Source organism: Azospirillum brasilense (assembly GCF_007827815.1).
In the GTDB taxonomy this organism is placed as follows: Bacteria; Pseudomonadota; Alphaproteobacteria; order Azospirillales; family Azospirillaceae; genus Azospirillum; species Azospirillum brasilense_C.
Genome location: NZ_VITH01000011.1, coordinates 108288 through 165958, shown reverse-complemented (window position 1 = coordinate 165958; position 57671 = coordinate 108288). Strand labels below are relative to the sequence as shown.

Sequence of the window (57671 nt, the reverse complement as noted above, 5' to 3'; positions counted from 1 at the left end):
ACCAGACGCGGCTGGTCATCCTGGATCTGGTGCGCCGCCAGTTGAAGGGCACGCAGCCGCTCTACCGCTCCGACCCGTCGCTGGAGATGGAGGCCTTCCAGGAGATCCTCAAGCGCACGCTCGGCCCCGACGGACCGGCCGGGGGCGGGCCGATGGCCGAGGCGCTGGTCCTGCGCTACCTGCGCTTCCTGGAGGGCGGCGGGGCGCCGGGACGCAAGCAGGCCATCGCGGAGGTGGCCGGCCGCATCCCCGACGCGCGGGACCGCGTGCGCTTCCTTCTGGCGCTGGCCGACTCCGACCTCGGCCATGGGCACGCCGGGGACATCGCCCGGCTGCTGCACGCGCTGACCGGCAACGCAGCAGGCTATGGCCGCTTCATCCACCCCCGCCTGCCGCCGCGCGACAATCTGGAAGCCCTGACCCTGCTCTATTGCGAGGCCGCCGAGTCGGCGCTGCCGGAGGAGCCGCGGACCCGCCTGACCGGCGACCTCGACGCGCTTCTGGTGGCCTACATCACCGAAGAGCGCGTGGTGGAGCGGCTGGACGATCCCGCTGATTCCCTGCGGCTGCGGGCGAATCGCCTTCTCCAGGTCTGCGCGCCGGGAATCCTACGCAGCCGGCGGGCCCTGGAGATGGTCCGGCGCCGCGTCGTCGAGCATCTCCGCCAGCCGCAGTTCGACCGGAAGTACGTGGAGGACCTGCCCGACGCGGCGGCGCAGCAGCGCGCCCTGCGGGAGTTCTACCGGATGTTGGGAGAAGCCGGCTTCGTCTGACCCTCGAACGGGACACAACCCGATGCGGATGGACAGCACCGGGCCCTTTGGATAATCAGCGCATCACATCGGGAAAGACGGGGCGCCGCCATCGGCCTCCGCGGCGACGAAGGGCACAGCCTTGGGCAATGGCGTCGGCAATGGAATTGCGCTGGGACCGGTCTTCCACATCATCGGCATCCTTCTGACCATCCTGGGGCTCGGCATGCTGGTGCCGGCCCTGGCCGACGCCGCGGCGGGCAACCGCGACTGGACGGCCTTCGCCGGTTCCAGCGCAGCGACCCTGGCGGTCAGCGGCGGCATGGTCCTGGCGACGTCGAGCAAGGAGCACGCGCGCTTCACGGTGAAGCAGCATTTCCTGCTGACCACGCTGTCCTGGTGCGTCCTGGCGGCCTTCGGCGCCCTGCCCTTCATGATCTCCGCCGCCCGCCTGTCCTTCACCGACGCCTATTACGAGGCGATGTCGGGTCTCTCCACCACCGGTGGCACGGTCATCGTCGGGCTGGACGACGCCCCGCCGGGGGTCCTGCTGTGGCGGTCGCTGCTGAACTGGTTCGGCGGCGTCGGCATCATCGTTATGGCCATCGCCGTGCTGCCCATCCTGCGGGTCGGCGGCATGCAGCTCTTCCGCACCGAGTCCTCCGACAAGGGCGACAAGCCCTTCGCCACGGTGCAGGACACAGCGGGGGCCATCGCCATGATCTATCTGGCGCTGACCATCCTGTCGGCGGCGGCCTACCATCTGGCCGGCATGACGTGGTTCGACGCGATCAACCACGCCATGGCCTCCATCGCCACCGGCGGCTTCTCGACGAAGGACGCCTCGCTCGGCTGGTTCGATTCCCACGCGGTGCTGTGGGTGGCGACCGTTTCGATGATCTCCGGGGCCTTGCCCCTGACCTGGTACATCCGCCTGCTGCGCGGCCAGCGCAACGCGCCGCTCTCCGGCGACAGCCAAGTGAACGCGCTGCTGGCGATCCTGCTGGTGGCTGGGGTCGCCATGACGGTGTGGGCCTTCACCGTCGTCGGCCTGCCCTTCTGGGACGCGTTGAGCCATTCGGCGGTGAACGTCACCTCGATCATCACCGGGACCGGCTTCGTCTCCACCGACTATTCGACCTGGGGCAGCTTCGCCGTCGTCGCCTTTTTCTTCTTCTACTTCATCGGCGGCTGCACCGGATCGACGGCGGGGTCGATCAAAGTCTTCCGCTGGCAGGTGCTGGCGCTGTCGATGCTGAACCAGATGCAGCGGATGCTGAAGCCGAACCGCGTGCTGGTCCCGCTCTATCAGGGCAAGGTGCTGGACGAGGATGTGGTCGGCTCGGTCATCAACCTCGCCTTCGCCTTTATGGCGGCCTTCGGCATCCTGTCGCTGCTGGTCGCCGCGATGGGCGTGGACTACCTGAGCGCGGCCAGCGCCGTCGCTTCCGCGCTCGCCAATGCCGGGCCGGGGCTGGGGCCGGTGGTCGGCCCGTCGGGCACCATGGCCCCCCTGCCCGACGCCGCAAAATGGGTGCTGAGCTTCGCCATGCTGCTGGGCCGGCTGGAGGTCTTCACCGTGCTGGTGCTGATCCTGCCGAGCTTCTGGCGGGACTGAGCGGGCCATGAAAAAGGCCGCGCCGGAGTGGCTCAGCCGCGCAGCCTGTCCAGAATCTGGTGGCTGTGATTCACCCCACCGAAGAAGACGGCGAGAATCCGGACCTCAACCAGCCCTTCATCGACTTCGAAATAGAAGATGAAATTCCGACTGGTCACGGTGCGGATGCCTGATCGGATTTCCGGATGCTCCGTGCCACGATGCGGATGGTCCTCGAACGTCCGCATGTAGGAAAGAGCGTCGTCGATCCGCCCGGCGGCCCGTTCCATCGCGCGCTCCCCATCGTCACCCAGGTCTCGATAAGCCTGAACGAGATGATCCTCGATCAGGTCGAGGTCTCGGGTAACGGAGGCCGCACGGCGGACCTTATAGAGCCGCACGCGCACGCCGCTTGCGCTCCAGCATTGCCTGGGTTTCAGATTCACCGTCATCAAGATCGACGAATGCACCGGCGCGGCGCTGGTCGATCAGGATCCGCAGCGCTTCGATCTCGGCGTTGCTTTTCTCGGTGTCGCGCCGAAGCATGTCGAGACCGCGCTGGAGCACCGCGCTGAGGCTTGGATACTGCCCGGTCTCGACAAGGCTGCGTGCGAAGGCTTCCTGTTCGTCGGTCAGCGAGATCGAGGTCTTCACGGTCATGCGTTGCCCTCCCTCACCAACCAAGTACTACCCAGTAGTACCGACGTCAAGGTTCAGCGCCCGAAGGTCTCCGCCTTGACCGTGGCGAAGGCCCAGTCGAGCCAGGGCAGGACCGCCTCCATGTCCTCGTTCTCCACCGTGGCGCCGCCCCACAGACGCAGGCCCGGAGGGGCGTCGCGGTAGGAGCCGGCGTCGAAGGCGGCCTCCTCCTTCTCCAGAAGCGCGGCGAGCTTCTTGGCGAAGTCTGCCTGGGCCTCCGGCGTCAGGGCGGTCACCTCGGGGTCGGTGAAGCGCAGGCAGATCGACGTGCAGGAGCGCGTCGCCGGATCGTCCCCCAGGAAGCCGGCCCAGGTCGAGGCCGCTACCCACTCCGAGACGATGCGGAGGTTCTGCTCCGACCGGCGGATGAGCTGGGTCAGGCCGCCGACCGACAGCGACCAGCGCAGCCCGTCGATGGCGTCCTCGACGCAGAGCATGGACGGCGTGTTGATGGTGTCGCCGACGAAGATGCCTTCGATCAGCTTGCCGCCACTGGTCAGGCGGAAAATCTTGGGCAGCGGACGGTCGGGCTGGAAGCCCTCCAGCCGCGCCACGGCGCGCGGGCTGAGCACCAGCATGCCGTGCGCGGCCTCGCCGCCCAGCACCTTCTGCCAGGACCAGGTGGCGACGTCGATCTTGCTCCAGGGAATGTCCATGGCGAAGGCGGCGGAGGTCGCGTCGCAGATCGACAGCCCCTCGCGGTCCGCCGGGATCCAGTCGCCGTCCGGCACGCGCACGCCCGACGTCGTGCCGTTCCAGGTGAAGACCACGTCGCGGCGGAAATCGGCCTGCGACAGGTCCGGCAATTCGCCGTAGGGAGCCTGGATGGTCCGCACGTCGGACAAGCGGAGCTGCTTGGTGACGTCGGTCACCCACTCCTTGCCGAAGCTCTCCCAGGCCATCATGTCGACGCCGCGCGGCCCCAGCAGGTTCCACAGCGCCATCTCCACCGCGCCGGTGTCGGAGGCCGGGACGATGCCGATGCGGTAGTCGCCGGGGATCGCCAGCACGGCGCGGGTGAGGTCGATGACCTCCTTCAGCTTCGCCTTGCCCGGCTTCGAGCGGTGGGAGCGGCCGAGCAGCGCGCCGTCCAGGGCGTCCAGCGACCAGCCGGGCCGCTTGGCGCAGGGGCCGGAGGAAAACAGCGGGTTCGACGGCCGGCGGGCGGGCTTCATGGACACTCTACTCCCCGGAACATGGGATTGCGGTATGGCCGGGGACGATAGGAGGTGCGCGGAGGCCCGTCAATCAGCCGCTCACGCGCAGCAGCGTCGCCTGGATGTGCCGCGTGCCCGCCGCGTCGCAGATGTAGTAGCAGACCGCCACCCGCCCGTCCGCCAGCACGGTCGCCCAGGGATAGCCGACGTCGGGCGACGGGGCGTCGGCGCGGATGACGATCTCCGGCGCGCTTTCCAGCGTCTCCCGTCGGCAGTCCCAGACCCGGGCGCGCACCCCGTAGGGCTGGTGGCGGTAGCCGTAGACGACGAGCAGCCGCCCGTCGGGCAGCGGGCAGGCGTCGTAGGGATGCCCGATGATCGCGCTCTCGATCCACGGTGCCCAGCTCTCCCCGAGATCGTGGGAGACCGAGGTGGCGAGGTGGTCGCCCAGCCCTGTGGTGCGGTGGAAGGCGACGAGTTGCCCGTCCGCGGTCAGGTGGAGCGCGGTCTCGCAGAAACCGGCCCGACCCGACGGGTCGCGGGCGATGGTGCTGCGCAGCGCCCAGCTTTCCCCCCGGTCGCGGGAGGCGAACAGGTAGCTGGTGTAGGGGCCGCCCGTGTAGGTCGCCATCAGCAGCGTGCCGTCCGGCGCCTCCACCGCCCGGCCACGCACCGCACCGCCCAGCATCGGGCGCAGACCAGGCAGGATCGGCCCCTGGTCAGGCAGTTCCGGCAGGTAGCGGTGGGCCGACCAGTGCCGCCCCCCGTCGTCGCTGAACCGGGTGCTGCCGCCCCAGAACAGGAAGAAGGTGCCCGACGTTTCGGCGTTGCCCAGCAGATGGACGCCCTTCTCGCGCAGGCGCAGCCCGTGGCGCGCCGACATCGGGTACCAGCCGAAGCTGCCCAGGACGATCCGCCCGGAGCGCAGGACCAGCAGGCTGGGGTCCTGGTCGCCCGCCTCCGGGTCGGCGGGCAGCGGCTGCGGCGCGCCCTCCGGCTCGAAATCCGGGGTGAAGCGTTGGATCACGAGGTGGGAGCGCGAGTCCACATGGTCGACGCTGGTGAAGTCGCCGCCGCCCTCCGCCGGCTCCCCGTGAAGCCAGCGGTGGTCGCGGGCACGCCGGAAGGCCACCAGCACCCGCCCGTCGTCCAGAGTCGCCGCGGAGGGAAAGGACGCGTAGAAGCGGCGGTCGCTGTAGACGATGCGATGGGAAAGACTGTCGAGCATGCCCCTGGAATCCACCTTGTGCCCGCGGCATTGGGGGCGCCGGGCCACTGTCCGGTCGCCGGAATGAAGGATTCCTTTACGGTGCGCGTGATCCCTTGCTAGTCACACACTTTCCGCAGCCCTGCCCGGCGAAGGTCATGACCGAAGTGAGCACCGAAACGGCCGCCCCCGCGAACATTCCCTACGGCCGTCACCGCGACCGCAACGACCTGTCGCGGGTGCTGCCGCTGACCACGCCCTTCTCGCTGCTGATCGACCCGTCGAACGGCTGCAACTTCCGCTGCGTCTTCTGCGCCACCGGGAACCCGGAGCTGCTGAAGGAGGTCGGCCGGCCGCGCGGCGCCATGAAGTTCGACCTGTTCAGCAAGATTGCCGACGACATCGCCGAATTCGACGCGCCGATCAAATCCGTCCACCTCTACAAGGACGGCGAGCCGCTGGTGAACACGCGGATCGAACACATGGTCCATCTTCTGAAATCGCGCGGCCTGGCCCGCCATGTCGAGATGACCAGCAACGGCTCCCTGCTGACGCCGGAGCGGGCGGACGCCCTGCTGGCCGCCGGGCTGGACGCCATGCGCGTCTCCGTCTACGGCGCCAGCGACGCCATGTACAAGCGCATCACCCAGCGCTTCGACCGCTTCCAGACCATCGTGGACAATGTGGCCCACCTTTACCGCCGCAAGACGGAGCTGGGCCGCGACTTCCATCTGCACTGCAAGATCATCAACGTGGAGCTGACCGAGGAGGAACGGCAGAGCTTCATCGACACCTTCACGCCAATTGCCGACAGCCTGTTCGTCCATCCCCTGCACGGCGAGGCGCTGGCCGAGGAGAGCGCCTTCGCCGCCGCCCCGGACACCGCCCGCAAGGTCTGCTCGGAACCCTTCCTCAAGCTGGCCATCAACTTCAACGGCGAGGTGTCGGTCTGCTGCGCCGACTGGAGCATGGGGACCATCGTCGGCAACGTCGCCAAGGAGTCGCTGCGCGACATCTGGAACGGCGAGAGGCTGCGCGACTTCCGGCTGAAGCATCTGGAGGGACGGCGCGACGAGATCGACGCCTGCCGCGGCTGCTCCTACGTCCAGACCCTGCCCGCCGACAACAACCTGGACGGCGTCGCCGCCGACCTCATCGGAAAGTACCGGGCGTAGCGGGCCTCAATAGCCCGCGCTCAGGGCCAGCGCTTGGCGCGCAGCGGCACCGCGCCGGAGCCCTCCCCCGTGGTCGGTCCGGTGTCCTGCGACTCCGGCTCCCGCGGCCCCGTTTCGACCGGTTCCGCCTCCGGCAGCCGGTCGGACAGCAGCTCCTTGATCGGGACTCCGAGGATCGCCTCCTGGTCCCGCTCAGCCTGCTCCAGCAGGTGGGCCGTGCGGTCCTGCCAGGGCAGTTCCAGCCCTCCCAGCCCGCGGACGGAGCCGCGCAGGCCGATGCCCAGCGCCTTCATCAGGTCGAACAGCGTGGCCTCGCTGAGGTCGCGGGTGACGACCCAGGCGTTGTGCGTGGTGTGGGCCACCCAATGGGCGTCGCGAAGCTGCTCCAGGATGCCGTCGATCAGCACCGTGCCCACCGGCACGCGCCCGACCAGCGTCCGCCGCCGCAGGCCGACGCCCAGCCGCGTGCCCTCCAGCAGCTCGTGCAAAACGGCCAGCGCCAGCCCCAGCCGCTGCGCGGGCAGCAGCCCTTCCGGCCCGCCGCGGGTGATCTTGCCGGCCCGCCATTCGGGCAGCGAGGCGGTGATGACCGCGCCGAACAGCACCGTGGACCAGGCGATGTAGAGCCAGAACAGGAAGATCGGCACGGTCGCCAGCGCGCCGTAGATGGTCTGGTAGGCGGGGAACTCCTTCATGTACATGGCGAAGCCCGCCTTGGACGTCTCCAGCAGCAGCGAGGCGACCGCCCCGCCGCAGGCGGCGTCCATCCAGCCGACGTCCCGGTTCGGGATGATGACGTAGAGCAGCGTGCAGCCGACGAGCTGCAGCATGAAGGGCAGGATCGCCCCGATCCCCACCAGCGGGTCGGCGAAGCCCTCCAGATGGGCGAACTGCAGCACCGCCCACAGGGTGCTGGACAGCGACAGGCTGGCGCCGGCGAACAGCGGGCTCAGCGACACCACCGCCCAGAAGGACAGGATGCGGGTGACGTAGGAGCGCGGCTCCCGCACCCGCCAGACGGTGGCGAAGGAGCCTTCAATGGTCCAGATCAGCAGAACGGCGGACATCGCCAGCCCGACGATGCCGAACACCGGCATCTGCCCGGCGTTCGCCATGAAGGCCGCCAGATATTGCAGGATGGCGTCGCTGTTCTCCGGCACGAGGTTCTTGAACAGCAATGTCTGGATGCGCGACTGCAGCGCGTTAAAGGCGGGAAAGGCCGAAAAGATCGCGAAGCCGATGGTCATCAGCGGCACCAGCGCCAGCAGCGAGGTGTAGGTCAGCGAGGCCGCGGTCTGAAAGCAGTTGTCGTTGTAGAAGCGCAGGGAGGAATAGGCGATAAAGCCGCCGATTTCCCGAACGCGCACAAAGGGGTTCCACGCCCCTTTCGAAGTGCCTTCGGTTTCAGCCACAGGACGCCTCCCGCCTTGGTTTGACCGGGCCGGTCTTTCGTGTAGGATGCGGCCCACTTTTCAAAGCATACTCTGGATGCACGAGGTACGGATGTCCAACCCGAAGCCGCTCATGGACGGCAAGCGCGGCCTGATCATGGGCGTGGCGAACGATCGGTCGATCGCCTGGGGAATTGCCTCCACGCTGGCGCAGCACGGCGCCGAGCTGGCCTTCACCTATCAGGGTGACGCGCTGCTGAAGCGCGTGAAGCCGCTGGCCGAGCAGGTCAACGCCCCGCTGCTGCTGCCCTGCGACGTCACCGACGAGGCCAGCGTCGACGCGACCTTCGCCGCCATCGAGAAGGAATGGGGCAAGCTGGACTTCCTGGTTCATGCGATCGCTTTTTCCGACAAGAACGAGCTGGACGGCCTCTATCTCGACACGACGCGGGCCAACTTCCTGCGCACGATGGACATCTCCTGCTACTCCTTCACCGCGGTGGCGCAGCGCGCCGTCCCGCTGATGAAGGACGGCGGCAGCCTGCTCACCCTCTCCTACTACGGCGCCGAGCGCGTGATGCCCCACTACAACGTGATGGGTGTCGCCAAGGCCGCGCTGGAGGCGAGCGTGCGTTACCTGGCGGTCGATTTGGGCGGTCGGGACATCCGCGTCAATGCCATCTCCGCCGGCCCGATCAAGACGCTGGCCGCCAGCGGCATCGGTGACTTCCGCTATATCCTGAAGTGGAACGAGCTGAACGCCCCGCTGAAGCGCAACGTCACCATCGGCGAGGTCGGCGGCGCCGGCCTGTTCCTGCTGAGCGATCTTGGCACCGGCGTGACCGGCGAGGTCATGCACGTCGACTCCGGCTACCACACCGTCGGCATGGTCGCGGTGGACGCGGCGGCCGAGGTGTCGCAGCTTCTGGGGTCGCTGGGCGGCGCGGGCAAGCCCGCCTGATCCCAAGGCCCACGGCGACGGCGGGCGCGTCCGGTTCGTTCCGGAACGCCCGCCGGAAACGCCCTTACCCCATTTGAGACATTTTTTACCGAACGTCGTATTACTTACTTTTGCGCGCCGCAGCATACCGCTATTCTTCACACATACGGAAGGTTGCGGAAGGTGACGGTCGGATGCGTGCACGGCGTCAATCGGATTCGGTGTCCCCGATTCTGGAGCAGATTCTCTACGGCGGCTCCAGCGTCTCGATGAATTTGATCACCATCACCCGCGACATTCCCGAAGAAAACCGCCTGTTCCGCGCCCGCGGGTTGAACAAGGCCATTCTCTTCAAGTATCCGAATTTCGACGAGGACGCCGACGATTACGCCAACCCCATCGCCGACGAGGATGAGGACGGCGACGCCGCATCGCGCCCGGTCGAAACCGGCATCTACATTCCGCACAGCGTCGAACACACCGAAGCGGGCGGCCTCGCCATCTATCTGCGCGCCCGCAACAGCAACCTCCTGCTGGCCGAACAGTTCGGCATCGGCGAGGCCAACAGCGAAGCCGCGGCCGCCGACCTGCGCACCCTCACTCTGATCGACAGCGTGCCGTCGCTGGACGCCTTCCTGCTGAAAGCGTGCTTCGAAGGCGAGAAGGTCCCGGTGGACAAGCGTCACTGGGCGATCAGCGACACCGAGGACCAGCAGCTCCGCCGCCTGATCCGGGCGCGCATCGAACCCATCGTGCGCAAGGCCATCGACGGCGGCGGCAGCGGTGCCCAGAGCATCGAACGTTTCCTGGAGGCGATCTGGAATCCCGAGCTTGAGGAGGCCGGCCTGTTCGTCTCGGCCTTCGGCATCGACCGCAGCGAAGCGGACCAGATCTTCAGCGCCTGGAAGGGCACGACCTTCTACGAGTACCAGCTTCGCCGCATCGCGCCGCGGGCGCGGGTCATCCTGAACTGGCTGAAGTCGCGGGAATGCATCCCGGTCGATATCCGCATGCACAAGCCCTATGAAACCCAGCTTCTGATGCACATCGAAAAGGTGGGCAAGCTGCTGGAAACCACGCTGATGGACATCCGGCAGATCCTCGCCGACTACGAGGCGAGCTTCTCCGCCTTCATGGCCGGCCAGCCGGAACCCTTCCGCGACTATCTGCGCAAGATCCGCTCGCATTACTGGCTTCTCGGCTACTGCGTCTCCGCCTTGACCAGCGTGTCCCACCTGGACGCCCGCTGCATGAAGAACAACCCGCAGCGCAAGCTCTACTTCGAAGCCACGCACAAGCTGCTGCGCCAGTTCGAGGTGGCACTCGACCGCCGGCGTGAGCAGAAGGGTGCTTTTTAAGCCCCTCGCGCTTGACGCGCCGGCCGAAACGCCGCAAGAAACGCGCTCCACCGCACGTCGTGCGGACAGATCGTGTCGCATCGGGAGTCCTCGCCATGGCCGGCAACAGCTTCGGAACGCTTTTCCGCTTCACCACCTGGGGCGAGAGCCATGGGCCGGCGATCGGCGTGGTGGTGGACGGCTGCCCGTCGCTGCTCTCCCTGACCGAGGCGGACATCCAGCCCTGGCTCGACAAGCGCCGCCCCGGCCAGTCGCGTTACACCACCCAGCGCCAGGAGCCGGATCAGGTCAGGATTTTGTCCGGCGTGTTCGAAGGGCAGACCACAGGCACGCCGCTCTCGCTGATGATCGAGAACACCGACCAGCGGTCCAAGGACTACAGCGAGATCGCGTCCAAGTTTCGGCCCGGCCACGCCGACTACACCTATTGGAAGAAGTACGGCATCCGCGATTACCGCGGCGGCGGGCGCTCCTCGGCGCGCGAGACGGCCTGCCGCGTGGCGGCGGGTGCCGTGGCGCGCAAGGTGCTGGGCGACGGCGTCACCGTCCGCGGCGCGCTGGTGCAGATGGGTCCGCACACGGTGGACCGCAGCCGCTGGGATTGGGCGGAGGTCGACAACAACCCCTTCTTCTGCCCCGACCCGCAGGCCGCCACCGAATGGGCCGACTATCTGGACGGCATCCGCAAGAGCGGCTCCTCCATCGGCGCGGTGGTGGAGGTCGTGGCCTCCGGCCTGCCCGCCGGGCTCGGCGACCCGCTCTACGACAAGCTGGACGGCGATCTCGCCCGCGCCATGATGACCATCAACGCCGTCAAGGGCGTGGAGATCGGCAACGGCTTCGAGGCCGCCACCCTGACCGGCGAGCAGAACGCCGACGAGATGCGCGCCGGCCCAGACGGCGAGCCGGAGTTCCGGTCCAACCTCGCCGGCGGCATCCTCGGCGGCATCTCCACCGGCCAGGACGTCGTGGTGCGCTTCGCGGTGAAGCCGACCAGCTCCATCCTCACCCCGCGCCAGACGGTCGATCTGCAGGGCAAGGACACCGACATCCTGACCAAGGGCCGCCACGACCCCTGCGTCGGCATCCGCGCCGTCCCGGTCGGCGAGGCGATGATGGCCTGCGTGCTGGCCGACCATCTGCTGCGCCACCGCGCCTACGCGCGGGGCTGACGCCGATGCGGGGACCGGGACGCATCGCGGCTGCATGGCGTGGCGGCGTGATCGCGGGGGTTCTGGTCCTCGCCGCCCTCCCCGCCGCCGCTCAACACGTTCAGGCGCAACCTCCGGCCTTCCGCGAGCATGCGGAAACCTTCAAGGACTGGCGCCTCTACTGCCAAGTGTGGAGCGAGCCGCGCCGTGTCGAATGCGAGCTGCTGTCCCGTCCCGGCAGCGACCGGCGGTCGCGCCTCGTCTGGCTGCGCTCCAGCGAGCGCTGGCTGGAGGGGATGCGTTTCCGGCTGGACGAGCAGACGATGGACCTGTCGAAGATCGTCCGCGTCTGGGTGGATCGGGCGCTGTTCCGACCCGAATACCCGTGCGAACGCTTCGAGTGGGAAACCAACACCTGCGCGGTGATCGATCCGGACACCAACGCCAAGCTGGTCGAGCGGCTGACTCCGGGCAAGGAAGTCTCCGCCGTCGGCTCCGCCCCGGCGGGCGGCAAGGCCGAGGTGCGCTTCTCCCTGAACGGCCTCAAGCCGGCGCTGGAGCGCATGGAGGAAATCCGCCGCGAGGCCGGCATCCGCTGGAAATAGCGGCGGCGCTCAGACCGGATCGCCCTCGCCGTCCGGCTTGGCGTATTTCTTCTTGGCGCGGTCCAGCGAGGCGAGAAGCTGCTGGCCGGTCGCCCCGCCGTCGCCGCTGATCCGCCCGGCCATCACCGCCCGGATGGCGTCCACATGGGCCTTCAGCAGCAGGCGCTCGTTGCCGGTGACAGCCGGGAAGCCGCCCTGCGTCGCCTCGTAGAGCGACTTGGCGATGCGGGTGATCAGCGGGTAGCCGAAGATGCCGCCCTGCCCGCGCATCTCGTGGGCGGAGCGGTTGATCTGCGCCATCACCGCCGGAACCACGGCAGCGTCCACGCCCAGCCGGTCGACGCGGCGGGCCAGTTCGTCCACCTCCGCGGCGATCCAGGTGGCGTAATCGCCGGCCCGGTTCTGGATCTCCGCCTCCGCCGCCGCCAACACCTCGTCGGGCAGGGTCGGCACCGGGTTCTTCGGCGCGATGCCCATCTTGGCGCCCAGCCGGTTGGGCAGGTCGAAATGGACAACCGGAAATCGGTCGATGCCCACCGCCTTGGACGCGCTGTGCACCACCAGGACCTCACCGGGGCCGGTCATGCGGCAGTCCATCGCCACCGGGCGTTGCGTCCGCCGCCGGTCCGGCCCGAAATAGCCCTTGGCGAGGACGAAGCGCCGCGGCCGGGCGATGGCGGCCAGCAGGCGGCTGGCGATGGTGGCGGCGGAGAAGGGCTTGGCGATGAAGTCGGTGGCGCCCAGGTCGCGCGCCTGCTCCACGTAATGGCGGTCGGCGGCGCCGGACAGCATCAGCACGGGCAGGAAACGGTCCGGCGACCGCGGGCTGCAGCGCAGCCAGCGCAGCAGCATCAGCCCGTCCACCTCGGGCATCACCAGATCGGAGAGGATCACGTCCACCGGCGCCGTGCCGGGCGGCAGGGCGGCGCGGCGCTCCTCCAGGAAGCGGATGGCCTCGGCCCCGCCGGGCTCGGCGTGCACCGCGCCGACCCCGATGGTGCGCAGCGTGGCGGTCAGCACGTTGCGGATGAAGGCGCTGTCCTCGACCACCAGAACCGAAAGGAGGCCGAGCCTGGGCGCGCCTCTGGCTCCCGGATCGTTCATCGCTGGAACCACTGCGTTGCAACGGGTCAAGTCTTCGCATGGGCGGCGGCGCTTGGCGAGAGACAACGTACGAAAGGCTGGGTTGCAACCCTCCGGCGAGCCACCGAGCCGCCTGACCGGAGGTGGGGCTTTGCGAAGCGCCGCCACCCGGCTACCCTGTCGGCCAAAACCGCACCGGCCGAAACTGCACCGGCCGAAACGACGCCGACACACCGGAGGAGAGCACCGCGATGCCGCAGCCCGATCATGTCATGGCCCTGCCCGTTCCCGAGACGCCCGACCTCGACCCGGACATGGCTGCCCTCTTCGCCAAGTGCGAGGAAAAGCTGGGCTTCGTCCCCAACGTGCTGCGCGCCTACAGCCTGCGCCCGAAGAAGCTGCGCACCTTCGCCCAGCTCTACAACGAGCTGATGGTCGGCGAGAGCGGCCTGTCCAAGCTGGAGCGGGAAATGATCGCCGTGGTCGTGTCCTCGGCCAACCATTGCTATTACTGCCTCGTCGCCCACGGGCAGGCGGTGCGCAAGCTGTCCGGCGATCCGGAGCTGGGCGAGATGCTCGCCTTCAACTACCGCGCCGCCACGCTGGAACCGCGCCAGCGCGCCATGCTCGATTTCGCGTGGAAGCTGACCAAGGAGCCCTGGACCATGGGCGAGCCGGACCGGCAGGCGCTGCGCGACGCCGGCTTCGGCGAGGAGGACATCTTCGACATCGCCGACACCGCCGCCTTCTACAACATGTCGAACCGCGTCGCCTCGGCGGTGGACATGATGCCGAACCGCGACTACCACAAGCAGGACCGCTGACGCCGCGCAACCACCGGAGCCCCCCGGATGCTGAGGTTCTTTGTCCGCCTGTTCGCCCTCATCGGCTTCCTCGTGGTGGCCGCCGTGGTCACCGGGGTCGTCATGGCGGTCCGGCACGAGCCCTCCCTGCCCGACACCGTCGTGCTGGAGCTGGACCTCCGCGACCCGCTGGCGGAAGGGAGCGTTGACCGGCTGGGCAGCTTCCTCGGCCATGAGACGACCTTCCAGGAGGTGCTCGACGCGCTGGAACGCGGGCGCACCGACCCGCGCGTGAAGGGCGTGCTCGCCCGCTTCGGCGGCGACGGCGCCAGCTTCGCCCAGGTGCAGGAGCTGCGGGCGGCGGTGGAGCGGTTCCGCGCGTCGGGCCGCTTCGCCATCGCCTTCGCCGAATCCTACGGCGACACCGGAGCGGGCAACCGCTCCTACCTGCTGGCCAGCGCCTTCGACGAGGTGTGGATGCAGCCGCTCGGCCTGCTCGGCCTGACCGGCCTGTCGGCGCAGATCCCCTTCGCCCGCGGCGCGCTGGACAAGCTGGACATCCAGCCGCAGGTCTTCCAACGCGAGGAGTACAAGAGCCTCGCCGACAGCGTCATGCGGACGGACTTCACGCCTGCCCACCGCGAGATGATGGAGTCGCTGCTCGGCGACCTGACCAACCAGATCGTCGACGGGGTGGCGGTGAGCCGCCGCCTCCCCCCCGCCGCCGTCAAGGCGGCCATGGACCGCGCGCCCCTGATCGACCGCGAGGCGGTGGACGCCAAGCTGGTCGACCGGCTCGGCTACGCCGACGAGGCGCGGGAGGAGGCGCTGCGCCGCGCCGGAGCCGCGCCCGACGCCGACACAATGGAGGCGGCGGACTATCTCGGCATCGCCGGCCCGCCCAATCGCAGCGGCCCGACCATCGCGCTGATCCACGCCACCGGCACCATCACCGGCGGCGACAGCGGCAAGCCCGGCCTGGGCGAGGTCACCGCCGGCTCGGAGACGATCGTATCGGCCATCGAGGACGCGGTGGACGATCCCGACGTCAAGGCCATCCTGTTCCGCATCGACAGCGGCGGCGGCAGCGTGACCGCGTCCGAAACCATCCGCCGCGCCCTGGTCAAGGCCCGTCAGTCGGGCAAGCCCGTGATCGCCACCATGGGCGGAACGGCGGCGTCCGGCGGCTATTGGATCGCGCTGGCCGCCGACCGCATCGTCGCCTCCCCCGCCACGGTGACCGGCTCCATCGGCGTGGTCGCCGGCAAGATGTCGGTCGCCGGCCTGTCGGAGCGGCTGGGCGTGCATTGGGGCGTCCTCGACACCGCGCCCAACGCCGGCCTGTGGTCGCCCTTCCGTCCCTTCGGCCCCGCCGGGGAGGAACGGCTGAACGCCATCATCGACAGCAGCTATTCCACCTTCCTGTCCCGCGTGGCGGAGGCCCGGCACCTCACACCCGAACAGGCGCGGGACGCCGCCAAGGGCCGCGTGTGGACCGGCGCCCAGGCCAAGTCTCTCGGCCTGATCGACGAGCTGGGCGGAGTCGCCACCGCGCTGACGCTCGCCAAGCAGGCGGCGAAGCTGGGGCCGGACGATCCGGTCACCGTGACCGGCTACCCCCGCCCGAAGCCGCTGATCCGGGAAATCCTCGACCTCGCCTCGGGCAAGGGCGATCTGGTGGAGGCCGTGGCGGTGCTGGCGGGTCTGCGCCCGGCGCTGGCCGAACTGGCCCCGCTGGTCCAGGCGGCCCGCAGCGGCGCGGTGGAAGCGCGCATGCCGCCGCTGGGACTCGAACGGTAATACGTTCGGACAAAATTCAGGCCGGCGGGACAGCCGCCGGCCTGCAGGAGAGTGGCTGCGTCGCGTTGTGACGAAGGCGCGTCGTCAATGGCGCATCATCAATGGCGCGTCGCAAACCCCGCCGAACAGAGCATCATCAGCGAACCGGCGCTGGTCCGGTTCTCACTTTCCAAGTAACTCTGAAATCCCGGTGAGCAGACCAACCGCGCAATTTCGTCCTTCGAAAAGACCGGCAGGAAGGGATTGTTCGACAGCTCCTCATAAGCAGCCCTGGCCACTACTCTCAGGTTAAGCGGAATCGCCGCGATATATCGGTCGAGAGCACATTCGTCCTCGCGCTCCATCTGGCGCACTCCTTTCCTACGTTTCTCATGATTAGTGGCTACGGATTAAAGATTGCGCAAAGCGCCAATCGCGTAAAGCGACATAAGCGAACGGGGCAACAGATCCTGCACAGTGTTGTGCCCGTATCACATCATACGTTCAGGGTAAGCTGTGCGCTGGTGGCAAATCCCATCGATTTTTATCTTTCTCGCCCGCCATCAGGCGCGGTCCATCGAAAAAGGAACAGGGTGCGATGGTGCCATGAATTCACGCAATTGATCTCAGGACATTGAAAAGGATCGAATATGGAAAACCACGGCACATTCGAAAGTCTCGCCCCGCCGAGTCAGCAAAGCCGAATTCGACGCTCGGCAAATGCATCGCTGAAAATCCATTGGTCATATGCGAAACGTTCAAAGCGGCGCGCCGCCCGCTGCCCGCCTCATCTTTGCAATGACGACGCGGCGCCCCCCTTCAAGGGGAGGATTGTCCGGATTGACTGGCCTGGGCCCTTCCTATATAGCCGCTAGACCCTTCGCCGTTTCAAAACCGCCGGCGCGCACGGAAAAGGAAAGACGCCGCGCGAGGGAGGGTTTGAATGTCACGGTCAGACGGCAAATAATTTGGTAGGCCGTCCTTTACTCCCGCAGACCTGAAGTGCTCCGTGGAACCAGAAGACAACGATCACTCCATCGCCGATCACCCCGTCGCCGATGCCCCGTCCCCGCCCGACGAGGGTGAGGAAACGGTCTCCGTCTATGGTCCCTATCCGGAGGGGCGGGACCGGGTCTGCTGCATCGTCGGCATCGGCGCTTCGGCCGGCGGCCTGGAGGCGCTCCAGCGCTTTTTCGACAACGTGCCGGGAGAAAGCGACCTCGCCTATGTGGTCGTCCAGCATCTGTCGCCAGTCCACAAGAGCCTGATGGTCGATCTGCTGGCCAAGCACACCGCCATGTCGGTGGTGCAGGCCGCCGACGGCATGGCGGTGGAGCGCAACACCGTCTATCTGCTGCCCCCCGCCAAGCACCTGTCGATCGAGGACGGGCGGCTGATCCTGACCGCCAAGGACGCCGCCGGGGGCATGAGCCTGCCCATCGACATCTTCTTCACCGCCCTCGCCAAGGACCAGGGGCCGCGGGCGCTGGGCGTCGTGCTGTCCGGCACCGGGTCGGACGGCACCCGCGGGCTTCTGGCGATCAAGTCCGCGGGCGGCTTCGCCGCGGCGCAGGACCCGGAATCGGCGCAGTTCGACGGCATGCCGCGCAGCGCCATTGCCACCGGGCAGGTGGACGCCGTGAAAACGGCGGACAAGCTGCCGGCCACCCTGATCGAGCACGCCGGCCGGGTGCTGTCGCGCAACCTGCCCGTCCCGGCCAAGCCGCAGGACCGCGAGAACGACCCGCTGGCGCAGATCGTGGCGGCCATCCGCTCGGTCACCGGCGTTGATTTCTCGCATTACAAGCTGGCGACCCTGCTGCGCCGGATCGAGCGGCGGATGCACACCGCCGGCCTCGATTCGATGAGCGACTACGCCGCGCTGCTCCGCCGCAACAGCGCCGAGACGGTCAGCCTCTACAAGGAGATGCTGATCGGCGTCACGCGCTTCTTCCGCGACGAGGGGGCCTTTTCCTCGCTCGCCGACAAGGTGATCCCGACCCTGTTGGCCAAGCGCAGCCCCACCGACATGGTGCGCGTATGGGTCTGCGGCTGCGCCACCGGCGAGGAGGCCTATTCCATCGCCATCCTGTTCGCCGAGGCGCAGGAGCGGATGGGGCGGTCCTTCGACGTCAAGATCTTCGCCACCGACATCGACCAGGACAGCATCGAGATCGCCAGCCTGGGCGAATACCCGCGCTCCATCGCCGAGGACGTGTCGAACGAGCGGCTGACCCGCTACTTCATCGCCCGCGGCGACCATTATCTGGTGTCGCGCGACATCCGCCGGATGGTGGTCTTCGCCGCCCACAACATCATGCGCGATCCGCCCTTCACCAAGATCGACCTGGTGAGCTGCCGGAATCTGCTGATCTACATGGACTCACCGCTTCAACGGAAGGTGCTGAGCCTGTTCCAGTACGCGCTGCGGCAGAGCGGCTTCCTGTTCCTCGGCACCAGCGAGACGCTGGGCGACCTGTCGGCGGAGTTCCACGTCCTGGACAGCCGGAACAAGCTGTTCCAGAGCCTGCGCACCGGGACGCACCGGCTGTCGCGGCTGCTCGTCCCCACCGTCGCCGCACCGGTGCACCGCCACGGCGACGAGACCATGTCGCAAGCGCAGGAGGAAGGGGCCGCCATCGACGAGGCGATCTCGACCCTGATGCGGGCCTATGTGCCGCCCAGCCTGCTGGTCAACGAGCAGATGAACATCATGCACGTGTTCGGCGAGGCGTCGGCGATCCTGAAGGTGCCGCCGGGCGAAGCCACGCTGAACGCGCTGAAGCTTCTGCCCTCCTCGGTCTCCATGGTGGTTGGGACCGCGCTGACGCGGGCCTTCCGCTCCGGCGAGGAGTTCGCCCTGTCCAACATCCCGGTGAAGGACCGCGAGGGCTTGCCCGCCGTCAGTTTGCGCGTGAAGCCTTTCGTCGCCCGCAAGACCGGCCGGCGCTTTGCGCTGATCGTGCTCGACCCCAGCGCGCCGGCGCTGGCCCTGCCGGACAGCGACTTCGACTTCGACACCGACACCGCGGAGCGCATCCGTGGGCTGGAGCAGGAGCTGGTCTCCCGCGGCGAGAACCTCCAGGCCACCATCGAGGAACTGGAGACCGCCAACGAGGAACTCCAGGCGACCAACGAGGAGCTTCTCGCCTCCAACGAGGAACTGCAGAGCACCAACGAAGAGTTGCAGTCAGTCAACGAGGAGTTGTATTCCGTCAACGCTGAGTATCAGGCGAAGGTGGAGGAGTTGACGGAGGTTACCAACGACCTGGACAACCTGCTGCGCTCGACCGAGATCGGCACGGTCTTCCTGGACAGCGGCATGGTGATCCGGCGCTTCACCCCGGCGGCGGCCCGCTTCATCAACATCATCCCGCGCGATGTCGGGCGATCGATCGCGCACCTGTCGACCAACATCGACTACCCGGATTTTCTCAAAGACATCGAACGGGTCTTCCACGACCACAATCCGGTGGAACGCCATGTCCCGGTGCGCGGCGACCGCTGGATCCAGACGCGGATCCTGCCCTACCTGACCGAGAAGAACCAGGTGGCCGGGGTGGTCGTCACCTTTGTGGACGTCACCGCCGCCAAGGCCGCGGAGCACCGCCTCCAGACGGTGCTGGACAGCCTGCCCGAGCATGTGGCGGTCATCGATTCCGATGGCGCCATCACCATGGTCAACCACGCCTGGCGCATGTTCGGCGAGAAGAACGGCGCCCCGGCGCTGGACCGTTGCGGGCCGGGAACCAATTATCTTGATGTCTGCAACGCCGAGGAAGGAACCGAAGGCGAAGACATCGCCCGTGCCGTGAACGACGGGCTGCGCCGGATTCTGTCCGGCGACATCGAGCAGTTCACCATCGAATACCCTTGTCATTCCGACAAGGAGGAGCGCTGGTTCATGATGCACGCCTGCCGTCTGGCCGGATTGTCAGGGGGAGCGGTGGTCAGCCACATCGACATCACCAACCGGAAGCGGATGGAACTGCGCGCCAGCGGACGGCGGAACGGCCAGAAAAAATCCGGACCATCCACTGCCAAGGACCCGGCGGCCGGGGGCGCGGCGTGAACGGATTCCGCAACGAACGGCTTCGCAAGCGCGCGGAACAGGCCCTCAACTCGGGCGGCTTCGAAGGGGCGGAGGTCTCGGCGACCACGCTCAAGGAGGTCCTGCACGAGCTGTACGTCCATCAGGCCGAGCTGGAGATCCAGAACGAGGAGCTGCGCACCGCCCAGCAGGCGCTGGAGGCCTCGCGCATCCAGTATCTCCAGCTCTTCCAGTCCGTCCCGCTGGCCTGCTTCACCGTCAACGCCGCCGGCATCATCTGCGAGGCCAACGCCGCCGCGGAGCGGCAGTTCGGCCTGCCGCTGCGCCGGCTGAAGGGCCGTCCCCTGACCCTGATGGTGGAGTCGCTGGACCACGGGCGGCTGTTCACGGCGCTCGCCCGGCTGCGCGATTCCGGCCAATGGACACGGCAGGAATACGCCTTCGTCGGCGCCCAGAGCGCCATCGACGGGTTGACCGACGCCCGGGTCGTGGAGCTGGAGGCCGGGCCGGACGGTGTCGACAAGGGCGACGTCCTGCTGACCATCACCGACGTGACGGAACGCAACGCCTGGGTCGGCGAGCTTCAAGACGCCCGCGACGAGGCGGAGCGCACCCGCGCCGCCTATCACCACATTCTTCAGGCGGTGGCCGACGGAATCTGCGGCCTGGACGCGCGCGGCGCCGTCACCTTCGTGAACACGGCGGCCCAGTCGATGACCGGGTTCGGCGCCAGCGAATTGGTCGGCCGCTCCTTCACCGCGCTGATCGGCGGCGACGCCGAGGAAGAGGGCCGGCGTGCCCTGACGCTGTCGCTGGCCGACGGGCTGGTCCGGCAGGTGACCGACGGACGCCTGCGCCGCCAGGGGTCCGATGATTTCGTGGCGGAGCTGACCGTCTCCCCGATCCTCCAGAACGGGGCGATCACCGGGGCGGTGGTGGCTTTCCGCGACGTGACCGCCCGCCGGGCCGCCGAGCAAGCCTTGGCGGAGAGCGAGCGGCGGCACCGCACGCTCGTCCAGTCGCTGTCCGAAGGGTTGGTCATGCGGTCGGCGGACGGCACGGTGATGGTCGCCAACGCCATGGCGGAGCGGCTGATGACCGGTCCGGCGGGGGTGCTGCTCGACCCCCTGGCCCGCCCCCTCGAAAGCCGCAAGCCGGGCGACCGGGCGGGCCGCGCGGCGCGGCGGCGCTTCATCGGCGCCGACGGCGCCCGCCTGACCGGGCTGCCGCCCGCCGCCAAGGCGGTGGGCAGCGGGAAGCCGGTGGTCGAACAGATCGTCGGCATCGCCGAGGGTGACGAGGCGGCGGCTCCGACCCGCTGGCTGCGCGTCTCCAGCCACCCGGTCCCCGGCGCCGACGGTCGGCCCGAGGCCGTGGTGTCGAGCGTCACCGACATCTCCGCCATCAAGTCGATGGAGCGCGACCTGAACGTGGCGCTGGACGCCAAGGAGCGTTTCATGGCGGCGGCCAGCCACGACCTGCGCCAGCCGGCCCAGGCGCTGACCCTGCTGTCGGGCCTGCTGCTGAAGGAGCCGATCCCGGAGGACGCACGGCGCATCGCCACGCAGTTGCGCGATACGGTGGCCTCGCTCGGCGGGCTGCTCGACTGCCTGCTCGACATCTCCAAGCTGGAAGCCGGCCTCGTCACCCCCCACAGCGCCCCGGTCGAGGTCGGGTCGATCATGGAGCGGCTGCACAACGAGTTCCGGGCGGTCGCCGCCTCCTCCGGCCTGACGCTGCGCACCGTGCCGGTGCGATTGAGCGCCTGCACCGACGGCGGCCTGCTGGAGCGCGTGCTGCGCAACCTGCTGACCAACGCCATCCGCTACACCAAGCAGGGCCGGGTGCTGTTCGGCGCGCGGCGGCGGGGCGGCGCCCTGCGGTTCGAGGTGTGGGACACCGGAATCGGCATTCCGGAGAACCAGCTCGACCGCATCTTCCAGGACTTTTACCAAATCGGCAACGCCGCCCGCGACCGGCGGGAAGGGCTGGGCATGGGGCTCAGCATCGCGCGGCGCCTCATCCACATGCTGGGCGGCACCATCGAGGTGACCTCGGCGCCGGGCAAGGGGTCATGCTTCGCCGTGACCCTGCCGCAGGCGGCCGTTCTCGACCAGCGGCATTGCGGGGATTCGGCGGACGACGACGCCTCGGGAAGCGGCGAGGCGGACGGCGACGCCTCCGTGCTGCTCGTCGAGGACGACGCGGTGATCCGCATGGCCCTGGCGCTGATGCTGGAGGGTTGGGGCTACCGCGTGACCGAGGCCGGCTCGGTGGCGGAAGCGCTGGAGCTGGTGGACGGCACGCTGGCGCCCGACCTCGTGCTGACCGACTACCGCCTGCCGGACGGTGACACCGGGCTGATGCTGATGGACACGCTGCGCCGCCGTTTCGGTCCCGACCTGCCGGGGGTGCTGCTGACCGGCGACACGTCGTCCGACCGGTTGCGCGAGGCGGCCGGCGCGCAATGCGCCCTGCTGCACAAGCCCATCCAGCCCGACGACCTGCGCCGCACCGTGCGCGCCAGCCTGGAGCACCGAGACGCGGAGGCGGAGGCGACGTAGCGGCGCTTTGCCCCCACCCCGGCCCTCCCCCCGCTTCACAGGGGAGGGAGATCGGTCCCCTCCCCTGCGGCAGCGGGGGAGGGTTAGGGAGGGGGCAGGGTCAGCAACCTTACGGACGCTCCAGATCGGCCTGGGTGGCGCGCTTCAGGTGGTTCAGCCGCTCGTCGGCCTCGTTGCGGGCGTAGGGACCCTCCACGTCCATGCCGAAGCTGACATAGAAACCGTCGGCCTGGGCGATGTGGGTTCCGACAGGCAGATACTCGTCCGTGGGCTCGTCGTTGCCGACGATCGCGCCGTTCCGGATTTCCACGATGTGCGCCATGACCCGTACCCCCGCCGCCGTTGGTGAACACCAATCGGTGTTCAACGGCGGCGGTCCCGTCCGGGTTCCTTCCGCTTTACCGCCGCCGCACCAGCCGGTCGAGCCGCAGCCGGTGCCGCCGGTCGCTGAGCCGCCGCACCGTTGCCAGCGACGCCGCCAGCACGCCGAGCCCGGTCGCGCCGGAGATCAGGAACATGATCAGGATCTGGTACTTCACCGCCTCCCCCGGATCGACGCCGGAGAGGATCTGGCCGGTCATCATGCCGGGCAGGGCCACCACCCCCATGGCCGCCATGCTGTTGATCGTCGGCATCAGCGCGGTGCGCAGCGCGTGGCGCAGGATGGGCCGCAGCGCCGTCCAGCGGGTCTGGCCCAGCGCGAGCTGCGCCTCGATGGCCGCCCGCTCCCGCGCCGCGGTCGCGGTCAGCGTGTGAAGGGCCAGCCCCACCCCGCTCATCGCGTTGCCCAGCACCATGCCCAGCATGGGAATGGCGTAGCGCGCGTCCCACCAGGGGTCGGGCCGCACCGCGGTGGACAGGCCGAGCAGCAGGACGATCGCCGCTGCGGTTCCCATCGCTCCGGTGCCGATGCCGTAGGACCACCAGCCGGCCAGCCGCCGCTCCTGCCGGGCCATCGTCTCCTGGCCGGCGAACAGCAGCATGACCAGCGCCGCCCCCAGGGTCAGCCAAGGCGATTCCAGGGCGAACAGCCGGGTCAGCACCAGCCCGACCAGCGAGAGCTGGACGACCATCCGCAGCGCCGCCACCAGCAACGGCCGCGCCAACCCCAGATCCAGCGCCAGGGACAGGCCGCCGTTGACCAGCAGGAGCAGCCCGGCCACGGCGAGGTCGGTGTAATGCAGGGACACCAGCATCGCCCTACCCCTCCGTCACCACGCCGTCCGCCACCACGCCGTCCGCGACGTGCAGATGCCGCCGGGCCAGCCGAAGCGCCTGCTCCGGCGCGTGGGTGACGATCAGCACCCCGGCCCCGCGGGCCAGTTCGCCGCGCAGCAGCGCCTCCACCCGCTCCGTCGCCTCGGCGTCCAGCGGGCCGGTCGGCTCGTCGAGCAGAAGCACCTCCGGCTCCTGGACCAACGCGCGGACCAGCGCCAGCCGTTGCCGCTCCCCCGTGGACAGGCGGGCGACCGGCCAGTCCATCACCTTCCCCGGCAGGCCCAGCGCCCCGGCAAGGGCGGCGGCGCGGTCCGGCTGCGCGAAATGCGCGCCCACCCGGTCCTCCCACCAGCCCGACTCGGCGGCGACGTAGGTGACCCGGCGGCGCCAGAGCGGCGCGGGCATGTCCTCCCGGAGATCGCCGTTCAGCCGCACCTCGCCCGTCGACGGGTCGAGGTCGGCCAGGGCGCGCAGGAGCACGGACTTCCCCGACCCCGACTTTCCCTGAACGGCCACGCACTCCCCGGCGTCCAGCCGGAAGGTGGCCGGCTTCAGCACGGGGGTGGACAGGTTGCTGACGCTCAGCATCAAGGGTTACCGCGACTATTCCGGACTGTGGAAAGGGAGATTAGCAGCCATTCATGGCGGAGTCCTTGCACGGAGCGTCGCGGGGGCTATGGTACGCCCCACCGTTCATTCCGGCCTGAACCGAGACCATGACCGACGCCTCCAACGACCACGCCGTCTTCACCCACCGCGAAATCATGCGGGTGTTCAGCGGGGTGGCGCTCGCCATGCTGATGGCGGCGATGGACCAGACCATCGTCGCGACGGCCCTGCCGACCATGGCCCACGACCTGGGAAGCCTGGAGAACCTGCCCTGGGTGGTCACCGCCTATCTGCTGGCCTCGACCTCGACCACCCCGATCTACGGCAAGCTGAGCGACCTCTACGGGCGCAAGCGGGTGCTCCAGGTGGCGATCTTCCTGTTCCTGGTCGGGTCGGTGCTGTGCGCGCTGGCGCAGAGCATGGGGCAGCTCATCCTGTTCCGCGGCATCCAGGGGCTGGGCGGCGGCGGCCTGATGGCGCTGGCCTTCACCATCATCGGCGACGTGGTCGCCCCGCGCGAGCGCGGGCGCTACCAGGGCTACATCGGCGGCATCTTCGCCCTGTCCAGCGTGGCCGGGCCGCTGCTGGGCGGCATCTTCACGGAACGGCTGAGCTGGCACTGGATCTTCCTCATCAACCTGCCGCTGGGGGCGGCGGCGCTGCTGATGACCAGCCGGGCGCTCGACCGCCTGCCGGCGGGGCGGGCGAAGCCGACCATCGATTATCTGGGGGCGGCGCTGCTGATGGGCACGGTGACCTCGCTGCTGTTCGTGGTGTCGCGCGCCGGGGTCGCCCTGCCCTGGACCTCCCCGACGATCCTCGGCCTGTGCGTCCTGGGCGTCATGATGTTCGGGGTCTTCCTGTGGCACGAGCGGCGGGTGGAGGAGCCGATCCTGCCCCTGCACCTGTTCCGCGAGCCGGTGGTGGCGGTCGCCAACCCGGTGGTGGCGGTGTCGGCCATGGTGCTGTTCGCCGGCATCGTCTATCTACCGCTGCGCTCCCAGCTCGTCGCCGGGACCAGCGCCACAACGTCGGGCTTCCTGCTGCTGCCAATGGTGCTGGGCATGGTGCTGGGCGCCGGGGGCGGCGGTCGGCTGATTTCCAAGTCGGGCCGCTACAAGGTCTTCCCGCTGGCCGGGCTGGCGCTGGCCGCTGTGATGTATCTGGCCCTCGGCCTGTCGCCGACGGTGTCGGAAAGCGGGCTGTGGTCCACGCTGATCCTGGTCCCGCTGGGCATCGGGCTGGGGCTGGTCATGCCGGTGATGACCGTCGCCGTGCAGAACGCGGTGGACCGGCGCGACCTGGGTGCGGCCACGGCCTCGGTCGGCTTCTTCCGCTCGCTCGGCGGGTCGATCGGGGTGGCGGTGTTCGGCGCGGTCTTCGCCGCCGACGTCGAGGCCCGGCTGAACGCCGCCGGCCTGCCCGGGATCAGCGGGCGCGAGGTGATGGAGCGCGGCCCGTCCGCCCTGGCCAATCTGGCCCCCGCCGCCCGCTCCACCGCCCAGTCGGTGTTCGAGCACGGCTTCTCCACCTTGTTCCTGCTGGCCGCCGGGCTGGCCGTGGTGTCCTTCGTGCTGACCCTGTTCCTGAAGGAGCTTCCCCTGCGCTCCGCCGCCGACGCCGCCAAGGCCGGGGCGGAGGTCGCCTGAGGTCCGGGCAGCCTACGCCTAGTCCTCGCTGGGGAAGTGCCGCCCCTCGCCCAGCTTGTCCTCGATGTAGAGCATGTTGACCAGCACCAGCATCACCACCGCGAAGGGCGTGGCCAGGAACATGCCCATCAGCCCGAACAGCACGCCCCCCGCCGCGATGGCCGCGATGGTGATGACCGGGGGCAGGTCGACCACCTTCTTCTGCATCAGCGGCATGACGACGTTGCCCTCGACCTGCTGGATCGCCAGGTAGAGCAGCGCCACCCAAAGCGCATCCTGCGGTGATTGGGCGAAGGCGATGAGGATCGCCGGAACCGCCGCCAGGAACGGGCCGATCAGCGGCACAAACTCCAGGAGGGCTGCCAACAGGCCCAGCGCCGGGGCGCTCGGGATGCCCAGCAGCAGCAGGCCCGCGGTGGTCAGAACGCCGACGATGGCCATGGCCGAAAGCTGACCGATCAGCCACTTCCACAGCGAGTCGCCCATCACGTCCAGCACCTCCCGCGCCCGCTCATGGCCGCGCGGCGGCACCAGCAGGATGACGCCGCGCTGGTAGACGCCGGGCGAGGCCGCGAGGTAGATGGCCGTGAACATCACCACCACCAGATCGCCCAGGAAGAACATCACGCTGGAGGCGACCGTCTGCAGCCGGTTCAGCCAGGAGGAGGCGTCCTGCCCCTGCTGCGCGATCTGGTCGCGCAGCGAACCGGGAAGCTGCTGAACCGCGCCGGAAATCTGTTTGGAGAGCTGGTCGAACTGGCTGACCACCGACTGGCCCATCAGCACGCCGCCACCGATCAGCAGCACCGCCAGCAGCAGAAGGACGACGCCGAGCGCCCAGCCCTGCGGCAGCCCGGTGAAGCGCCGCACCAGCCCGGCGACGCGCTGGAACAGGATCGCCAGCAGCACGCCGGCGAAGACCAGAAGCAGCGCGTCGGCCACCTGCCAGGCCAGGAACAGCGTCCCCAGCACCCCGGCGGCGATCAGCATCTTCCAGGTGAACAGCTTCAGTTCGGTCGCGGTGTTCCGCCCGGCGGTTGCCGGCTCCCCCGCCTGCACCGAGGCCTGAAGGGGAACCTGTCTGGTCGCGTCCATCGTCTCTTCCCGCCGTGTTGCCACCGGCATGCCGGTCCGATGGACAAACGCCGCCCGCAGGAAACTGTTGCACCGCCAACCCTCTAGCACCTTCGTGCTAATACACTTATCCGAATGCGCCCGGACGGTTGGCGCCCCATATCATGTCTGACGCCAAGGAGTCATTCTCGCTGATGTCACCTCAAAAGCCCGCCGGAAACGGCGGGCTCTTTTCTTGTGGGGGGCGCGCCCCTGTCGGCGGTGTCAGCCGGCGTCCGGCGGGAAGACGATGCCGACCTTCAGGCCCGGTTCGTTGTCCTCCAGCCGCAGTGACGCGTCGTGCAGCCGCGCCACCGCCTCCACGAGACTGAGGCCCAGCCCGTTTCCCGGCGAGGCCCGCGCGGCGTCCAGCCGGACGAAGCGCTCCAGCACCTTCTCGCGCATGTCGGCGGGGATACCGGGACCGTTGTCCGCCACGGTGATGCGGGCGGACTGCCCCGGCCCGACGCCTTCCAGCAGCAGAGTGATGCGCCCGCCCTCCGGCGTGTATTTGATGGCGTTGTCCAGCAGGTTCGAGACCGCCTGCGCCAACAGCTGCTCGTTCCCACGCACGGTCGGCTCGGCCCGGATGTCGGTGACCAGCGTCAGCCCCGTCTCCTCCGCCACCGGTTCGTAGAGGTCGGCGGCCAGCCGCACCACGTCGGCCAGCCGCACCGGCTCCAGTCCCTTGCGGTTGGCGCCGGACTCGGCCTCGGCGATGGACAGCAGCGCGGTGAAGGTGGCGAGCAGCCGGTCGGCCTCAAGGATCGTGTCCTGCAGCACGGCGCGATAGACCTCCGGGTCGTCGGTCTCGCGGATCAGCGCCAGCTCGACGCGGGCGCGGAGGCGCGACAGCGGCGTGCGCAGGTCGTGGGCCACGCTCTCGGTCACCTGCCGCATGCCGGTCATCAGCCGCTCGATCTGGTCGAGCATGGCGTTCAGGTTGCCGGCCAGCCGGTCGATCTCGTCGCCGCCGCCGCCGCGCGGCACCCGGCCCGACAGGTCGCCGGCCATGATGCGGTGGGTGGTGCGGTTGATCGCCTCGATCCGGTGCATGGCGCCGCGCGCCAGCAGCAGCCCGCCGCCCAGCCCCAACACCACCGTCACCAGGAAGACCCAGCGCAGCGACACGACCATGCGGCCGCGGAGCTGGTCCAGCTCGCTCATGTCGCGGCCCACCAGAAGGCGGAACTGGCCGGGCAGGATGAAGCTGACCGCCATCGCGGTGGAGGGCCGGTTGTTCACCCCGCCATAGTCGGAAATCTTGAAATGGGTCCAGCCGCCCGGCCCCGCCGTGGCGTCGGGCCAGCCCGACAGGTTGCCGGCCAGGATGACGCCGCCCGGCGTGGTCAGCAGGTAGATGGAGTTGGTGTGCGAATAGCCGCTGCGCTCGCGCACGGAATCGACCAGCCCGCGCAGGCCGGCGCTGCGGTACTGGTCCTGAAGCCCGGCAACCTCCAGCGCGATGGTGGCGCCGATCTCCTCCTCCAGGAAGCCCGCGGTGGAGCGGTAGACGACGGCCAGGATCACCCCGACCGAAATGACGAAGAGGCCGAGATACAGCAGGGCCAGCCGGAACGGCGTGGTGCGCAGAAGCCGCAGGGTGGGAAGAACCGCCTTCACGCGTCCCGGTCCGCCACCATAGCCGCCGCCATCATCATTGCGGCGCCCGCAGGCTGTAGCCGGCGCCGCGCACCGTGTGGATCAGCGGCGTCGGGAAATCCTTGTCGATCTTCTGGCGCAGGCGGGCGATGTGCACATCGATGACGTTGGTCTGCGGGTCGAAGTGATAGTCCCACACATTCTCCAGCATCATGGTGCGGGTCACCACGCTGCCGGCGTTGCGCATCAGATACTCCAGCAGGGCGAATTCCCGCGGCAGCAGGTCGATGGACTTGCCGGCCCGCCGGACGGTGCGCGACAGCAGGTCCAGTTCCAGGTCGGCGACCGCCAGACGGGTCTGCGGCTGGGCGGCGCTGCGGCGGCGCACCAGCACCTCGATCCGGGCGAGCAGCTCGGAGAAGGCGAAGGGCTTGGTCAGGTAGTCGTCGCCACCGGCCTTCAGCCCCTTCACCCGGTCGTCGACGCTGCCCAGCGCGGACAGGAACAGCACCGGCGTGTCGTTGCCGGTGGCGCGCAGGATCTCGACCAGCGACAGCCCGTCGCGGCCCGGCAGCATGCGGTCCACGATCATGACGTCGTAATGCTCGGAGCCGGCCAGGAACAGCCCCTCCTTGCCGTCGTTGGCGGCGTCCACGACATGCCCGGCCTCTTTCAGCCCCTTGGCCAAGTAGGAGGCGGCCTGCTGGTCGTCTTCGATGACGAGGACTTTCATGAGCATGAGTCTACCGCATCCTTCCGCGAGTCCAAAGGTGAATGCCCCCGCCCCTCCGGGGAGGGGAGAGGGCCAAACGACACGAAGGGGGAGGACGTCCGCGCGGCGGGGGTTCGCACCACGGACATCCTCCACCCCATCACACCGGAGACGGGAGGATCGCCGGTGTTACCCTGCGTCACGCCTTGACGAGCTTCAGCGGGACGAAACTCTCATTGCCACCGCGGTTGACCAGCAGCAGGACCGCCTTGCGGCCATCCTTCTCGGCCTCGTGCAGGCTCTTGGTCACCTCCGCGGGGGAGGTCACGCTGTGGTCGCCGACCTTGACGATCACGTCGCCCGGGCGGACGGGCAGATCACCGGCCTGCGGCGAAACCGCGGTGACGACCACGCCCTTGACGCCCTCGCCCAGCCCGAGGCGACTGCGGGCGGCACCATCCAGCGGGGCCAGCTTCAGCCCATTGACGGTCTCCACCGCGCTCTCGGCGGCGGGCCCGGTCCCCTCGGCGGCGGCCATGCGCTGTTCGGCGGGCAGCGGCGCGATGTGGGCGCTGAGCGTCGTCTCCTTGCCCTTGCGGACCACGGTCATGTCCACCGTGTCGCCGGCCTTGGTGTCGGCCACACGGCGGGTCAGGTCGCGCAGCGTGTTCACCGGCTTGCCGCCATAGGCCAGGATCACGTCGCCCTGGCGCACGCCGGCCTTGGCCGCGGGGCTGTCCGGGGTCACCTCGGCGACCAGGGCGCCCTTGGTCTGGGACAGGCCGACCGACTCGGCGATCTCCGGCGAGATCTCCTGGATCTTCACGCCCAGCCAGCCGCGCTCGACATGGCCGTTCTCCTTGAGCTGGGCAACGACCTGCTTGGCGATGTTCGACGGGATGGCGAAGCCGATGCCGACCGAGCCGCCATTGGGCGAATAGATCGCGGTGTTGATGCCGATCACCCGGCCGTCCAGGGTAAAGGTCGGGCCGCCCGAGTTGCCGCGGTTGATGGCGGCGTCGAGCTGCAGGTAGTCGTCGTAGGGGCCGCTGTGGATGTCGCGCCCGCGGGCCGAGATGATGCCCTTGGTCACCGTGCCGCCCAGCCCGAAGGGGTTGCCGACGGCCATCACCCAGTCGCCGACGCGGGCGGCGTCGCTGTCGCCCCAGTCCAGCGCGGGCAGCGCCTTGTCGGACTTCACCTTCAGCAGGGCGATGTCGGTCTTGGCGTCGCGCCCGACCAGCGTGGCGGGAAGTTCCGTCCCGTCCTGGAGCGTGACCTTGATCTCGTCGGCGCCGTCGATGACGTGGTTGTTGGTCACCACATAGCCGGCCGCGTCGATGATGAAGCCGGAGCCGAGCGAGCCGACCTTGCCGCGCGGCTGGCCTTCGGAGGGACCCTCGGACTGGTCGTCGCCGCCCGGACCACCGCCCGGACCGCCATTTTGGCCGAACTGGTCCTGGAACTGGCGGAAGAATTCCTCGAAGGGCGACCCCGGCGGGAAGCCGGGCATGCGCGGGTTGCCGCGCTCGGCCTTGGCCTGCTGGGTGGTGGAGACGTTCACCACGGCGGGCGACACCTTGGCGGCCAGATCGGCGAAGCTGCCCGGCATGTTCTGCGTCAGGGCGCTTTCGGCGGCCACGGCGGTGGACTGGTTGGCGATCAGGAACGGACCGGTCAGCACCGTGGTGCCGAGGAGGACGGCGGCGATGGTACGCCGCACCCGGCTCGACCGCGGGGCGCGTCCGGCGTTGGCGGGGGTGGACATCGGTTGCTCTCCGTGACTGGCATGCGTTGTTCGTTGCCCTGAAAGTAGCGGGCGCCGAGTCACGGGGGGCTTGCAGGCGGATTAAAAGTTTTTCAGGGAGGGAATATTAAGCCGCGTCTCGATCACAGCGCCGAACCGGCCGTGCGCAGGCGGATGGTCGCGGCCTGCTGGCGGACCCGGTCGAGGTGCGGGTTGATGGCCAGCGCCGCGTCGAAGGCGCGCAACGCGCCCGCCGGCTGATCGATGGCGAGGTAGACGAGGCCCAGCCCGGCCAGCGCCCCGAAATGCCGCGGCTCCAGCGCCAGCACCCGGCGGATGTCGCGCACCGCGGCGTCGTAATCCCCCAGCATGTATTCGGCGTTGGCCCGCTTGTTCCAGCCCTCGGCGTAGGTCGGGTCGGCGGCGACCACCTGGTCGAAGGCCGCCAGCGCCTCGCCGTAGCGGTCGGCGTTCAGGCTCTGCACGCCGTGGTGCATCAGCACGATGAGATCGTCGCTGGGGTGTTCCAGCCAGACGTCCCAGATGCGGTCCTCGACCGCCTCCGCCGCGACCGCGTCGCCGGCGGTCTGCAGGTCCTGGAACAAGCCGCCGAGTCGCGCATCCTCCTGCCCTGCCCAGGCCTGCGAACCGGGGCCGGAAGCGCCGAGGAACAGAAGGGCCAGGAAGGCCACGGGCAAGAAGATTCGCTGGGTCATTCCCAAAAACTGGGATGCGTCACTTACCAGCAACACTGATCCGAAAGTGGTATCGCCGCAAGAAGAATCCCTCATCCGGCCGGGGTGGAGCCGGCAAAGTTCCCGCCGGACAAAGAAAAAGGGCCGGCGAATCGCTTCGCCGGCCCCTTCCCCTGAAAGCAGCAGCCCGTTATCAGGCGGCCTTGCTGCGGCCCGCCACGATCTCGTCGGTGACGTTGCGCGGCACCGGCTCGTAGTGGCTGAACTCCATCGAGTAGGACGCACGGCCCGAGGTCATGCCGCGGAGCTGGCCGATGTAGCCGAACATCTCGTTCAGCGGCACATGAGCCTCCACGGCGATGTTGGTGCCACGCTCAAGCTGGCCCAGCACCGTGCCGCGGCGGCGGTTCACGTCGCCGATGACGTCGCCCAGGTAATCGTCCGGGGTGACGACCTCAACCTTCATGACCGGCTCGAGCAGGATCGGACCGGCCTGCTTGAGGGCCTCACGGAAGCAGGCCTTGGCGGCGATTTCGAACGTCAGGGCGTTCGAGTCGACGTCGTGGTACTTGCCATCCACCAGGCGGGCGCGGAAGTCCACAGTCGGATAGGAGGCGAGCACGCCCTCTTCCTTCTGCATTTCCAGGCCCTTGGCGACCGACGGGACGTATTCGCGCGGCACCGTGCCACCGACCGTCTCGTCCTTGAACACGAAGCCCTCGCCACGCTCCAGCGGCTCGAAGACGATCTTGACTTCAGCGAACTGGCCCGAACCGCCGGTCTGCTTCTTGTGGGTGTAGGTGTACTCGACCGGCTTGGTGATCGTCTCGCGGTAGGCGACCTGGGGCTTGCCCATGTTGCCTTCCACGCCGAACTCCGTGCGCAGACGGTCCAGCGTCACTTCCAGGTGCAGCTCGCCCATGCCGCGCAGGATGGTCTGACCGGTTTCACGGTCGGTCTCCAGACGCAGCGACGGGTCCGCACGAACCATCTTGCCGAGCGCGATGGAGAACTTCTCCTGCTCGCCCTTGGTCTTCGGCTCGACCGAGACGCTGATGACGGGGTCGGGGAAGCGCATGCGCTCCAGGATCACCGGGTGGGCGGCGTCGCAGAGCGTGTCACCGGTGTCCGTCTCCTGCAGGGAGACGAGCGCGATGATGTCGCCGGCGCGGGCTTCCTCGATCGGGTTGGCCTGGGCGGCGAACATCTCGACCATACGGCCGATCTTCTCGCGCTTGCCGCGGGTCGTGTTCAGGACCGACATGCCCTTGGTCAGAACGCCCGAGTAGACGCGCACGAAGGTCAGCGAGCCGTAGGTGTCGTTCAGCACCTTGAAGGCCAGCGCCGCGAAGGGCGCGTCGTCGGAGCTGAGACGCTCACCGTTCGGGTTGCCGTCCTCGTCCACCGTCTTGATGGCCTCGACGTCGGTCGGGGCCGGCAGCAGGTCGACGACCGCGTCCAGAACCTGGCAGACGCCCTTGTTCTTGTAGGACGAGCCGCAGAGAACCGGGGTGAAGGTGCTGGTGATGGTGCCCTTGCGCAGGCAGGTGCGCAGCACGTCGGCCGACGGCTCCTCACCCGACTCCAGGTAGGCTTCCATCGCCGCGTCGTCCATCTCGAGCGCGGTGTCGACCAGCTCGGCGCGCAGGGCCGGGATGCTGGCGATGTTGTCCAGGTCTTCCTTGACGGTCAGGTTGAGCTTGCTCGCCAGATCGTCGGTGATGTCCCAGATTTCCCACTTGGCGTCCTTGTCGTCCGAGAACCAGACGTACGCCTTCATCTCGATCAGGTCGACCATGCCGCGGAAGTTGTCTTCCGAGCCCAGCGGAACCTGGATGCAGACCGGGCGGGCGTTCAGGCGGCTCTTGATCATGCCGACGCAACGCTGGAAGTTCGCACCCGAACGATCCATCTTGTTGACGTAGCAGATGCGCGGGACGTTGTAGTTGTCCGCGAGGCGCCAGTTGGTCTCGGACTGCGGCTCCACGCCGGCCACGCCGTCGAACACGACGACCGCGCCGTCGAGCACGCGGAGCGAGCGGTTCACCTCGATGGTGAAGTCCACGTGGCCCGGGGTGTCGATGACGTTGATCTTCTTGCCGCGCCAGAAGGTCGAGACGGCAGCCGACTGAATCGTGATGCCGCGCTTCTGCTCCTGCTCCATGTAGTCGGTCGTCGTCGAGGACTTCAGGTCCTTCGTCTCGTGCACGTCGATGATCGTGTGCTTACGACCGGTGTAGTACAGGATGCGCTCGGTGGTCGTCGTCTTGCCGGCATCGACGTGGGCGATGATGCCGATGTTCCGGATGTCAGAAAGAGGCGTTTGGCGCGGCATGTTGCGAATCCATTACTGTAACGCAGCTATCGAAGCGCAACGACGGTCGTCCGCTCCGGCGGCAGAGGTTGGTCGGGGTTTTACGGATGATCTGTTAAGGCGTGATTAACGTTCTGTAAATCCGGAAGGTCAAGCCTTCCGGATTTTTTCGAAGCACGCGGCCCTGACAGTCTGGTGGGCCACGCCGGCAAACCCCAACCGAGGGAGCCGGGTCGCCCCGTCACGCAGCTTATTTGGCCGCCGTCACCTGAATTTCAACGAGATACTCCGGCGCGGCGAGCTTCGCTTCCACGGTGGCGCGGGCGGGCGGGTTGGCCGTATCGACCCAGGCTTCCCACACCTTGTTCATCGCGCCGAAGGTGGACATGTCCGTCAGATAGATGGTGGCGGACAGCAGCTTGCTCTTGTCGGAGCCGCCCTCGGCCAGCAGGGCGTCGATCTGGCCCAGGATCTGGCGGGTCTGCGTCTCCACGTCCGGAGTCGGATCGTTGGCCACCTGGCCGGCCAGATAGACCGTGTCCTTGTGGATGACCATCTGGCTCATGCGCGGTCCGGAATGGAAGCGCTGGATCGACATCGGTACGGCTCCGGTTACGGGGTCTTGAACGCGCGTACGTCTATGCGATTCACGTCCAGGGGCCTAGCAAAAAATGAGGCGCCACCGCTCAAAGCTGCCCCGCGCCCGTGCATCACCGCAAAGAAGGCGTATTTCCTTCGACCGCGGCCACGAAAGCGGCGCTCGGCACGGCGATGTTGCGCGGGTTCGGACCGCTGACCGCGGCCACCGCGATGCCGGCCACCGCCCAGCCCTCCCCCGCCCCATCGCCCTGCCCGTCCCCGTTGGACGTCCGGACCAACAGCGCCGCCCCGCTCACCCCGCGCGTCCCATCGCAATCATGGACCAGCAGCGGCCCACGGTCGGTGTCGTTGATGCCGCGCGCCGCGCAGGCGGTGTCGGCGGTGACGAGATGCGCCCGGTCCTGGCTGTAGCCGCCCAGCATCAGCGGCGTGCCGAATTCCGGCGGGACTCGGGCGAGCGGCAGCGGCGGCATCCCCTCCGGCGCGTCGCCGTCGAGCGTCAACACCGCCCAGTCGCCGACCAGCCCGTCGAGCCGCCGCTCCTTGTCATAGGGGCCGCCGGTCTCCAGCGCGGCGACGGCGCGGTGCTGCCGGTACTCCCCGCGCTCGTAGCCGAACAGCACGTGCAGGGAGGAGGCCGGCAGGAAGCGCTGCGCCCGGTTGAGCAGGCAATGGGCGGCGGTGACCACCCGGCGCGGCGCCACCAGCACGCCGGTGCAGCGCGCGCCGAGATTGCTCTGCACCTTGACGAGGCTGTTCCACGGCGCGTGGCCGGCGTCGACCACCACCCGCCGGTCCTTCGCCCCGATCCCCGGCAGCAGCGGGTTCTGCGCCGCCGCCGGGAGGGCGGCCGCGAGAAGCGGCGCGGCGACCACGAGTCCGCGCAGGACAGCCATCAAGTGTTCTTGATACGTTTTCATGTTCGTCTTACCATGGCGGTCATGGCCACGCTCATCATCACGGAAAAATCCAGTCAGGCAAAGGACCTGCGCGCCGCGCTGGGGGATCGCTACGGGCGCATCCTGCCGGCCGAGGGGCACCTGCTGCGTCTGGCCGAACCGGACGAGGTGAACCCGGATTGGAAGCGCTGGGCGCCCACCCTGCTGAAGCCCGACGGACTCTACCCGACCCGGCCGGACAGCGGCGGTAACAAAACGGCGAAGCTGGCGGCGATCAAGGCGGCGCTGAAGGGGTGCGACCAGGTCATCCTCGCCACCGACTGCGACCGCGAGGGCCAGTTGATCGGGCAGGAGATCCTGGAGCATCTGGGCTTCCGCGGGCGGGTGCAGCGCGCCCTGTTCACCGCCCAGGACCCCAAGACGATCCGCGACGCCTTCGCCAAGCTGAAGCCGAACAACGAGCTTCGCCCGCTCTACGAGGCGGCGGTGGCCCGCCAGCAGGCCGACCAGATCTTCAACCTCTCCCTGACCCGCACGGCGACCAAGACGCTGCTGGCACCGGGGACGCGCGGGGTGATCGGCATCGGGCGGGTGAAGACGCCGACCTTGTCCATCGTCTGCCTGCGCGAGCTGGAAATCCGCAACTTCAAGCCGGAGGATTATTTCGAGGTCGTGGCGACGGCCACCGCCGCGGGCGGCTCGTTCCTGATGCGCCACGCTCCGCCGCCGAAGGACCGCATCAAGGACCGCGCCCGCGCCGAGGCCATCGCCCGCGCCGCCGACGGCCATGGCGGGCCGCTGTCGGTGACGGTGGAGGATCGGCGGCAGGCCCCGCCGAAGCTCTACGACCTGCCCGCTCTGCAGAAGACCTGCGGCCAGCGCTGGGGCTGGACCGCCGACCGCACGCTGGAGGTCGCGCAGGAGCTTTACGACGGCGAGGGCAAGAAGCTCATCACCTACCCGCGCGCCGAGGCGCGCTATCTGTCGGAGAACCAGATCGCCGACGTCCCGGCGATCACAGGGGCGTTGACCCGGCTGCGCGGCTTCGCCCATCTGGACATTTCCCGCCCGGTGATCCGCCGCGGCAAGTCCGGCCATTTCTGCGACAAGGCGCTGGAGGGCGTGTCGCACCACGCCATCGTGCCCAACGTCAACGTGCTCGACGATCTGGAAAGCCGGCTGAACCGCCTGACCGACGATGAGAAGCGGCTCTACGCGCTGATCTGCCGCTCCTACCTCGCCGCTGTCATGCCTGACTACGAGTACCGGCAGACCACCGTCCTGATGAACGTGCCGGTCGAGGGCAAGCCGGTGGTCTTCCGGGCGGTTGGGCGCATCCCGCTGAAGCTCGGCTGGAAGGCGGCCTTCGGCTCCGCCGAGACGGACGGCAAGCCCGACGAAAAGGAGGAGGAGCAGACCCTGCCTCCGCTGGCCGACGGCGAGCCCGCCCGCCTGTCCGACCCCCGTGTGGAAGCCAAGCGGACCCAGGCGCCGCCGCGCTACAATGAGGGCACGCTGGTCGACGCCATGCAGAACGCCTGGCGCTTCGTCGAGGACCCGGCGCTCCGCGACCGGCTGAAGGAGGCCAAGGGCATCGGCACCCCGGCCACCCGCGCCGAGATCATCAAGGGCCTGCGGCGGCAGAACCTGCTGGGCGCCGACGGCAAGTGGCTGGTGCCCACCCCCGCCGGGCTGCAGCTGTTCGAGACTCTGCGCGGCGCCGCCCCCACGCTGGTCGATCCCGGCACCACCGCCCTGTGGGAAATGCGGCTGGACGAGGTGGTGGTCGGACGCGCCGATTTCCGCAGCGTCATCGACGGCATCGCCGATGAGGCCGGGCGGCTGATCGGCGTTCTGGTCGGCAACCAAGGGCCGGCGGTGGACCTCGGCGTGCGCGGCGGCCCGATCCGCGCCGGACGGGGCGCCGGGCGCCGTCGCTCCACGAGCCCGCGCGCCGCCGGAGCGCCGCCGCGCACCCGCACCCGCAAGGCGGCGGTCGCCGCCGTCGGCGTGGACGGCGAAGCCCCGAAGACGCCCCGTCGCAGCCGCAAGGCGAAGGCCGCGCCGGAGGTTCCGGATTCGATCAGCCCGGTGGCCGCCGTCCCGCCGGCCACCGCCGCACCGTCGAGCGGGGCGCGGCGCAAGGCCCCGACCGACAAGATGGTCGCCTTCGCCCGCAGCCTCGCCGACCGCAAGGGCGTCGAGCTGTCGGACACGGTGCTCCAGGACTTCGATTCCTGCCGCCAGTTCCTGGATCAGCACGCGCGCTGAGCGCCTGATTGCCCCCTCCCCGGCCCTCCCCCGCTGTCGCAGGGGAGGGAGAACGGTCCCCTCCCCTGCGACAGCGGGGGAGGGTAAGGGAGGGGGCCACAGTTTCCCAAACATCTCCAAATCACCCCCCGACTGTGGACCAGGCCACAGCGGCGGAAGCGGCATCCGCCTACCCTCTCCTCCACGGACATCGAGCCACACACGGCCACACCCCTCCGGAGGAGACCCAGCCCATGCGCCGCCTGACCCTGATCGCCGTCGCCGCCACCACGCTGCTCGCCGCCCCCCACGCCTTCGCCAACGACCTCAAGACCGGCGGCGTGCCGGTCAACCCGATGATGATGCAGCCGGGCTTCGGCAGCCCCTTCGCCGCGGCGCCGTCGCTCTCCAGCACCAACGTCGGCGTTGCCACGAACCTCGCGGCGGGAATCGGCAACAAGGCCAAGCAGAACGTCTTCACCATGCAGCAGGGCACCGGCGGGTCGCTGGTGAACACCAACGTCGGCGTCGCCACCAACGTCGCCGCCGGCATCGGCAACAAGGCCAAGCAGAACGTCACCGGAGTCACCTTCGGCTTCGGCAAGGGCGGCCTGCTCGACACCAACGTCGGGGTGACGACCAACGTCGCCGCCGGCATCGGCAACGCCGCCGGGCAGAACCTGTTTGGTTTCAAGGCCCAGTGATCCACCCATCCGGCGCCGCCGCCCCACGCGGCGGCGCCCCCTATTCGGACTCCTCATTGGAGGACTGCCGCCATGCTCCGCTTCGCCCTGCCGGTCTTCGGTGCGCTCGCCGCCATCCTGACCCTGGCCGGAACCCCGCAGACCGCCGCCGCCGAAAACCTCGCCTGCCAGACGGTCAACGGGAAGACGGTGTGCAGCCGCGGTTCGGGCTCGCTGTCGTGCCAGACGGTCAACGACCGGACGACCTGCGTGACCGGGCCGGGCGCGCTGACCTGCGAGACCGTCAATGGCCACACCGCCTGCCGCCGCGGCCCGTCGCAGCCGGACCTCAAGCCGATGCCGATGCCGCCGCTGCCTCCGCAGGCCACCCCGATGCCCGACCACCCCTTCGGCAAGAACTTCCCTTTTGAGGAAGAGGCGTAAAGCGCCCCAGCTGTGGTCCGCCTCACAGCGGCTCCCCGGTCGGCCGCCCTAGGATCAGCGCACACCGCCGAACAGAGGAGCCCCGCCATGATCCGCATCCGCCGCTTCGCGCCGCTGCTGTCCGGCCTCGCCGCCCTGGCGCTGCTGGGCGGGGGCGCCGCCGCCCAGGACGCCGGCGGCTTCTCCGTCAACCCGCAGCTCGGCGCGGCGGTCGGCATGTCGATGGGGATGGGCATGGGGATGCCGCCGCTGCTGCCGCGCCAGCCCGTCTTCGTCAACGCCGCCCGGCGCGGCGCGCCTCCGGGGGCGACGGTGACCAACCCCACCGTCAGCCGGCAGGCCACCCACCAGCAGGCCATTGCCAAGATCCGCGGCGACGCCGGCTTCCTGGGCGGCTTCAACAAGGGACAGGCGCTGGCCGCCAGCCGCCAGCCGCCGCCGGAATCCATCGTGCCGAACTTCACCTTCATCGACGCGCCCTTCATCGTGAACAACTTCGACAGCTCGCTGGCCCTGTCCTTCGGCGACAGCAACGTGACGGAACAGTACGTCATCCAGGGCGGCGACGGGTCCGCTGGGGGCGGTGTCGCTGGTGGCAATGTTTCAGAGCAGGCCGCGGCGCCCGTCTCCTCGGGACAAACAGCCTCCCCGGTCCAGGCCGCCGCTCCGGTGCAGGCCTCGGCCCCGGCGCCGGTCAAGGCTCCGACCCCGAAGCCCCAGCCGGGCGTGACCACCGGCAACGGCGGCCCGCCGCCCGAGGGCTTCTTCGATCCGGTGATGAGCAACTTCGGCCCGCTGCCGCATCTGCCCGCGGCGCTGGCCAGCGGCGGCATCCAGTTCAACAACGTCGGCACCGCCTTCAACGCCGCCATGGGCCAGGGCAACTTTGCCTCCCAGCAGATCACCAGCATCCAGGGGAAGAAGGGCAAGCGCTGAGCCCTCCCCCCAGGCATGAAAAAGCCCCCTTGCCGACGGCAAGGGGGCTTTCTCCGTTCAGAGTTGCGCGGTTACGCGGCGACCGGCTCGTTGGCGCCCTTGGCCTGCGCGGCGGCGGGCTGGACCACGCCCTGCGGGGCGGGCAGCGGCGCCAGGCGCGGGGTGCCGGCGGGCAGCATGTCGCCGATCGCGAGGCCCACGGCCATCAGGTTGGGCACGGCCATCGCCGTCAGCAGGATCGCCCACAGCTCCAGCGACAGGGTGCCCAGCGGGTTGGCGAACCACGCCGTCACCGCGGAGACCAGCAGCGCACCCGACAGCCAGGCTTCCGGCTTGGCGCAGAAGGCGCCCTGGGTCCGCTTGCCGCCCTTGGCGGTGACGCGGAAGGCGTCGCGCTTGCGGACCACGCCGCGCAGCGCAGCCAGCGCCACCGTGGTGGACAGCGCCATGCCGACGGCGCAGGCCCCGAAGCTCTCCTTCCACGAGTTGCCGGAGGCGTAGCGCGAGGCCAGCAGGCTCGACCCGGCGCGCAGGACCAGGGCGCCCAGCACCGCGGCGGTGGCCTGGACCGGCGGCAGGTGCAGCGGCAGGACCAGCGACGCGAAGGTCCAGGTGACCGCCGCGCCGGCGGCCAGCACGCCCACCGCGTCGGACCACCAGCGCGCCCAGTTGGTCAGGTAGCCGATCTTCTGGCCGACCGTCAGCTCCGTGGCGCCGGGCAGGAACTTCCGCCAGTGGGCGCGCAGGATCTGGGTCGAACCGAAGACCCAGCGGTCGCGCTGCTTGCGGAACTGCATGAAGTTGTCGGGGGCGAGGCCCTGGCCCAGCCGCTCGTCCGTGTAGGCGGCGCGGTAGCCGGCCGACAGGATGCGGATGCCCAGCTCGGTGTCCTCGCAGATGCCCTCTTCCGACCAACCGCCGACCTGCTCCATGGCGGAGCGGCGCAGCATGATCATCGTGCCGTGGCAGACGAAGGCCTGGGACGTCAGCCCCTCCTGCATGCCGACGTCGAAGAAGGGGCGGTACTCGGCGGTCATGGCGGCCTTCAGCGGCGTCTCATGACCGTCGCGGTGCTCCTGCGGGGCCTGGACGATGCCGACGCGCGAGTCGGCGAAGGTCGGGGCCAGCTTGTTCAGCCAGTCCGGCTCCACCGTGTAGTCGGCGTCGAGCACGGCGACGATCTCGGCGCGCGGATCGGTGTGGCGCAGCGCGGCGTTCAGCGCGCCGGCCTTGAAGCCGGAAATCTTCTTGTACCAGTGGAACTTGAACTTCGGACCCAGCTCGGCGCACAGCTCCTCGACCGGGCGGACCAGCGCCTCGTCCTCGGTGTTGTTGATGAGGACGACCACCTCGTAGTCCGGGTAGTCGACGCGGGCCAGCGAGGTCAGCGTGGCGGCCAGCACGTCGGGCTGCTCGCGGCAGGCGGCGATGTGCACCGACACCATCGGCTTGTGCTCCGGCACCGCGGGAACCCGCGGCAGCAGGGCCGGGGCGCGGCCGGTGAACAGGCGGCGGGCCACCTCGGTCAGGTCGGCGAAGGCCACCGACATCATCAGGGCGCCCAGCAGGAAGGCGGAGCCCCAGGTGGTCGCGGCGCCGAAGGTGAAGTATTCCGCGTAGGCGCCGGCGACCGCCGAGCCGACGCCGAAGCCGACGATGTTGGCGCCCACCGAGGCGGCCAGCGCGTAGGTCATGTTGGTGCGGCGGCGGAAGGCGGCGAAGGCCGACAAGGCGAGGCCGAGGGCCAGCGCCACGGCGGCGCCGGCACGGTCGCCCCAGGGGGCCGGGACGTCGCCGGCCAGCGGCCATTTCGGCGCGCGGTCGGCGTCGAGCACGCCCCAGGTCGGGCCGGGCGAGCCTTCGATGCTGGACTTCCACACGCCGTCGAACGCCTCGACCACGTTGTAGTCGATGCCGAGCATCCCCGCCTCGGCGGCGAAGTTGCGGACGACGAAGGCCTGGGCCTGCGGCGTCGGGTAGGCGTCGTGGAAGTTCTCGCCGCCCGACGGCCAGCCCACCTCGCCTACGAACAGCGGCTTGCCCGGATGCGCCTTGCGCACGGTGTCCAGCCGGTCGCGGATCCAGGTCAGAGCGTTCTCCACGGGCACGCCTTCCCAGTAGGGCAGGACGTGGACGCCCATGTAGTCGGACGCCGCGATGGTCTCCTTGGCCTTGACGATCTCCGACCACACGTCGGCGGTGCCGACCTTGATGTGCTTCGGCACGCCGGCGCGGACGCGGCGGATGTAGGAAGCCAGCTCCGCGTCGGTCAGCTCGGCGCGCAGCAGCGTCTCGTTGCCGACCACCACGCGCTCGATGCCGCGCACGGTGCGCGACAGCACGATGGCGCGGGCGACCTCGCGCTCGTTGCGCGCCTTGTCGTCGCTCAGCCAGACGCCCAGCGTGACGTCCAGGCCATGCTTGGCGGCGATGGCCGGCACGTCGCCCTGGGAGCCCAGAGTGGAGTAGGTGCGAACACCGTCGGCGAAGCCGGCGATGGCGGTCATGTCGCGGTCCAGTTCCACCGCATCGACCACCGGCTGGTGGTTCGGGTCGTAGCTGCGGCCCGACGGGGAGTAGGAGACGGATTCGATGCGACCCGGCACGGCGTCCACAGGAGTGGGCGCGTTGCGCCAGGACCAGAAGGACGCGTGGCCGGCAGTCACGGCGAGCATCGCCGCGGCCAAGGCCGCAGACCGGATCGAACGCTTCGGGTTGCTCATGTGGGGATTTCGCAAGCCTGGGTAGGATGGGTGGCGGGCGCCACCGGACACACAGACGAACGTGCGCTGCAAAAAACTATTCCCGCACCCGCGTCGATTTTTTTCGGCCCGTTTTTTTTGGGAGCCGCCGGGATTACCAAATCGGGAACGGCCGCCGTCCCGCTCCTGTTGGCATCACCAACCGCAACGACCGGAGACGACGAAATGACCGGCAAAAAGGTCGATGTGACCGCGCTGGAGGAAACGATGGACGAGGTGGTCGAAACCCTCGACCTCGCCGAGCAGGCCGCCGGCTATGTCCGGAAGGAAAGCACCGACCCCATGGACCAGGCCCGCGCCGCCGCCGTGCAGAGGCAGGCCGAAGCCATGCTCGACGCCGCCGAACAGGCCGCCTCTGGTGGCGAGCGGCCGCAGCGCAGCAACCCCTCCCCCCTGCCGGGCATGCGCCGCCCGCCCTCGCTCATCAATTGACGTTCTTTCGGCAAGGAGACATTTATGACCGGCAAGCATGAACAGAGCCCAGAACACCGCAAAGCCCACGATCTCGCCGAAGAGGCCATAGAAACGGCGGCCCAGGGCGACACGCGCAAAGCCAAGGGCTTGGCGGACGAAGCCAAATCCATCGACCCGAAGATCGACCGGGAGATGGCGCGCGAATTGGAAGACGACCGCCGCCAAGCCGAAAACTACAAGGGCAAGGCGGGCGAGGCCACCTGACTTCCTATTTCCGGCTTTCCTGGGGCGATGGCCCACCCGCCATCCGCCCCTGCCCCTCCGGGCACAAATCCAGCAGCGCGCACCGCTCACAGGCCGGGTTGCGGTAGAAACAGACCCGCTGCCCGTGCAGCATCATCACCTCGTGATGGTCGTAGATCTGCTGGGCCGTCCACTCTGGAGGAAGCCGGGCCTCCAGAACGGTGTGGGACGGACCGACCGCCACGTTGGGAGGAATCAGCCCGGTGCGCACCGCGACGCGGTGATGGTGGCTGTCCACCGGCAGGGCGGGACGGCGCAGACTGCTGAAGCTCATCACCGCGGCGCTGGTCTTCGGGCCGACGCCGGGAAGCGCCTGCAGCCAGGCCCGCGCCTCCGGCACCGTCATCTCCGCCAGGAAATCCAGGGACAGCCCGCCGCGCAGTTCGGTGATCCGCCGCAGGATCGCCTGGATGCGGGGCGCCTTCTGCTCCGGCCACGTCACCCCGGCGATGACCGTCTGCACCTCCGCCGGATCGGCGTCGCGCACCGCCTCCCAGTCCTCCCCCCAGCGCGCCCGCAAGGCGCGGAAGGCCGCCCCCGACGCCGCGTTGCGCGTGCGGTGCGACAGCAGCGAGGACACCAGTTCGCTCAGCGGGTCGAGTGCGCGGAAATAGGCGATCGGGCAGCCGAAGATCAGGCAGAGCCGGCGGTGGATCTCCAGCAGCTTCTCATCGGGCAAAGCCGTGGGCGACAGGGCGAAGGACGCCTGATCGTCGTTGGCCTTGAGGCGGCGCTTCACGGGGCCGTCACACCGCCCGACCGGCCGCCCTCCGGCAGCATCAGCCCCTCGTCCGCGGCCATGGCGCGGGCTCGGGGGTCGGCTTGCACGGCGCGGGCTGTGTTGCGGGCACGCTCCTGGACGCGGCGGAAGGCACGAAGCAGAGCCTGGGCCTCCGCCCGCTCCTGCTCGTCGCGCCGCGACTCCGCGGCTTCCGACGCGGCGATCTTGCCGGCGGTGGACCGCTGCGTCTCGCTGTAGCCGAACAGGCCGGGCTCCCAGCGCTTCAGGTTGGCGTAGGCCAGGGCACGGGCGGAGCCGTCCAGCCCCTGCCCCTCCTCCCAGGCGGCGCGGGCGGCGCGCAGCTCGTCGGCCAGCACCCGCTGGGGCGGGCGAGGCGGTGGTGGTGGCGGTTGATGCAGCCGGGTGCGCGCCGCCCGCAGGGCGGCCACGCGGTCCGGATCGTCACGCCAACGGCGGGCGTCCGCGGCGGCGTCGCGCCACGCGCCGATGAGCCGTTCCGGATCGGGTGCGGTGTCCCGCTTCGTCGATGCCATGGCCCTCCCCGTTGCAAGGGAAACGAACGCGATGCTTTCGTCATCAAGCATCTATGCCAAGGCGCCGTGAAGGCCAGACCGGGAAGGGCGGTAATCCCGAGGGTGCGGTCAGTCCGCCGCCCTACCCAGCAGATAGTCGATGTCCCCGCCTTCAAGTGCACTGATGAGACCGCTGCCCTCGATGGTTGCGTCGGACAGGTTTCCTTTGCGCCGTTGCAGGTCGAGGATGCGCTCCTCGACCGTGTCCGCGGCGATCAGCTTGTAGACGAAGACCGGCTTGTCCTGCCCGATTCGGTAGGCGCGGTCGGTCGCCTGATCCTCGGCCGCCGGGTTCCACCAGGGATCGTAGTGGATCACCGTGTCCGCCGCCGTCAGGTTCAGGCCGCGCCCGCCCGCCTTCAGGCTGATGAGGAAGACCGGCACCTCGCGGTTCTGGAAGCGGTTGACCGGCTCGGCGCGGTCCAGCGTGCGCCCGGTCAGCTCGACATAGCCGATCTTCGCCTCCTCCAGCCGCAGCTTGATGAGGTCGAGCATGGAGGTGAACTGCGAGAAGATCAGGATGCGCCGGCCTTCCGGCACCATCTCCATCACCATGTCGGTCAGGGCGTCGAGCTTGGCGGTCTCCTTCACCTTGCCGGCGGCGGGGATCTTGACCAGACGCGGGTCGCAGCAGACCTGCCGCAGCTTCAGGAGTGCGTCGATGATGGTGATGGCGTTGCGCGACACGCCGCTGACCGCCAGCGCCGCCCGCACCGTCTCGTTCACCGACAGGCGGATGGTCTCATAGAGATCGCGCTGCGCCGGTTCCAGATCGATGCGCACCACCACCTCGGTCTTCGGCGGCAGTTCCTTGGCCACCGCCTCCTTGGTGCGGCGCAGCAGGAACGGGCGGATGCGCCGCATCAACTGCTTGGCGCGGGTGCCGTCGGCACGCTTCTCGATGGGCGTGCGGTAGCGGCGCCCGAACTCCTTGCGGTCGCCGAGCAGGCCCGGCATCAGGAAGGCGAACTGGCTCCACAACTCGCCGAGATTGTTCTCCACCGGCGTGCCGGACAGGCAGAGCCGGTTGCGGGCGTTCAGCGCGCAGACGGCGCGCGTCGCCTTGCTGTCCGGGTTCTTGATGGCCTGCGCCTCGTCGAGGATCAGCAGGTGCCAGGTCCGGCGTTTCAGCATCTCGACGTCGCGGCCGACCACGCCGTAGGTGGTCACCACGATGTGGGCGCGGTCGAGGTCGCCCAGCTTCTCGTGCCGGTCCAGCCCGTGCAGCACGACCACCCGCAGGTGCGGCGTGAAGCGCTGCGCCTCGGCCACCCAGTTGGGGACGAGGCTTGTCGGCACGACGACGAGGCTGGGATCGGTCAGCCGGCCCTCCTGCTCCTCCAGGGCGATGTGGGCCAGCGTCTGCGCGGTCTTGCCGAGGCCCATGTCGTCGGCCAGGATGCCGGCGACCCGGTTGGCCCGCAGCCCCTGCATCCAGGCGAGGCCGACGCGCTGGTAGTCGCGCAGCGTCCCCTGGAAGCCCGGCGGCGGGTCCATCTCCGCCGGCATCTCCTGCTCCTGGATGGTGCGCAGGTAGCGGTCGATCTGGCCGGTGTCCTCGGTGCGCCGGGCGATCAGATCGTCGATGTCCAGCAGGCCGTCGGCCTCGGTCAGCGGCACCTTCAGCGTGTCGTCGAGCCGCCGGCCGCTGTCGAGCATGGATTCCAGGACGCTGAGCAGCCGTTCGACCCGCTCCGCCGGCAGGGCCAGCACGTTGCCGTCGTCCAGCACCAGATGGGCGCGCCCGTCGATGACGCGGGTCGCCTCCATGCCGCCGCGCTCGATCAGCGTCGCCAGGATGGGCAGCAGGGCGCGGCGCTCCCCGTCGATCTCCACGCCGACGTCGAGGTCGAACCAGCCGTCGCCGGAGTCGCGCACGGCGACCGCGACCTCCTCGTTCGCCTCGACCACGCGGGTGCCGAAGTCGGCGCCGATCTCGACGGTCCAGCCGTCCTTGCGCAGGGCCGGCACCTCGGTGGTCAGGAAGGCCGACCAGCGCTCCTCGGCGTCCTTGCCGGTCAGCCAGTGGACGCGGGTGCCGCGGGCGTTCAACTGACCCTTGGGCGGCTCGATGCGCGCCTGGGCGAAGCCGAAGGCGGCCAGCCTTTCCAGCGCCCCCTGCTCCAGCGCCTTGTCACGACGGACGAAGACCGCACCGGCCGGTTCCTCGACGCGGGCAAACTGGCGCTGGTCGTCGGGCTCGATCTCGGAAGGGGAATCTTCCTCGCCATAGTCGAAGGCCAGCCGCAGCACGTCCACCAGACCGCCATCGGGCGACACCACCCGGCCCAGCCGGGCGACGACGCGCGGGTCACGCTCGACGATGGTGGCGGCGGGGTCAGAGCCCATGCGCACGCCGCCGGGCATGCCCGCGGCGAAGGCGGAGGCCGCCGGGAAGTCCGGGCGCTCGGGCACGGACCGGGCCGCTGCCGGCCGGGCGGCGGCCTTCAGGGGGACCGTTTTCGAGAGGACCGCCTTCGTGGGCGCTGCCTTGACGGCGGGCGGGGGAACCGCGGCCTTGGGCTTCGGCACCTCGACGACCTGCAATTCGACGGGGCAGACGGTGCCGGCCTTCGGATCGACGCACCAGTAGCCCAACCCCTTGATCAGCGCGGCGCCGGGCGGCAGGCCGGTCGGGCGCAGCTTGCGCGTCGCCGGGTCGCGGAAGGCGCGGATGGTCATCCCCGCCCCCTCCGCCAGCATCGTGCCGCCGCGCCAGCGCAGCCGCCCGCAGCCGAGCAGCCGACGCAGGATGCGGTCCACCACGTCGCCGCGGCTCTTGGCGACCGGCGTGCGCACCACCCCGCCACCGCCGAGCAGCCGGGCGATGGCGCGGTCCACGTCGCCGTCCAGGCTGCGCGGCGCGCGGGCCAGCACATCGCGCGGGCTGGCCGGGGTGGACACGTCGTCGCCCTCCCCCGCCCCCTCCACCGCGATCACGGCGGAGACGAACATGGCCGCCTCGTCCTTGCCCGGCTCCAGGGTCCAGCGGACGCTGAGCACCGGATCGGGCGGCGGCGGGGGCACCGGTTCCGGAACCGGCGGCGGCGCGGGGGCCGCATCAGGAACCGCCTGGAGCGTCGGCGGTTCACCCGCCGGATGGGCCGCCGGGGGCGCGTCGAACAGGGACATCTGCCGCCCTTCCGGACGGGCGTCGAGCGTCATCAGCGCCGCCGCGGCCATATGGGCGCAGGCGTTGCGCCCGCAGGTGCAGCTTTTGTCGAAGACCACCCGGCTGCGCCCGCGCACCGGGACGACGGTCACCGACAGGCTCCGGCCGAGGTCGGTCACGGCGGCGACGATCCGCGCCTCTGCCTCCAGCAGCGTCACTGCCCCGGTCAGGATGAGCGTGCGGCCGCGCTGCAGCGTCTTCGCATCGAAGACGCGCGCCAGATCCTCCTGCGAAAAGGAGACCGTCGCGCTGGCGGTGGCGGCGGCGCGAGGAAGGGAACCGAACAGCGACATGGGCCGGAAGGGATACCGAAAAGCAGAACGGGTCAGGAACGGGGGCGTCGGTATAAGCCCACACCATGCCCCGTCGCAAGCCCGCTCTCAACCCTCAACCGGCACCACAAGGCAAACATTCCGGTTGCCAAGTCCAGCGAAGTCCAGCCATGGACGACGACCACATCCGGAAAGGAAAAAAACCGTCACAGCCGTTCCAGGAAACTGTTCAGCGGCAGCATCGGGCCGCAGACCGGCGATTCCTCACGCAACAAGTAAGCGAAATGCTTCAGCATCGGTTCCGCGTTGGTGCGATCGCCGAGCGCGTAGGTGGCGACGCCAAACAGGACGACCAGGGCGAGGACCAGCGGGCTGAGGTTCAGGCGCGACGGGGTGAGCCGGTTGAAGCTTTGCGCGAAGGCCGCCACCGCCAGCCCGCCAAGGACGAGACCGACCACCACCTCCGTCACCGAATGGTAGCGCAGCAGGATGCGCGAGGCCGCCACCCCCACCACCAGGCCGAGGGCGCCGAGGACCACCACGCCACGCCGCCAGCCGTCCAGCGAGCGCGCCGCCATCACCCCGACCGCCCCATAGACGGCGGCGGCAAGGGCGGCGTGGCCGCTGGGGCTGGTCAGCCGGTCGTCGAACAGGCGGATGCCGCAGGCGTGCCCCAGGATCTTCAGAAGCGCCACCGAGCCCATCAGCATGGCGAGCACGGCCAGCCAGCGCGCCGCCGAGACCGCCGAATGGCGGCGCCACAGCATCACGATCAGGATGCCCGCCACCGGCAGCACGAAGGACGTGCTGCCGAGAAGCGAGATCGCCTTGTTGACGTGCCAGAGGTTCAGATGTCCCACGGTCCTCGCCGCTCCCTTTCCATTCAGCGCATGCGAACGAGCATTCCGTCCCGGTAGTTCCAGGCCGCCGTGCTCTTTCCGTCGGTCGCGGGCAGCGAGACGGTCAGTGTCCGGTCGGCCTGCTCCACCTTCGGCGCGTCGCTGCAGGTCCCGAACGGCAGCGAGACGGAGGCCTTGGCTCCGCCGAGGTCGAGCACGCGGAAGCGCGCGGCGCATTTGCCGTCCACGCTCTCCTGAAGCAGCACCAGCCAGCGCCCTTCCATGTTGTAGGCGTTCACGAAGGACACGGTGCGCCCCTCGCGGTCCTCGTAGACGACGCGGTCGTTGACGGTCACCTGGATGACCTTCGGCCCGAGTTCGACCATCTGGACGACCTCGTTGCCGATGGCCGCGGAGACCAGGACCGCGGCTCCGGACCGGTCGTCCGCCGCCTGTGCCGTCCCGATTGCCGCCGCCCCGATCGTCGCCGTCACGGAAAGCGCCGTCAGCAACCCCACCGGCCCCATAGCGGCGCGGCTCAGAAACGTCATGCCCATAGCTGTTCTCAAATGCCCTTCTGGCTGGTCGCTCTCCACGCAAAGGTAAGCCCAACCGCCGCCATTCTGGAGTCCGTCAAAGGGCTGACATCCCCTTGCCGGAAAAATTTCACGAGCCGGACGATTTTGGTTGCCTTCCGGTCGAGCCCCGATTAAAAACCGCGCCACCGCAGACGACGGCCTCGCCGCCGCCGCGGCAGAGAGAAGCGCCCGTAGCTCAGCTGGATAGAGCACCAGACTACGAATCTGGGGGTCAGGAGTTCGAATCTCTTCGGGCGCGCCACTCTCTCTCACAAAATGTTGCGTCGAACGCGGTTGGATCGCCTGATCCGACGGCGTTTTTTGTTTTTCCGCACCACGCCGAAGCAACCAGCCCAGCCCGCCCTGCCGACCGACGCCAGCCGTCCCGAGTCGGCCGACCACACTCTGCTCGACGCCGCCGGGACGGTCACGCTGACCGGGACACGACACCGCCTTCAACGCGTCGTCACGACAGCATCCCGACAGCGCCCGTCCACGACCGGGCTTCGATCCATGACAGCCTCTCCCGGATCATCGTCCGTCCGGCACCGGAAGCAATCCGCGCCGAGGGATAGGTTCTTGTTGTGAACGGACTCCGGATCGAGGCGCTCCCCCCACCGGTGCAGGAAACGCCCGGTGTCCTGTGGGTCGGCGTGCGCGAGCACGGCCACATTGAACTTGCCCGGTGCGTCCAGAAGGGCAAGCGCGCTTGGCACCACCGCGCAGGTCCCGCCGTCCTCCCGCAACCGCATCAAAAGATCGAGCAGATCGAGCGAATTGCGGTACGTCCCCGCCCCGTCCCCCCAGCCGCTGCGCACCACGGCGTCACGCCGGACGAGAAGACACAGCTCATCCAGCAGGACAACGTGATGGTTGAAAGCGAGCCGGCCAAAATAGCCCGGACTGAGGGCCGACGCGCCGTGGCCGACCCGCCAAGCCAGGACGCGGCGGTCCGGCAGCAGGCCGCAACTGACCAGTTGTCCGGTTCCGTCGACGAGCTTGGGCCCAGCCGCCACCACGTCGGTGTTCACCATGAAACGCACCAGTTCGTCGAGCCAGTCCAGTTGGTCGAAGCGCACGACCGAATGGCAGAACAGGAGAAGCGCGCCCTCCGCCGCGGCGGCGAGGACAGCCCGTCCGGCGGGTGTTCCTCCCCTCGCCACGGTGCCCGGCGGCATCTTTGCCGCCGCAGGCCCGAGCGGATCTTCGCGGCCGTCCTCGCCGATGCGGAGCGCCGTGCCGTCCGGCCGATGCAACAGAATCTCCACCCGCAGCCACCGGCCGAAGAAGGCGATCTGCTCCCGGATCGCGCGGCCAGCGGCCGCGTCCACCGTGTCGGTGAGGATGATGCTGACCAGCGGCGGCGATGCCGGCTCCGCCCAGAGGACCCGGTAGCCACCCTGCGACTTGAGCGCTGTCACACGGCAACCGGGATGGCGTTGGTCGAGATGGTCCTGGACCGCCCGGCAGCCCGCCGCCATGGCGTAGGGCTTCGCATCGAGCGACAGCGCCGTGGAGTTTTCGCCGACACGCCAATGGTAGAGCAGCGCCGGAATGTGCACCGCCCGCGGCGGCGCGCCACCGGTCGGCCGCCGCATGACGCGCAACGCCAGATCGTGGTCCTGTGCGCCCTCATAGCCGACGCGGAAGCCGCCAACAGCCAGCACGGCATCGCGCCGGAACACGCCGAGGTGGGAAACCGCGTTCTGATGCAGCATCAGAAGGGGGTCCCACCCCTTCTTGAAGCAGGGGGAAAACCGCTGCCCAGCGCCGGTCAGACGGTCCTCGTCGGAGAAGACGATGTCCGGCCGGCCTTCCCGCCGCACGGTGTCGGCGACCAGCAACAACGCCTCCGGGGCCAGTTCGTCGTCCTGGTCGAGAAGCACAACGTAATCGCCGGTCGCAAGCGCGAGCGCGGAGTTGCTGGCCGCGGAAATGTGTCCACGCTCCGGCCGCACCGCCACGCGGATCCGCGAATCCTCCGCCGCGCGGCGCGCCAGCAGGGCGGTGAGGTCCGGATCGCCGGAGGCGTCGTCCGCGATGCACAACTCCCAATTCGGGTGACTTTGACGCCGCACGCTGTCGATGGCGCGCTCCAGATCGCCCGGAACCGGCTTGTAGACCGGCAGGACGACGGAAAAGCGCACGGCCGAGGCCCCGTCGACCGCCTCGCTCGCCGCGGCCACCCGTCGTTGCAGCCGACGGTCGGCCGCCGCGATCCAGGCGGTCGATGTCGGCCTTTCCGGAACGCCGTCGCCGAGAACCGCGCGCCGCTGCCGCGCGACCTCCGCGGGACCGGGTGCGCCCGTGTGGCCGGCAAGGTCAAGGTTGCGCGCGGCAGCCTCCCGGTCGACCAGGCTGACGCGGTGCGGAATGGACAATGTCCGGAACACCGCCTGTGCGAAAGCCAGCCCGCGTACTGGTTCCACTTGCCCGACCGCGGTGAGAACATCGGCCAGATGACCGGCGCGCCACGCCGTATCGAGCAGCGCCAACCACAGGTCGGTCCGATGCGGCACGTGGAAGCAGGCGGCGGACAGCAACGCCACGGCCCGGCTGCCCTGGCCCAGCGCTTCGCACACGGCGGCCAGGCTGCGGCTGCTCTCCAGGAAATCGGGACGCATTGCCAGCAGGCCCTCGTAGGTGCGTCGCGCTTCCTCCAGAAGCCCGGCGCGGGCCTGCAGGTTGCCCAGATTGTGAAGGTGCTCGGCGCGGGTGGGATCGAGCCCGACGGCGTTTCGCATCAGCAACTCGGCGACCGCCCGCGCCCCCGACCGCTCGGCGCACAACGCGAGGACGGCGGCGGCGGCGGCGGCCATCGGCCGGGGGGTGCCTGGATCGGCGAGCACGGCCAAAGCCGCCCGCGTCGCCTCGTCGCCCCGGCCGTCGTCGCAGGAGCGCCGGGCGGCCTCCATTCTCCGCAACCGTCGGTCCGCCCCCGCCTCCGCCGATTGGGGCGGGGCAGGATCGGCGGGACGGGGACGGACGCTGCCCACATCGGGTCCCCGTCCGTCACCGTGCTCCAACCAGGGACGCGCAACCCGCGGTGGAAAGGCGAACGCGCCGTCGAGCAGGGCGATGCTCAGGTTCGGGTTGTGGTAGCGGTCCGGCCTCCCGGCCAAATTCCACTGGGCAACAAGGCGGTTCAATTCCCGCCGTCCCCGCTCGTCCGCCATACCGGCACCCGACGCCCGACGCGACACCGATTCATGGTGGAGGAGCGTCGCCTCCGGCAGGTAGAGCGACGCCAGCCCGCGCGATGCCAGCCGCAAGCACAGGTCGACGTCGTTGAAATTGATGGCGAAGGCCTCCTCGTCGAAGCCGCCGGCGGACAGGAAGCGGGACCGCTCCACCACCATGCAGGCGGCGGTCACCGCGGAAACCTCCTGGCGCAGGCCGGCGAGACCACCATGCCCGTCGGAGCCGGCCGGTACACGCAGATGCAGATGGGTGGCCCCCGAAGCCCCGGTGAGCAGGACGCCCCCGTGCTGGACCGATCCGTCCGGGTACAGCAGCCGTGCGCCGACCGCCCCGACGTCCGGGCGAAGCGCGTGCCGCGCCATCGCCATCAGCCACCCCTCCGCCACGCCCTCGGTGTCGTCGTTGAGGAAGCAGAGCGTCCGGCCGCTGGCACGCGCTGCCGCGGCGTTCATCATGCGCGCGAAATTGAAGGGCTCCGGCCAGTCCAGGATGACGGTGCGGCCGGCGGGTGCCGCGGCCTCCACCGCCTTTCGGTAGTCGGGCGAGCGGCTGTTGTCGACGATGATCAGCTCGATCGCCGTCTGCGGGTTGAGGCGGAACAGGCTGTCCACGCAGGCGCGCAGCAACGCGCCCTGGTTGTGGGTTGGGATGATGACGGAAACCGTTCCGACGTCGGCCGCCACCGGCAACGGGATCGGCGCGTCCGGCAAGCGGCGGCGGCGCGACAGCGCCGCGTCGGACAAAGCGTGATGCAGCACATGCGGGATGTGGACCACGCCGCCGCGCGGCGCGGTCGCGGCAAGGCGCTCGACCAGCGCCCGCGCGCCCGCCCCCCCAAGGGTGGCCAGCGCCGCCGTGCGGACCGCGCAGCAGCCGGCCAGCAGGTCCAGCTCCGCGTAGAGATCACGGCTGAAAGCCGGCTTGAAGAAGGGGCGTTCGCGGCGCCCGTCGGCGGCCATCCGGTCCTCGTCGCCGTAGAACAGGACGGCCTCCGGATGAAGCCGCGCCGCCTCCGCGAACAGGTAGGGCGCGTGCGGTCGCAGGCGCGCCTGGGGGTGCAGGAGAATGAGAAGTTCCGCGTCCACCGCGCCCGGACAGGGATCGGAATCGCCGACCGTAAGGACACGCAGTGACGGCAACGCGGGATCGGCCGAACGCCGGGCGAACCAAGCCATTTCCGGCGCGCCGAGCCGGTCGTAGCGCCGCACCCACGCGTCGTAGTCGTCAGGGGCGGGCAGGTCGTCCAGGCCGGCAACCGCTTCATGCGCGGCGAGCGCGGCCCACCCGTCGCCGGCGCGGCCGGCCAGGAAGGCGCGCCCGCAGCGCCGACAGACACCGGTCGTCCAATCCGGCGCGCGTGCGTCCCCGATGCGCCCGATGGCGGCGTGTGGACCGGCCGCGCCGCAGACCGCGCAGTGCGTGTCGAGCGGCGTCAGGCCATCGCACAAGGCCGGGGTCCCGACGCGGCGGGTCATGGCTGCGTTCCGCCGCCGGTCCCCCGCCGCGACGCAGCCTCGTCGCGCCAGCGGCAGGCGAGGTCGCGTGCCCGTGCAACGCGTGGCGTGTCCCCCGGCAGCGTTGCCGCGACCAGGGGCGCCAGACGGCGCGCCATGGCCTCGTGCCCTGATTCGGCCAGCCCCGCGAAGACGCGGAGCGCCAGTTCCACCCGCAAATCCGTCGGCATCACGGCCTCGGGCGGCGCATCCGTCGCCAGGGCTGCGTGCAGCCGGCGCTCCGCTTCTTCCGGCCAGCGGCGGGTCAGCATCTGGGCGGCGTAGACGCGGGCTTCCCAGCCGACGCGCGCCGTATCGCCATCATCGGCACCGATGCGGCGCAACGCCGCGCGGGCTCGGTCGGCGACAAGCGCGGCCGCTTCGAACAGGCGCCCGGCCCGCGCCGGATCGTCCTCCCGCCGCCAAGCCAGGATCCCCTGCCACAGCAGCAGGCCGGGAAGGCAGAAGGGCGCCGTGTCATGGTAGGCGTCCGGCGTGGCATCCGGCGGCGGATCGGCCAGGATCGCGTCCGGGTTGGCCAGATCAATTCCCCAGCCGGCGCACACCGCGTCCGCGACCTCCCTGCCGACGGGCAGCGCCGCGACGATGGCCCCGGTCTGGGTGGCCCGGCGCAGAATCCTCTGGCGCAGGCCGAGCCCCAGCGGGTGGCTGGCCGCGAAATCACCGGCACGGCGCGCCAGATAGGCGTCGTACAGCGCATGCCCCCGCGGCTGCAGCGGATCGGGCAAGGCGGCGGCGTCCGGACCGGCCACGGCGAACAGCGTCGCTGGCGTCTCCACCACCGAGAAGGCCGTAAAGCCAACCCGGCGAAGCAGGGATTCCAGCCCGGCGCGCGAGAACAGTGTGACGTGGTGCCCGATGCTCAAGGCCGGAACCAACACGGCCAGCGAGGTGTGCCGGCTCACCGCCGCAGCGTTGGGCGTCGACAGCAGGAACGCTCCGCCCGGAGCCAGCCGCGCCCGCAGGGACGCCGCCAGCTCTTGCGGGTCGCAAACGTGCTCGATCACCTCGCTCGCGAAAACAAGGTCGAACGGCTCTTCCCCGGCGGCCGGAACCGGGGGAAGCAGTTTGTGCGAGATCGGGAGGCCGAGCGTCGCGGCTCCGGTCCGGGCCAACGGACCAGGATCGACGCCCTGGACCTCCCACCCGAACATCGTCCGGGCGATGTCCAGCGAGAAGCCGAAGCCGCACCCGACGTCCAGAAAGCGGCGCACCCGCCGTGGCTCCACGCCGCCCAGCTGGCCGGCCATGGACAGCAGTCCCGCCCCCTGTTCAAGGTAGAACGCAACGGCCAGTTCGTCGCAGCCCAGCACCGCCGCGTCCTCGACTGGCGCCAAATCGGATGGCGTCATCTCCGCCGGAGACGGCGCGGATGGCGCCGGCTGTCCCTTGAGAAGCGTCGGGCAGACCAGCGATCCGCAAGCAGCGCAGGCATGCACGGGAAAGCCATCCGGCGGCAGTGCCGGACCAATGGCGGTCACCACACGGTCCATGGAGCCGGCATGCCCGCAGGCGGGGCAGGACGCGGACAGGGTCGCGTGCCCATCCCAGTTCAACTCGAACGCCATTCCGATGTCCCGTGGCCTTATGTCGGTCCGGACGCCGCCGCTGCCGCACCGCGGACGGCGAGACACCGCTCACCGTCCGCAGCCTGATCCTAGCAGCGTCGTCGTCCGGAATCCCTCCTTCCGTCAGGAGGCCGGGGTCCTACAACAGCGCCCAATCGCTCTTCGGTGCGGTCGAGACCATCTGGGCCGACTGCACGTTGGTGCCGTTCATGGTCCACAGCGACAGGGCGCCGGTGCTCTGGGAGCGCCACAGGATATCGGTCTGCCCATCACCGCTGAAGTCGTCGAGCTTGGCGACCCGCCAGTCGGTGGAACCGGGGTCGCCCACCGGCTGCACCTTGAACACGCTGGTGCCGTGCATCTCCCACAGCGACATCTTGCCCGTGGAGGCGGAGCGCCACAGGATGTCGGTCTGGCCGTCGCCGGTGAGGTCGGCGGTCCCCGCGATGACCCAGTCCAACGAGCCGGGGTCGCCGACCACGCTGACCTGGGACACCTGGGTGCCGTTCATCGTCCACAGCGACATGTTGCCCGCCGAGGCCGAGCGCCACAGGATGTCGGCTTGTCCGTCGCCGCTGAAGTCCTGCACCGCCGCGACCTGCCAGTCGGTCGAGCCGGGATCGCCCACCGGCGTCACTGCGGACACCCCGCCCTGCCCGTTCATCGTCCACAGCGACATGATGCCGCTGGAGGCGGAGCGCCACAGGATGTCGGTCTGGCCGTCGCCGCTGAAGTCCTGCGTCGCCGCAATCTGCCAGTCGGTCGAGCCGGGGTCGCCCACCGCGTTGACCGCGGACACCCCGCCCTGTCCATCCATCGTCCACAGCGACATGATGCCGCTGGAGGCCGAACGCCACAGCACATCGGCCTTGGCGTCGCCGCTGAAGTCGGCGAAGCCGGCCGGCTGCCAGTCCGCCGAACCGGTGCTGCCGATGACTTTCTCCGTCACTGCGGAACCGTTCATCGACCACAGCGTCAGGCTGCCCTGGCCGTCCTGCCAGATCAGGTCGGCATTGCCGTTGCCGTCCACGTCCAGCCGAATGGCCGAACTCGGCGTCGCGAAGTCGCCGTCGGCAAAGCGCAGGATCTCCACGCCGCTCAGCAGATCGGAGCCTTCGGTCCCGGACAGGTCGGTCACGATGATCGCGCCGCCGGGCGCGCCCCGGACCGAATAGTTGCTGGAAATGCCGGTGAACACCGCAACATCCGTGCCGGCTCCGCCAACCAGCGTGTCGTTGCCAGACCCGCCAGCCAACGTGTCGTTGCCAGACCCGCCATCCAGCCGGTCGTTGCCGGTGCCGCCCAGCAGGAAATCGTTGCCATCCAATCCGACGATGGTGTCGTTGCCAGCGGTTCCGTTCAGCGTGTCGTTGCCGATCGTTCCTACAAGCCCCCCCACAGCCGGCAGCAACGAGGAGCGGATCAGAACGCCCGACCCCGCCGAGGTTTCCACCAGCGTATCCGATGGGTAGGGCAGGAAGGCCGACATTGCCCCATCCGTGAGGCCGTCACCATTCGTGTCGAACGCGATGGTGAAGCTGTAACCGGAGTAATAGGCGCGGAACTGGGCGTTGCCGGTCGCGCTGAACGCGGCGGAACCGACGAAGGTGGCCCCGAGAGCCGAGAAATCGAGACGGTCGCTCCCAAAGCTGTCGGATATGTAGTCGCCAAACGCGTCGGCGGCGCTGGTGTAAAGGTAGACGTCGTCGCCGGACGAGCCGTAGAGGATGTCGTTGCCCGCACCGCCGATGAGCGTGTCGTTGCCGGCACCTCCATCGAGCGTGTCGTTGCCGGCATTGCCGATCAGCACATCGTCACCCGACGAACCGCTCAGCGAATCGTTCGCGACATCGCCCGTCAGCGTGTCGTTGCCGGGCGTTCCCGTGAGATTCCGGGTCTGCGTGACCAGGATGCCGGAGCCGGCGGCCGTTTCCGCCAAGACCGGCCCTCC

At 69.3% G+C, this 57671-nt stretch carries 45 protein-coding genes and 1 tRNA gene (2 of these 46 cut by a window edge); 19 read left to right on the top strand and 27 right to left on the bottom strand.

From position 1 onward, the window contains the following. Both FBZ83_RS22235 and FBZ83_RS22230 read left to right on the top strand, forming a co-directional pair. Positions 1 to 773 carry the 3' end of a hypothetical protein gene (locus tag FBZ83_RS22235; RefSeq protein WP_145688947.1) on the top strand. 937 nt of this gene lie to the left of the window's left edge, so the window shows 773 of its 1710 coding nt (coding positions 938–1710); its start codon lies off the left edge, out of view; its stop codon occupies positions 771 to 773. Between the two features lie 121 nt (positions 774 to 894). Continuing rightward, complete coding sequence (locus FBZ83_RS22230) at positions 895 to 2370, top strand: TrkH family potassium uptake protein (RefSeq protein ID WP_247888428.1); 1476 nt, start codon at positions 895 to 897, stop codon at positions 2368 to 2370. A gap of 32 nt (positions 2371 to 2402) precedes the next feature. Here the strand turns inward: FBZ83_RS22230 and FBZ83_RS22225 are convergent, their stop codons facing one another. The 4 genes from FBZ83_RS22225 to FBZ83_RS22210 form a co-directional block, all read right to left on the bottom strand. Next, positions 2403 to 2756, bottom strand: a complete 354-nt coding sequence (locus tag FBZ83_RS22225; protein WP_145688946.1) for a type II toxin-antitoxin system RelE/ParE family toxin — start codon at positions 2754 to 2756, stop codon at positions 2403 to 2405. After that, complete coding sequence (locus FBZ83_RS22220; protein ID WP_145688945.1) at positions 2737 to 3009, bottom strand: ribbon-helix-helix domain-containing protein; 273 nt, start codon at positions 3007 to 3009, stop codon at positions 2737 to 2739. The genes FBZ83_RS22225 and FBZ83_RS22220 overlap by 20 nt, the downstream gene beginning before the upstream one ends. A 53-nt stretch (positions 3010 to 3062) precedes the next feature. Beyond that, on the bottom strand, positions 3063 to 4223 hold the full coding sequence (locus FBZ83_RS22215; RefSeq protein WP_145688944.1) for a phosphoserine transaminase: 1161 nt from the start codon (positions 4221 to 4223) through the stop codon (positions 3063 to 3065). Between the two features lie 73 nt (positions 4224 to 4296). Further along, on the bottom strand, positions 4297 to 5433 hold the full coding sequence (locus FBZ83_RS22210; RefSeq protein ID WP_145688943.1) for a sialidase family protein: 1137 nt from the start codon (positions 5431 to 5433) through the stop codon (positions 4297 to 4299). Positions 5434 to 5570: 137 nt separating this feature from the next. Here FBZ83_RS22210 and FBZ83_RS22205 point away from each other — a divergent pair, with 137 nt between their 5' ends. Then, a complete protein-coding gene (locus FBZ83_RS22205; RefSeq protein ID WP_145688941.1) occupies positions 5571 to 6587 on the top strand; it encodes a radical SAM/SPASM domain-containing protein in 1017 nt (338 codons plus the stop codon). A gap of 20 nt (positions 6588 to 6607) precedes the next feature. Here FBZ83_RS22205 and FBZ83_RS22200 read toward each other — a convergent pair whose 3' ends face one another. Further along, on the bottom strand, positions 6608 to 7954 hold the full coding sequence (locus FBZ83_RS22200) for a YihY family inner membrane protein (RefSeq protein WP_145688939.1): 1347 nt from the start codon (positions 7952 to 7954) through the stop codon (positions 6608 to 6610). Positions 7955 to 8090: 136 nt separating this feature from the next. On the opposite strand from FBZ83_RS22200, the gene fabI reads away from it, so the two are divergent. The 4 genes from fabI (at position 8091) to FBZ83_RS22180 (ending at position 12032) form a co-directional block, all read left to right on the top strand. Then, positions 8091 to 8939, top strand: a complete 849-nt coding sequence (gene fabI, locus FBZ83_RS22195) for an enoyl-ACP reductase FabI (protein ID WP_014240881.1) — start codon at positions 8091 to 8093, stop codon at positions 8937 to 8939. A gap of 200 nt (positions 8940 to 9139) precedes the next feature. Beyond that, positions 9140 to 10276: a hypothetical protein gene (locus FBZ83_RS22190; protein WP_247888427.1), complete on the top strand. Its 1137-nt coding sequence runs from the start codon at positions 9140 to 9142 to the stop codon at positions 10274 to 10276. Positions 10277 to 10371: 95 nt separating this feature from the next. Next, complete coding sequence (gene aroC / locus FBZ83_RS22185) at positions 10372 to 11448, top strand: chorismate synthase (protein ID WP_145688930.1); 1077 nt, start codon at positions 10372 to 10374, stop codon at positions 11446 to 11448. Between the two features lie 5 nt (positions 11449 to 11453). Beyond that, entirely contained in the window at positions 11454 to 12032 is a 579-nt protein-coding gene (locus FBZ83_RS22180; RefSeq protein ID WP_145688922.1) for a hypothetical protein, read from the top strand. Between the two features lie 9 nt (positions 12033 to 12041). Here the strand turns inward: FBZ83_RS22180 and FBZ83_RS22175 are convergent, their stop codons facing one another. Then, positions 12042 to 13136: a response regulator gene (locus FBZ83_RS22175; RefSeq protein WP_145688914.1), complete on the bottom strand. Its 1095-nt coding sequence runs from the start codon at positions 13134 to 13136 to the stop codon at positions 12042 to 12044. Between the two features lie 230 nt (positions 13137 to 13366). Between FBZ83_RS22175 and FBZ83_RS22170 the strand changes: the two genes are divergently transcribed. Both FBZ83_RS22170 and sppA read left to right on the top strand, forming a co-directional pair. Beyond that, the gene (locus FBZ83_RS22170) at positions 13367 to 13939 is read left to right on the top strand and encodes a peroxidase-related enzyme (protein ID WP_114860769.1); all 573 of its coding nucleotides are present in this window, start codon (positions 13367 to 13369) and stop codon (positions 13937 to 13939) included. Between the two features lie 27 nt (positions 13940 to 13966). Then, complete coding sequence (sppA, locus tag FBZ83_RS22165; RefSeq protein ID WP_145688905.1) at positions 13967 to 15718, top strand: signal peptide peptidase SppA; 1752 nt, start codon at positions 13967 to 13969, stop codon at positions 15716 to 15718. Positions 15719 to 15816: 98 nt separating this feature from the next. On the opposite strand, the gene FBZ83_RS22160 is transcribed toward sppA, so the two are convergent. Next, a complete protein-coding gene (locus tag FBZ83_RS22160) occupies positions 15817 to 16062 on the bottom strand; it encodes a hypothetical protein (RefSeq protein WP_041811141.1) in 246 nt (81 codons plus the stop codon). Positions 16063 to 16706: 644 nt separating this feature from the next. Between FBZ83_RS22160 and FBZ83_RS22155 the strand changes: the two genes are divergently transcribed. Further along, positions 16707 to 19769 (top strand): chemotaxis protein CheB, encoded by a 3063-nt coding sequence (locus FBZ83_RS22155; RefSeq protein ID WP_145688895.1) that lies wholly within the window; start codon positions 16707 to 16709, stop codon positions 19767 to 19769. Further along, the gene (locus FBZ83_RS22150; RefSeq protein ID WP_145688887.1) at positions 19766 to 22312 is read left to right on the top strand and encodes a PAS domain-containing hybrid sensor histidine kinase/response regulator; all 2547 of its coding nucleotides are present in this window, start codon (positions 19766 to 19768) and stop codon (positions 22310 to 22312) included. Before FBZ83_RS22155 ends, FBZ83_RS22150 begins: the two co-directional genes overlap by 4 nt. Positions 22313 to 22421: 109 nt before the next feature. Here FBZ83_RS22150 and FBZ83_RS22145 read toward each other — a convergent pair whose 3' ends face one another. The 3 genes from FBZ83_RS22145 to FBZ83_RS22135 all read right to left on the bottom strand — a co-directional run bounded on the left by FBZ83_RS22145 (position 22422) and on the right by FBZ83_RS22135 (position 24118). Beyond that, the gene (locus FBZ83_RS22145; RefSeq protein WP_145678462.1) at positions 22422 to 22634 is read right to left on the bottom strand and encodes a hypothetical protein; all 213 of its coding nucleotides are present in this window, start codon (positions 22632 to 22634) and stop codon (positions 22422 to 22424) included. A gap of 76 nt (positions 22635 to 22710) precedes the next feature. Beyond that, on the bottom strand, positions 22711 to 23508 hold the full coding sequence (locus tag FBZ83_RS22140; RefSeq protein WP_145678461.1) for an ABC transporter permease: 798 nt from the start codon (positions 23506 to 23508) through the stop codon (positions 22711 to 22713). Between the two features lie 4 nt (positions 23509 to 23512). Next, a complete protein-coding gene (locus FBZ83_RS22135) occupies positions 23513 to 24118 on the bottom strand; it encodes an ABC transporter ATP-binding protein (RefSeq protein WP_145688880.1) in 606 nt (201 codons plus the stop codon). Between the two features lie 128 nt (positions 24119 to 24246). Between FBZ83_RS22135 and FBZ83_RS22130 the strand changes: the two genes are divergently transcribed. Continuing rightward, positions 24247 to 25788 (top strand): MDR family MFS transporter, encoded by a 1542-nt coding sequence (locus FBZ83_RS22130; RefSeq protein WP_145688871.1) that lies wholly within the window; start codon positions 24247 to 24249, stop codon positions 25786 to 25788. 18 nt (positions 25789 to 25806) lie between these two features. On the opposite strand, the gene FBZ83_RS22125 is transcribed toward FBZ83_RS22130, so the two are convergent. The 8 genes from FBZ83_RS22125 to FBZ83_RS22090 form a co-directional block, all read right to left on the bottom strand. Next, positions 25807 to 26883, bottom strand: a complete 1077-nt coding sequence (locus tag FBZ83_RS22125) for an AI-2E family transporter (protein ID WP_145688862.1) — start codon at positions 26881 to 26883, stop codon at positions 25807 to 25809. Between the two features lie 243 nt (positions 26884 to 27126). Beyond that, positions 27127 to 28524, bottom strand: a complete 1398-nt coding sequence (locus tag FBZ83_RS22120; protein WP_145688855.1) for a sensor histidine kinase — start codon at positions 28522 to 28524, stop codon at positions 27127 to 27129. Positions 28525 to 28558: 34 nt separating this feature from the next. Continuing rightward, on the bottom strand, positions 28559 to 29236 hold the full coding sequence (locus tag FBZ83_RS22115; protein WP_035674886.1) for a winged helix-turn-helix domain-containing protein: 678 nt from the start codon (positions 29234 to 29236) through the stop codon (positions 28559 to 28561). A 178-nt stretch (positions 29237 to 29414) separates the two neighbouring features. Then, positions 29415 to 30983, bottom strand: a complete 1569-nt coding sequence (locus FBZ83_RS22110; protein WP_145688846.1) for a DegQ family serine endoprotease — start codon at positions 30981 to 30983, stop codon at positions 29415 to 29417. Positions 30984 to 31105: 122 nt separating this feature from the next. Further along, a complete protein-coding gene (locus FBZ83_RS22105; RefSeq protein WP_145688836.1) occupies positions 31106 to 31678 on the bottom strand; it encodes a tetratricopeptide repeat protein in 573 nt (190 codons plus the stop codon). Between the two features lie 172 nt (positions 31679 to 31850). Beyond that, positions 31851 to 33992: an elongation factor G gene (gene fusA, locus FBZ83_RS22100; RefSeq protein WP_109138411.1), complete on the bottom strand. Its 2142-nt coding sequence runs from the start codon at positions 33990 to 33992 to the stop codon at positions 31851 to 31853. 229 nt (positions 33993 to 34221) lie between these two features. Beyond that, positions 34222 to 34569: a RidA family protein gene (locus FBZ83_RS22095; protein ID WP_145688826.1), complete on the bottom strand. Its 348-nt coding sequence runs from the start codon at positions 34567 to 34569 to the stop codon at positions 34222 to 34224. Positions 34570 to 34681: 112 nt separating this feature from the next. Then, positions 34682 to 35467 (bottom strand): trypsin-like serine peptidase, encoded by a 786-nt coding sequence (locus FBZ83_RS22090; RefSeq protein WP_247888426.1) that lies wholly within the window; start codon positions 35465 to 35467, stop codon positions 34682 to 34684. A 45-nt stretch (positions 35468 to 35512) separates the two neighbouring features. Between FBZ83_RS22090 and FBZ83_RS22085 the strand changes: the two genes are divergently transcribed. From FBZ83_RS22085 to FBZ83_RS22070, 4 genes are all read left to right on the top strand, one after another. Continuing rightward, entirely contained in the window at positions 35513 to 37741 is a 2229-nt protein-coding gene (locus FBZ83_RS22085) for a type IA DNA topoisomerase (RefSeq protein WP_145688818.1), read from the top strand. Positions 37742 to 37974: 233 nt separating this feature from the next. Beyond that, positions 37975 to 38424, top strand: coding sequence for a hypothetical protein (locus FBZ83_RS22080; protein WP_145688810.1), 450 nt, complete (start codon positions 37975 to 37977; stop codon positions 38422 to 38424). A 72-nt stretch (positions 38425 to 38496) separates the two neighbouring features. Continuing rightward, on the top strand, positions 38497 to 38847 hold the full coding sequence (locus tag FBZ83_RS22075; protein ID WP_145688802.1) for a hypothetical protein: 351 nt from the start codon (positions 38497 to 38499) through the stop codon (positions 38845 to 38847). An 87-nt stretch (positions 38848 to 38934) separates the two neighbouring features. Beyond that, a complete protein-coding gene (locus FBZ83_RS22070) occupies positions 38935 to 39783 on the top strand; it encodes a hypothetical protein (RefSeq protein ID WP_145688795.1) in 849 nt (282 codons plus the stop codon). Between the two features lie 71 nt (positions 39784 to 39854). Here FBZ83_RS22070 and FBZ83_RS22065 read toward each other — a convergent pair whose 3' ends face one another. After that, the gene (locus FBZ83_RS22065; RefSeq protein ID WP_145688783.1) at positions 39855 to 42506 is read right to left on the bottom strand and encodes a glycosyltransferase; all 2652 of its coding nucleotides are present in this window, start codon (positions 42504 to 42506) and stop codon (positions 39855 to 39857) included. Positions 42507 to 42710: 204 nt separating this feature from the next. On the opposite strand from FBZ83_RS22065, the gene FBZ83_RS22060 reads away from it, so the two are divergent. Continuing rightward, complete coding sequence (locus FBZ83_RS22060) at positions 42711 to 42977, top strand: hypothetical protein (protein WP_145688774.1); 267 nt, start codon at positions 42711 to 42713, stop codon at positions 42975 to 42977. 24 nt (positions 42978 to 43001) lie between these two features. After that, complete coding sequence (locus FBZ83_RS22055; protein ID WP_145688766.1) at positions 43002 to 43223, top strand: hypothetical protein; 222 nt, start codon at positions 43002 to 43004, stop codon at positions 43221 to 43223. 4 nt (positions 43224 to 43227) lie between these two features. Here FBZ83_RS22055 and FBZ83_RS22050 read toward each other — a convergent pair whose 3' ends face one another. From FBZ83_RS22050 to FBZ83_RS31515, 5 genes are all read right to left on the bottom strand, one after another. Beyond that, positions 43228 to 44001, bottom strand: coding sequence for an endonuclease III domain-containing protein (locus FBZ83_RS22050; protein ID WP_247888425.1), 774 nt, complete (start codon positions 43999 to 44001; stop codon positions 43228 to 43230). Continuing rightward, positions 43998 to 44537, bottom strand: a complete 540-nt coding sequence (locus tag FBZ83_RS22045; protein ID WP_145688758.1) for a hypothetical protein — start codon at positions 44535 to 44537, stop codon at positions 43998 to 44000. The genes FBZ83_RS22050 and FBZ83_RS22045 overlap by 4 nt, the downstream gene beginning before the upstream one ends. Before the next feature lie 108 nt (positions 44538 to 44645). Further along, the gene (locus tag FBZ83_RS22040; RefSeq protein ID WP_145688753.1) at positions 44646 to 48041 is read right to left on the bottom strand and encodes a DEAD/DEAH box helicase; all 3396 of its coding nucleotides are present in this window, start codon (positions 48039 to 48041) and stop codon (positions 44646 to 44648) included. Positions 48042 to 48226: 185 nt separating this feature from the next. Continuing rightward, positions 48227 to 48880 (bottom strand): phosphatase PAP2 family protein, encoded by a 654-nt coding sequence (locus FBZ83_RS22035; RefSeq protein WP_162801078.1) that lies wholly within the window; start codon positions 48878 to 48880, stop codon positions 48227 to 48229. 23 nt (positions 48881 to 48903) lie between these two features. Next, the gene (locus FBZ83_RS31515) at positions 48904 to 49410 is read right to left on the bottom strand and encodes a hypothetical protein (protein WP_186466161.1); all 507 of its coding nucleotides are present in this window, start codon (positions 49408 to 49410) and stop codon (positions 48904 to 48906) included. A 212-nt stretch (positions 49411 to 49622) separates the two neighbouring features. Between FBZ83_RS31515 and FBZ83_RS22030 the strand changes: the two genes are divergently transcribed. Then, positions 49623 to 49699: transfer RNA gene (locus FBZ83_RS22030), tRNA-Arg, on the top strand. 193 nt (positions 49700 to 49892) lie between these two features. On the opposite strand, the gene FBZ83_RS22025 is transcribed toward FBZ83_RS22030, so the two are convergent. The 3 genes from FBZ83_RS22025 to FBZ83_RS32045 form a co-directional block, all read right to left on the bottom strand. Continuing rightward, complete coding sequence (locus tag FBZ83_RS22025) at positions 49893 to 54113, bottom strand: glycosyltransferase (RefSeq protein ID WP_145688749.1); 4221 nt, start codon at positions 54111 to 54113, stop codon at positions 49893 to 49895. Continuing rightward, entirely contained in the window at positions 54110 to 55720 is a 1611-nt protein-coding gene (locus FBZ83_RS22020; protein WP_145688747.1) for a class I SAM-dependent methyltransferase, read from the bottom strand. The genes FBZ83_RS22025 and FBZ83_RS22020 overlap by 4 nt, the downstream gene beginning before the upstream one ends. A 139-nt stretch (positions 55721 to 55859) precedes the next feature. Beyond that, positions 55860 to 57671: the 3' end of a beta strand repeat-containing protein gene (locus tag FBZ83_RS32045; RefSeq protein ID WP_282186911.1), read on the bottom strand. Its footprint extends 2478 nt past the window's final position; the window shows 1812 of its 4290 coding nt (coding positions 2479–4290); the start codon falls outside the window, past its right edge; the stop codon is at positions 55860 to 55862.

What these genes read in the sequence shown, in the direction of transcription:
- FBZ83_RS22220 (WP_145688945.1), bottom strand. Translation starts at nt 3,009, where the DNA reads ATGACCGTGAAGACCTCGATCTCGCTGACCGACGAACAGGAAGCCTTC.
- FBZ83_RS22215 (WP_145688944.1), bottom strand. Translation starts at nt 4,223, where the DNA reads ATGAAGCCCGCCCGCCGGCCGTCGAACCCGCTGTTTTCCTCCGGCCCC.
- FBZ83_RS22210 (WP_145688943.1), bottom strand. Translation starts at nt 5,433, where the DNA reads ATGCTCGACAGTCTTTCCCATCGCATCGTCTACAGCGACCGCCGCTTC.
- FBZ83_RS22205 (WP_145688941.1), top strand. Translation starts at nt 5,571, where the DNA reads ATGACCGAAGTGAGCACCGAAACGGCCGCCCCCGCGAACATTCCCTAC.
- fabI (WP_014240881.1), top strand. Translation starts at nt 8,091, where the DNA reads ATGTCCAACCCGAAGCCGCTCATGGACGGCAAGCGCGGCCTGATCATG.
- aroC (WP_145688930.1), top strand. Translation starts at nt 10,372, where the DNA reads ATGGCCGGCAACAGCTTCGGAACGCTTTTCCGCTTCACCACCTGGGGC.
- FBZ83_RS22180 (WP_145688922.1), top strand. Translation starts at nt 11,454, where the DNA reads ATGCGGGGACCGGGACGCATCGCGGCTGCATGGCGTGGCGGCGTGATC.
- FBZ83_RS22175 (WP_145688914.1), bottom strand. Translation starts at nt 13,136, where the DNA reads ATGAACGATCCGGGAGCCAGAGGCGCGCCCAGGCTCGGCCTCCTTTCG.
- FBZ83_RS22170 (WP_114860769.1), top strand. Translation starts at nt 13,367, where the DNA reads ATGCCGCAGCCCGATCATGTCATGGCCCTGCCCGTTCCCGAGACGCCC.
- sppA (WP_145688905.1), top strand. Translation starts at nt 13,967, where the DNA reads ATGCTGAGGTTCTTTGTCCGCCTGTTCGCCCTCATCGGCTTCCTCGTG.
- FBZ83_RS22160 (WP_041811141.1), bottom strand. Translation starts at nt 16,062, where the DNA reads ATGGAGCGCGAGGACGAATGTGCTCTCGACCGATATATCGCGGCGATT.
- FBZ83_RS22145 (WP_145678462.1), bottom strand. Translation starts at nt 22,634, where the DNA reads ATGGCGCACATCGTGGAAATCCGGAACGGCGCGATCGTCGGCAACGAC.
- FBZ83_RS22140 (WP_145678461.1), bottom strand. Translation starts at nt 23,508, where the DNA reads ATGCTGGTGTCCCTGCATTACACCGACCTCGCCGTGGCCGGGCTGCTC.
- FBZ83_RS22135 (WP_145688880.1), bottom strand. Translation starts at nt 24,118, where the DNA reads ATGCTGAGCGTCAGCAACCTGTCCACCCCCGTGCTGAAGCCGGCCACC.
- FBZ83_RS22130 (WP_145688871.1), top strand. Translation starts at nt 24,247, where the DNA reads ATGACCGACGCCTCCAACGACCACGCCGTCTTCACCCACCGCGAAATC.
- FBZ83_RS22125 (WP_145688862.1), bottom strand. Translation starts at nt 26,883, where the DNA reads ATGGACGCGACCAGACAGGTTCCCCTTCAGGCCTCGGTGCAGGCGGGG.
- FBZ83_RS22115 (WP_035674886.1), bottom strand. Translation starts at nt 29,236, where the DNA reads ATGAAAGTCCTCGTCATCGAAGACGACCAGCAGGCCGCCTCCTACTTG.
- FBZ83_RS22110 (WP_145688846.1), bottom strand. Translation starts at nt 30,983, where the DNA reads ATGTCCACCCCCGCCAACGCCGGACGCGCCCCGCGGTCGAGCCGGGTG.
- FBZ83_RS22105 (WP_145688836.1), bottom strand. Translation starts at nt 31,678, where the DNA reads ATGACCCAGCGAATCTTCTTGCCCGTGGCCTTCCTGGCCCTTCTGTTC.
- fusA (WP_109138411.1), bottom strand. Translation starts at nt 33,992, where the DNA reads ATGCCGCGCCAAACGCCTCTTTCTGACATCCGGAACATCGGCATCATC.
- FBZ83_RS22095 (WP_145688826.1), bottom strand. Translation starts at nt 34,569, where the DNA reads ATGTCGATCCAGCGCTTCCATTCCGGACCGCGCATGAGCCAGATGGTC.
- FBZ83_RS22090 (WP_247888426.1), bottom strand. Translation starts at nt 35,467, where the DNA reads ATGGCTGTCCTGCGCGGACTCGTGGTCGCCGCGCCGCTTCTCGCGGCC.
- FBZ83_RS22085 (WP_145688818.1), top strand. Translation starts at nt 35,513, where the DNA reads ATGGCCACGCTCATCATCACGGAAAAATCCAGTCAGGCAAAGGACCTG.
- FBZ83_RS22080 (WP_145688810.1), top strand. Translation starts at nt 37,975, where the DNA reads ATGCGCCGCCTGACCCTGATCGCCGTCGCCGCCACCACGCTGCTCGCC.
- FBZ83_RS22075 (WP_145688802.1), top strand. Translation starts at nt 38,497, where the DNA reads ATGCTCCGCTTCGCCCTGCCGGTCTTCGGTGCGCTCGCCGCCATCCTG.
- FBZ83_RS22070 (WP_145688795.1), top strand. Translation starts at nt 38,935, where the DNA reads ATGATCCGCATCCGCCGCTTCGCGCCGCTGCTGTCCGGCCTCGCCGCC.
- FBZ83_RS22065 (WP_145688783.1), bottom strand. Translation starts at nt 42,506, where the DNA reads ATGAGCAACCCGAAGCGTTCGATCCGGTCTGCGGCCTTGGCCGCGGCG.
- FBZ83_RS22060 (WP_145688774.1), top strand. Translation starts at nt 42,711, where the DNA reads ATGACCGGCAAAAAGGTCGATGTGACCGCGCTGGAGGAAACGATGGAC.
- FBZ83_RS22055 (WP_145688766.1), top strand. Translation starts at nt 43,002, where the DNA reads ATGACCGGCAAGCATGAACAGAGCCCAGAACACCGCAAAGCCCACGAT.
- FBZ83_RS22045 (WP_145688758.1), bottom strand. Translation starts at nt 44,537, where the DNA reads ATGGCATCGACGAAGCGGGACACCGCACCCGATCCGGAACGGCTCATC.
- FBZ83_RS22040 (WP_145688753.1), bottom strand. Translation starts at nt 48,041, where the DNA reads ATGTCGCTGTTCGGTTCCCTTCCTCGCGCCGCCGCCACCGCCAGCGCG.
- FBZ83_RS31515 (WP_186466161.1), bottom strand. Translation starts at nt 49,410, where the DNA reads ATGACGTTTCTGAGCCGCGCCGCTATGGGGCCGGTGGGGTTGCTGACG.
- FBZ83_RS22025 (WP_145688749.1), bottom strand. Translation starts at nt 54,113, where the DNA reads ATGACCCGCCGCGTCGGGACCCCGGCCTTGTGCGATGGCCTGACGCCG.
- FBZ83_RS22020 (WP_145688747.1), bottom strand. Translation starts at nt 55,720, where the DNA reads ATGGCGTTCGAGTTGAACTGGGATGGGCACGCGACCCTGTCCGCGTCC.